Source organism: Streptomyces sp. NPDC049585 (genome assembly GCF_040675615.1).
GTDB classification, from domain to species: Bacteria; Actinomycetota; Actinomycetes; order Streptomycetales; family Streptomycetaceae; genus Streptomyces; species Streptomyces luteosporeus.
Genome location: NZ_JBFAPE010000043.1, coordinates 1 through 43,030, shown reverse-complemented (window position 1 = coordinate 43,030; position 43,030 = coordinate 1). Strand labels below are relative to the sequence as shown.

Below are 43,030 nucleotides of genomic sequence, written 5' to 3'. Positions count from 1 at the left end.
GTGCCGGGGAGGCGCCTCGACTGCGGGCCGTCGGTGGCCGATCGCGCAGTTCCCCGCGCCCCTACGGGGCGCTGCACCATCCGCCGGACACAGCCTGGCCCCGCGGGCGGACCGGGCTCCGCCCGGCGTTCGGGGACCGGGGGTCCGGGCCGCCCGCCGCAGGCGACCCGCACCGGCTTCGGCTCGCCCCCGCGCGGGTACTGTTGGCCGGATGAGCGGTCTGAATCTGGATGACTTCGCCACGCTGATCGAGCGCCCCGACGCCGCCGTGCGCCGCGAGGCCGAGGAGCGCGGCACCCACCGCACGCACCCCCGCCCCGGTGCCCTCGGCCGCCTGGACGAGCTGGGCGAGTGGCTCGCCGCCGCCCAGGGTTGCGTGCCGGTCAGGCCGGTCGAGCGGCCGAAGGTGCTGCTGTTCGCGGGTGATCACGGCGTCGCCTCCCTCGGCGTGTCGGCCGGCCCGACGGCCGGTGCGCTGGAGCTGGTCCGGGCGACGCTCGACGGCACGAGCTGCGCCGCGGTGCTGGCGCGCCGTGCCGGCGTGGAGGTGCGCATCGTGGACATGGCCGTGGACTGCGATGCGGCGGAGCTGCCGGCGGAGGTGACGCGGCACCGGGTGCGCCGTGGTGCGGGCCGGATCGACGCCGAGGACGCCCTGACACTCGCGGAGGCGCAGGAGGCGTTCCGTGCGGGCATGGCGATCGCCGACGAGGAGGCCGACTCGGGCACGGACCTGGTGGTGCTGGGTGATCTGAGCGTGGGCGGTACGACGGCCGCCGGCGTGCTGATCGGCGCGTTGTGCGGCACGGACGCCTCGGTGGTGACCGGCCGCGGTGCGTTCGGGATCGACGATCTGGCGTGGATGCGCAAGTGCGCGGCGATCCGGGACGCGCTGCGCCGGGCGCGGCCGGTGCTGGGTGACCAGATGCAGCTGCTGGCGACGGTGGGGGGTGCGGATCTGGCGGCGATGACGGGTTTCCTGCTGCAGAGCGCGGTGCGCCGGACGCCGGTGATCCTGGACGGCGTGGTGACGGCGGCGTGCGCGCTGGTGGGTCAGCGGGTGGCGTTCCGGGCCCCGGACTGGTGGCTGGCGGGGCAGCGCAGTGGTGATCCGGCGCAGGGCAAGGCGCTGGATCGGATGGCACTCAACCCTCTTCTGGATCAGGGCGTCACAGTGGGCGAGGGGACAGGGGCGCTGCTGGCTCTGCCGTTGGTGCAGGCGGCCGCGGCCCTGGCGGCGGAGTTGCCCGTGGGCTCCTAGGGGTAGGAGCAGGGGCGGGACCGCCGCAGACCGCGCCCCATATGCTCACTTTTCATGGGAGAAGTCCGCTTGACTCCGGATGAGGGCGTCCGCGGCTCCGCCTGGCGCCGGCGGGCCGCCGGCTTTGCCGTGTGGTACTTGCGCGCCGTTACCTTCGTCAACCTCCTGGGTGCGGTGTGGGTGTCCTTCGGTTCGGACATCCGCCGCCACAACGTCGACGAGTTCTTCACGCCGTACCTGCTGACCGCCGGCTTCTCCCCCGCGGTGGTGTCGCTGTTCATGGCGATCACCATGCGGCGCCGGAAGCGGGCGGCGTGGATCCTCAACCTCGTCCTGGCGGGTCTGCTCCTGCTGCTGCTCGTCTTCGTGATGTTCTTCCCGGAGTTCCGCCGGCACCCGCTGAACTGGTTCTCGCTGATCGTCACGGCCCTGTTCGCGGCGGCGCTGGTGGCGGGCCGGCGGGAGTTCTACGCCAAGGGCGACCGCTCCAACCCCAAGCTGGCCTCGGCCGTGGCGGCGGTGGGCCTGCTGGTCACCTCGCTGCTGGCGGCCGGGCTGGTGACGATCACCAACCAGGCCACGGACGAGCAGCGTTCGACGTTCCTGGACCGCTGGCACTACGGCGTGATGCGGCTGGTCTCGATCGCCGCCGACGACCAGCGCTACGCCGGCATCGCCCCGCCCGGCTGGGTGGACGTCACCATCAACGTGATGAGCACGATCCTGCTGATCGTGGTCGTCTGGGCGGCCTTCCGGGCGCGCCGCGCCACCGACCCGCTCACGGCGGGGGACGAGGAGCAGCTGCGCGCGCTGCTGGACCGCTGGGGCGAGCGCGACTCGCTCGGCTACTTCGCGCTGCGCCGCGAGAAGAGCGTCATCTGGTCGCCGTCGGGCAAGGCCGCCGTCACCTACCGCGTCGTCGGCGGGGTCTCGCTGGCCTCGGGCGACCCCATCGGCGACCCGGAGGCGTGGCCCGGCGCCATCGAGCCGTGGCTGGCCGAGGCGCGCGAGCACGGCTGGATCCCGGCGGTGATGGGCGCGAGCGAGGAGGGCGGCACGATCTACTCCCGGCACGGCCTGGACGCGCTCGAACTGGGCGACGAAGCCATCGTCGACACGGCCGAGTTCACCCTGGAGGGCCGGGCCATGCGCACGGTGCGCCAGGCGTACAACCGGGTGCGCCGCGCCGGCTACACCGTCACCGTCCGGCGGCACGAGGACGTCCCCGAGGAGGAGATGGCCGAGCTGCTGCGCCGGGCCGACGACTGGCGCGACGGCGCGACCGAGCGCGGCTTCTCGATGGCGCTGGGCCGGCTGGGCGACCCGGCCGACGGCCGCTGCGTGATGCTGGAGTGCTTCGACGCCGAGGGCCGGCTGCGGGCCCTGCTCAGCTTTGTGCCGTGGGGGCCGAAGGGGCTGTCGCTGGACCTGATGCGCCGTGACCGGGACTCCGACAACGGCCTGATGGAGTTCATGGTCATCGAGCTGCTGCAGCGGGCCGGCGCACTCGGCATCGAGCAGGTGTCGCTGAACTTCGCCATGTTCCGCTCGGTCTTCGAACGCGGCTCGCGCCTGGGCGCGGGCCCGGTGCTGCGGATGTGGCGCTCACTGCTGAGCTTCTTCTCACGCTGGTGGCAGATCGAATCTCTTTATCGAGCAAATGCGAAGTACCGTCCCATCTGGGAGCCTCGTTTCATGCTGTTCGAGAAGAGCGCTGACCTGCTGCGCATCGGCATCGCCAGCGCCCGCGCGGAAGGCTTCCTGGAGGCGCCCGGCCTGCCCAAGTGGCTCAATCGCAAACACCTGGAGAGCCGGCGATGACCCGCGCGGCGCTGCTTCGCGCCGCGCGCACCGAGTGGGGGCCGCTCTACGCGGCCGTGTGGGGGACGTTCGCCCGCAAGCGGCTCCGCTCCATTCCGATGACGCTGACGGCGGTCGCGCTCACCGCGGCCTTCCAGCTCGTGCAGAACCAGTCCTGGGGCTACCACCCCGTCCAGCACCTGGGCTCGGTACGCGCCGAGTTGCCCTGGTGGCTGGCCCTGCTGCGCACTCCCCTGTCGCTGTTCGTGCCCGCCCTGGACCTGCCGGTGTGGGGCGCGCTGGCACAGATCCTCATCGTCTTCGGCATCGCCGAGGCGGCCCTGGGAGTGCGGCGCACCCTGGCCGTGGCGTACCTGGCCACCCTGGCCGGTACGACGTACGCGCGGCTGGGCGTGGCCCTGGGGCCGGACTCGCCGCTGGGGCTGCCCCCGCACACGGCCCGGATCATCGACACGGGCCCCTCGGCGGCGGTCGTGGGCCTCGCGGTGTACGTCGCCTGGCGCTACCGCGCCTGGGTCACCTGCACCGTGGTGGTGGCGGCCATGGTGGGCGAGGTCGCCGCCAAGCCCAACCTCGCGGGCAGGGAGCACATCGCGGCCCTCGTGGCCGTCCTGGTGCTCAGCGGCGCCGAGGAGCTCGTGCGGCGGCGCAAGCCGCGCGGGGACGCCCACCGGCAGCGCCATCACCGGTCGGGAGCACCCGCCAGCAGGTCGTGAAGGCGGTTGCGGACCGCCGCCCAGCGGGCGTCGTGCCGGTAGGCGCGCACCCGCGCCCGGCGCCGGGCCCGCGGCCGGTGACGGTAGAAGCGGCGGGCCCACGGCGAGCCCGGTCGGGCCAGCCGCACGGCGGCGATCAGGGCCACGAAGGGCACGACCGCACCGATCAGGGCGAGCCGCGGCTTGCCCTTGGCCAGGGCAAAAAGCGCTATCAGGAAGTTGGCCAGGGTGTTGGTCACCACGAGCGTGCGGTTCTGCAGCTCGTCGTGGGTCAGCTCGTTGACGCCGAAGGGCGCGAAGCCGGCCAGCACCAGGGCGACCAGCGCCGCGGTGAGGATGACGATCTCGACGCTCTTGCGCCCCTGCTCCGTCCAGTACACGTCGTCCATGTGCAGCACGAGCGCGAACTCGTCCAGCACCAGCCCGGCACCCGAACCGAACAGCACCGCCGACAGCGCCGCCCCGAAGCCGTAGCGGCCCTGGGCGACCGCCCCGAAGCCGCCCACCACCATCAGCACCACACCCGGCACGACATGGTGCACATGCAGCCCGCCGGGACGGATGTTGCGGAACGGGCCGCGGCCCGCCCGGATCAACCGGGTGATCACCCGCGTCACGAGAAAGGTGAGGACGAAGGACCCCAGTGCCAGCAGCAACGGCAGCTTGCCCGGCTCGACGACGTTGCGGGTCAGCCAGTGTCCCATCGCCACTCACCCCGTTCTCGGCCGCGCTACCGGCCAAAATAACCCCCGCGACCGGCGGGATACCCTGCCCGCCGTGACCGACACGACCGCCGACCGGCCCACCCCCGCCGACGCCCTGCGCTTCGCCTTCGGCACCCTGACCGTGCTCCCCGTACGGCTCACCCGCTGGGACCGGGCCGCCGCCCGCGGCGGAATGCTCGCCGCCCCCCTGGCCGGCCTGGTCGTCGGCGCCTGCGCGGCCGGGGCGGGGGCGCTGTTCTCGCTGCTGGGATCGGGCCCCCTCCTCGCCGCCGTGGCCACGGTCGCCGTACCGGCCGTCCTCACCCGGGGACTGCACCTGGACGGGCTCGCCGACGTCGCCGACGGACTCGGCAGCGGCAAACCGGCCGCGGACGCGCTGCGCATCATGAAGCAGTCCGACATCGGGCCGTTCGGGGTCATCACCCTCGTCCTGACCCTCTTCGGCCAGGTCGCCGCCCTGGACCGGCTGTACGAGGCGGGTGCGCTGCGCGGCGCGCTCGCGGCGGTGGTCGCCGCGGTCACGGCCCGCTGCGCCCTGACGCTCGCGTCGCGGACGGGGGTGCCGGCGGCGCGACCGGACGGCCTGGGCGCGGCGGTGGCCGGGGTCGTCCCCGTCCCCGCCACCGCGGCCGTCGCGGCCCTGACGACCCTCGCAGCCGCGGCGGCGTCACTGCACGCGGGTGCGGCGGTGCTTTTGGCTCTGCTGGCCGCGGAACTGTTGCTGCGCCACTGCCGGCGCCGCCTGGGCGGCGTGACCGGCGACGTCTTCGGCGCCCTGTCCGAAACGGCCGCAACGACGGCCCTTTTGGCCCTGACCCTGGGCTGAGCAATCGCCCCGGGTGCGGCTGACCGGTGGCCGTTCGCGCAGTTCCCCGCGCCCCTGACGGGGCGCCCCCGTCGCACCGGGCGCAGTTACGGGGCGCCCCGAAGGGGCGCGGGGAACTGCGCGTTCAGCCGTTACGGACCCGCACCCGGGTGCACGCGCGCAAGCGCGACGGCGCACGCCGAAGGGGCGCGGGGAACTGCGCGAACGGCCACGGACGGCCCGCACCCGGGCAACCGCGCAAGGCCCAGCGGCAGCACCCCGCACCCGCCGCAGCGACCCGCACCCCGTACCTGGACTGAGCATCGAGCGAACCGGCGCATACGATGCGCAAAGGCCCCGCGGGACGCGCCCGGCCGAGGAACTCAACCGGAAGAGAGACTTCACCACCGTGACTGCTCTGACTCTCAGCACCTCCAGCGCGGCAACGCTGCGCGCGGACGCCGTCGTCGTCGGTGTGGCGAAGGGCCCGAAGGGCCCCGTCGTCGCGTACGGCGCCGAGGCCGTGGACCAGGCGTTCGACGGCAAGCTGGCCTCCGTCCTGGAGACCCTCGGCGCCGGTGGCGGCGAGGGCGAGGTTACGAAGCTGCCCGCTCCGGCCGGTCTGAAGGCCCCGGTCGTGCTGGCGGTCGGTCTGGGCGAGCTGCCGACCGACGGCGAGGGGTACACCGACGAGGCGCTGCGCCGGGCCGCCGGTGTGGCCGCCCGTGCGCTGGCCGGTACGAAGAAGGCCGCGTTCGCCCTGCCTGTGGAGGACGCGGGCGCGGTTGCCGCCATCGGTGAGGGCGCGATCCTGGGTGCGTACAGCTTCACCGCCTACCGTGGCGGCGAGGCCAAGGCGAAGAAGGATGCCTCGAAGGACCGCAGCGCCCCGCTGGGCGAGGCCGCGATCCTGGGCGCCAAGCCGCGCGACAAGGCGTTCAAGGCGGCCGTCGAGCGCGCCGCCACGGTGGCGGGCGAGGTCAACCGGGCCCGCGACCTGATCAACATGCCGTCCAACGACCTCTTCCCGAAGAGCTTCGCCGCGCAGGTGCAGGCCGCGGCCAAGGAGTTCGGCCTGAAGGTGGAGGTGCTGGACGAGAAGGCGCTGCTCAAGGGCGGCTACGGCGGCATCATGGGCGTCGGTCAGGGGTCGGTGAACCCGCCGCGTCTGGTGCGCATCGGCTACACGCACCCCAAGGCGGAGAAGACCCTGGCGCTGGTGGGCAAGGGCATCACCTACGACTCGGGCGGCATCTCGCTGAAGCCGGCCGGCCACAACGAGACCATGAAGTGCGACATGAGCGGCGCGGCCGCGGTGTTCGCCGCGGTCGTGGCGGCCGCCAAGCTGGGTCTGGCCGTCAACGTCACGGGCTGGCTGGCCCTCGCGGAGAACATGCCCTCCGGCTCGGCCACCCGTCCGGGCGATGTGCTGCGCATGTACAGCGGCAAGACCGTCGAGGTGCTCAACACGGACGCCGAGGGCCGTCTGGTGCTGGCCGACGCGCTGACCCGCGCCTCGGAGGAGAACCCGGACGCGATCGTGGACGTGGCGACCCTCACCGGTGCCATGGTCCTGGCGCTCGGCGACCGCACCTTCGGTGTGATGGCCAACGACGACGCCTTCCGCACCGAGCTGCACGAGATCGCGGAGGAGGTCGGCGAGCAGTCCTGGCCGATGCCGCTGCCGGCCGACCTGCGCAAGTCGATGGACTCCCCGGTCGCCGACATGGCGAACATGGGCGAGCGCATGGGCGGCGGCCTGGTGGCCGGTCTGTTCCTGCAGGAGTTCGTGGGCGAGGGCATCACCTGGGCCCACCTGGACATCGCGGGTCCGGCCTTCCACGAGAAGGCGCCGTACGGCTACACCCCCAAGGGCGGCACCGGCTCCGCGGTGCGCACCCTGGTGCGTCTGGCGGAGCGCACCGCCGACGGCGAGCTCGGCTGATCCGGCGCTCCGGCACGCGCCGCCACGACACGGCCACGGCTCCTGGTACGGGGGCCGTGGCCGTCGGGCGTACCGGCCCGGGCGTCAAGGCGGGCGGGGCGGGAATGCGCCCGGCGGGCGTTCGTGTTCGCTACGGACGAAACCCGCACGAATACACCGACTCGTACCAACGAGTAACCCCGTCAAGGTGACGCATCAGCCATCCCTCACCCCGGCCCGGCGTCCCGCCGTCCGTCAACAAGTGCGAAGATGTTGTCCCGGCAGGACAGGGCCCCAGTAATCACGGGCCGACGCAAAACGCGGCCGAACGACAGCCGCCGCCCGGTCACCGACGACCGGCTCCGGCGTACATGCATGGAGGACGTGACGTGGCGAACGACGCCAGCACCGTTTTCGACCTAGTGATCCTCGGAGGCGGTAGCGGCGGTTACGCCGCCGCCCTGCGGGGTGCCCAGCTGGGTCTGGACGTCGCCCTGATCGAGAAGGACAAGCTGGGCGGCACCTGCCTGCACCGCGGCTGCATCCCCACCAAGGCGCTGCTGCACGCCGGCGAGGTCGCCGACTCGGCCCGTGAGGCCGAGCAGTTCGGTGTCAAGGCTGCCCTGGAGGGCATCGACATCGCGGGCGTCCACAAGTACAAGGACGAGGTGATCTCGGGCCTGTACAAGGGTCTGCAGGGCCTGGTCGCCTCCCGCAAGGTCACCTACATCACCGGTGAGGGCCGTCTGTCCTCCCCCACGTCCGTCGACGTGAACGGCCAGCGCATCAACGGCCGCCACATCCTGCTGGCCACCGGCTCCGTGCCGAAGTCGCTGCCGGGCCTGACCATCGACGGCGACCGCGTCATCTCCTCGGACCACGCGCTGGTCCTGGACCGCGTCCCGAAGTCCGCGATCGTGCTGGGCGGCGGCGTCATCGGCGTCGAGTTCGCCTCCGCGTGGAAGTCCTTCGGCGTCGACGTCACCATCGTCGAGGCGCTGCCGCACCTCGTCCCGGTCGAGGACGAGAACAGCTCCAAGCTGCTGGAGCGCGCCTTCCGCAAGCGCGGCATCGCGTTCTCGCTGGGCTCCCGCTTCTCCGGCGTGGAGTACACCGCCGACGGTGTGAAGGTCTCGCTGGAGAACGGCAAGACCTTCGAGGCCGAGCTGCTGCTCGTCGCCGTCGGCCGCGGCCCGGTCTCCCAGGGCCTGGGCTACGAGGAGGCCGGGGTCGCGATGGACCGCGGCTACGTCCTCGTCGACGAGTACATGCAGACCAACGTGCCCACCATCTCGGCCGTCGGTGACCTGGTGCCCACGCTCCAGCTCGCGCACGTCGGCTTCGCGGAGGGCATCCTGGTGGCGGAGCGCCTGGCCGGGCTCAAGCCCGTGCCGGTCGACTACGACGGCGTGCCGCGCGTCACGTACTGCCACCCCGAGGTCGCCTCGGTCGGTCTCACCGAGGCCAAGGCCAAGGAGCTGTACGGCGCCGACAAGGTCGTCGCTCTGAAGTACAACCTGGCCGGCAACGGCAAGAGCAAGATCCTCAAGACCGCGGGCGAGATCAAGCTCGTCCAGGTCAAGGACGGTGCCGTGGTCGGCGTCCACATGGTCGGCGACCGCATGGGTGAGCAGGTCGGCGAGGCCCAGCTGATCTACAACTGGGAGGCCCTCCCGGCCGAGGTCGCGCAGCTCATCCACGCGCACCCGACGCAGAACGAGGCCCTCGGCGAGGCCCACCTGGCCCTGGCCGGCAAGCCCCTGCACTCGCACGACTGAGTCCCGAGCGCACCACCATCCGCACTACTCGTAAGGAGCAACCGCACCATGGCGGTTTCCGTAACCCTGCCGGCGCTCGGCGAGAGCGTGTCCGAGGGCACCGTCACCCGCTGGCTCAAGGCCGAGGGTGACCGAGTGGAGGCCGACGAGCCGCTGCTCGAGGTCTCCACCGACAAGGTCGACACCGAGATCCCCTCCCCGGCGTCCGGCATCCTGGCCAAGATCAACGTGGCCGAGGACGAGACCGTCGAGGTCGGCGCCGAGCTCGCGGTGATCGACGACGGCTCCGGCGCGCCCGCCGAGGCCCCCGCCCCGGCCGCCGCCGCTGCCGAGGCCCCCGTCGCCGAGGCCCCGGCCCCGGCCGCCGAGGCCCCGGCCGCTGCCGCGCCGGTCGCCGAGGCCCCGGCCGCCGCCGGTGGCGCCTCCGGCGTCGACGTCGTCCTGCCCGCGCTGGGCGAGTCGGTCACCGAGGGCACCGTCACCCGCTGGCTGAAGGAGGTCGGCGAGGAGGTCTCCGAGGACGAGCCGCTGCTCGAGGTCTCGACCGACAAGGTCGACACCGAGATCCCGGCCCCGGCCTCCGGCGTCCTGCTCGAGATCGTCGTCGGCGAGGACGAGGTCGCCGAGGTCGGCGCCAAGCTGGCCGTCATCGGTGCCCCGGGTGCCGCCCCGGCCGCCGCTCCGGCTCCGGCCGCCCCGGCCCCGGCGCCCGCCGCCGAGGCCCCGGCCGCTCCGGCTCCGGCCGCTCCGGCTCCGGCTGCCCCGGTCGCCCCCGCTGCCCCGGCCCCGGCCGCGGCTGCTCCGGCCCCCGCCCCGGCTCCGGCCCCGGCTCCGGCTCCCGCGCCGGCCGCCCCGGCCCCGGCCGCCCCGGCGCCCGCCGTCGCCACCCCGGCGGCCGACGGCGCGTACGTGACCCCGCTGGTCCGCAAGCTCGCCGCCGAGTCCGGCGTCGACCTGCGCACCGTCGCCGGCACCGGCGTCGGCGGTCGCATCCGCAAGCAGGACGTCGTCGCCGCTGCCGAGGCCGCCAAGGCCGCCCCGGCTCCGGCCGCCGCCGCCCCGGCCGCCGCCGCGCCGAAGGCCCCGGCCCTGGAGGTCTCGCCGCTGCGCGGCCAGACCGTCAAGATGCCGCGGATCCGCAAGGCGATCGCGGACAACATGATGAAGGCGCTGCACGAGCAGGCCCAGCTGTCGTCCGTGATCGAGGTGGACATCACCAAGATCATGCGGATGCGCAACAAGGCCAAGGACGGCTTCGCCGCCCGCGAGGGCGTCAAGCTCTCCCCGATGCCGTTCTTCGTCAAGGCCGCCGTCCAGGCGCTGAAGGCCCACCCGGTCGTCAACGCCCGGATCAACGAGGCCGAGGGCACCATCACCTACTTCGACTCCGAGAACGTCGGCATCGCCGTCGACTCGGAGAAGGGCCTGATGACCCCGGTCATCAAGGGCGCGGGTGACCTCAACATCGCCGGCATCGCCAAGAAGACGGCGGAGCTCGCGGGCAAGGTCCGCGGCAACAAGATCACGCCGGACGAGCTCTCCGGCGCGACCTTCACGATCAGCAACACCGGCTCGCGCGGTGCGCTGTTCGACACGGTCATCGTGCCGCCGAACCAGGTCGCGATCCTGGGCATCGGCGCCACCGTCAAGCGCCCGGTGGTCATCAACCACCCGGAGCTGGGCGAGACCATCGCCATCCGCGACATGGTCTACGTGACCCTGTCCTACGACCACCGTCTGGTGGACGGCGCCGACGCCGCCCGCTACCTGACCACGGTCAAGCAGATCCTGGAGGCCGCGGAGTTCGAGACCGAGATCGGTCTGTGACCTCCTAGGCACCCCGCTGCGCCATGAAGGGCGCGGGCCCCTCCCGTATCCGTACGGGCCGGGTCCGCGCCCTTCGGCCTGTTCGTACCCGACCGGGATAATGGCCCCCGGTCCACGCTCGCCCGGCTCAAGGAGCACCCATGGCCCCGCCCGTCGTCCATTCGCTGCGCGAGCAGATCCGCGAGCACATCCTGGAGGGCATCGTCGGCGGGCGCTGGCAGCCCGGGGAGCGCATCGTCGAGCGCCGCATCGCGGCGGAGCTGCTGGTGAGCCAGACGCCGGTGCGCGAGGCGCTGCGGGAGCTGGAGTCCCTGCGGCTGATCGAGTCCGCCCCCAACAAGGGCGCCCGCGTGCGGGAGCTGACCGCCGCCGACCTCAAGGAGAGCTACCCGGTGCGGGCCGGCCTGGAGCGGGTGGCCGCCGAGCTGGCCGCGGAGCGGCTGGCCGGCGACACGGGGGCGCTGGAGCGGGAGGTCGCGGCCCTGCGCGAGGCCGACCGCACGGGCGACACCGAGGCCCAGGCGCGGCACACGGTCGCCTTCCACCGGGAGATCGTGCGGGCCGCGGGCAACGCGGTGCTGCTGCACACCTGGGAGTCCCTGGGCATCGAGGTGTGGACGGCGCTGTCCATCCGCTGGCTCAGCCCCACCCCCCGGGCCCACGCCGAGGAGCACGCCCGCATCGTGCAGGCCTTCGCCGAGCGCGACCCGGCCATCGGCGAGCTGCTCAATTCCCACGTCCTGAGCTGCGCGCCGCAGATCTGACGGCACCGGCACCCGCTCTCCACAAAATCTCCTCGGCATCTCCCCCACGCAACGATTGATCGATCATCGATCAAAGGCGTATCGTCTCCGACGGAGCCACACCGCGCGCCCTGTCCTGTGTCGCGGTACGGCTCAGGGGTGGCGACAGGACGCCGTTCGTCACCGTGCCCTGGCTTGGCGCACGGCCTCCTGTCGTCCCGCCCCGTGCTGCCCGCGGGCCCCTGCATCATGGGGGGCATGCGCGCGGCCCGGCTGATCCACCTGTTGCTCCTGCTGCAGTCCAAGGCCTCCATGACCGGGCCCGAGCTCGCCCGCCGCCTGGAGGTCTCCGAGCGCACCGTCGCCCGCGACGTGCAGGCCCTGTCCGAGGCCGGCATCCCCGTCTACGCCGACCGCGGCCGCACCGGCGGCTACCGCCTGGTGGGCGGCTACCGCACCCGGCTGACCGGCCTGGGCCGCACCGAGGCCGAGGCGCTCTTCCTCTCCGGCGTCCCCACGGCCCTGCGCGACATGGGCCTGGCGGATGCGGCCTCCGCGGCCCGGCTCAAGGTCGCCGCCGCCCTGCACCCCGAACTTGGCGACGCCCCCGCGGCCGCGGCACAGCGCTTCCACCTCGACGCCCCCGGCTGGTGGCGCCCGCACAGGACGCCCGCCCTGCTGCCCGCCCTGGCCGAGGCGGTGTGGGACGACCGCCGCGTCACCGCCCGCTACCGCCGCCGGGACGGCGAGGTCGTCCGCGAGCTCGAACCGTACGGGCTCGTCCTCAAGGCGGGCGCGTGGTACGTGGTGGCACGGGCCGGCGACGACCACCGCGTCTACCGGGCGGACCGGTTCGACGACGTGGCCGTCGGCGAGGAGGTCTTCCGCCGCGACGAGGACTTCGACCTGGCGGCGTTCTGGGAGGAGCGCGCGGCCGCGTTCGCCCGGTCGATCCTGCGCGAGTCCACCGAACTGCGCCTGACGCCGGCCGGAGCACGCCGGCTGCCGCACGTCACGGACGCGGCCGCCGCCCACGAGGCCCTCGCGGCGGCCGGCCCCGCGGACGCGGCCGGCCGCGTCACGGTCACCTTGCGGGTGGAGTCGCTGGAGGTCGCGGAGTCGCAGCTGCTGGGGCTCGGCCCGGAGGTGGAGGTGCTCGGCCCGCCGGAGCTGCGGGCGCGCGTTGCACGGGCGGCCGCGCGGATGGCAGAGCTCTACGGTTGACCGTCCCGCCGTCGTGGCTCGTCGCCACGCACCCGCAGCCAGGGCTCAGCGGTAATCCCGCTCCCGCGGCTCCTTCCCCGCCTCCAGGGCGGCGATGTACCCCCACGCGTCCGGCCGCGTGCCGTCCACGTCCGTGAAGCCGTACACCCGCGCCAGCTGCCCGCTGGAGAGCGACTGCCCGTTGAACCGCCCCACCTCCGCATCCGCCGCGAGCGCGGCCACCGCCCGCCCGACGTACGCGGGACTCTCGGAGATGCAGAAGTGCGGATCGTCCGCGACGGCGTCGCGCCACCTCTCCTCGGTCACCTTCTTGTACGTGTCGAGCATCGCCTCCGAGCGCAGGTACCCCGGCGTCAGGCACACCGCGGTGCCGCCGAGGTCCGCCAGTTCCCGGGCCAGGCCCAGCGCCATGCGGATCGGTGCGCACTTGGCCAGGTCGAAGTACACGTGGCCGCGGTGGTTCGCGTTGTACTCGGCCGTGCCGTCGGTCACCTCCACCACCAGTCCGCCCGGCCGCCGGGTGAGCAGCGGCAGCGCGTACCGGCTGGTGATCAGGTGGGAGTCGATGCCGAGCCGCAGCATGCGCAGCCCGGCCTCGAGGTCGAGCTCCCACATCTTCTTCTCGAAGCCCTCGGGGTAGTCGAGCAGGTGGTCCCCGCCCCAGAGTCCGTTGACCAGGACGTCCAGCCGCCCCTGCTCGGCGTCGATGCGTGCGACGAGCGCCTCGACCTGCTCGGGCCGCAGGTGGTCGACGGGCACCGCGACCGCCGTACCGCCCGCCGCGGCGACCAGTTCCGCCGTCTCCTCGATGGTCTCCGGCCGGCCGACCTCGCTGCGGTGCTCGCGCGTGGTGCGGCCGGTGGCGTAGACGAGGGCTCCGGCCCGGCCCAGCTCGACGGCCATGGCGCGGCCCGCGCCGCGGGTGGCCCCGGCCACCAGGGCGACTTTGCCGGCCAGGGGTCGTTCCTCGGTTCCCGACACGGTGGTCCTTCCTTCCGTTCGATGGCGACGGAGGCACTCTCACAGCGATACCGGACACCTTCTGTCGTGTATTGCGGTCCCACCCTCACCGGTAACAACACGGCAGCATCCGTACCCCTCGGGGTGCGTTGCCCTGCGCCAGGGCCGATGCTGGACCCGTGATGGACGAGACGGAGTTCTGGGAGCTGATCGACAGCGCACGCGACGCAGCCGAGGGGGACCCCGAGGACCAGGCGGATGTGCTGGTCGAGTCGCTGTTGCGGCTGGACCCGGACGGCGTGCTGGACTTCGCCCGGCACTTCGAGTCCCGCTACAACCGCGCGTACCTGTGGGATCTGTGGGGGGCGGCGGCGGTGCTGCTGGACGGGGCGAGCGACGACGTCTTCGACTACTTCCGCTGCTGGCTGATCGGCCAGGGCCGGGAGGTCTTCGAGGGGGCGCTGCACGACCCCGACGGTCTGGCCGACCTCCTGGAGGACTTCGACGAGGAGGTCGACGGCGACGGCGAGGACCTCGGGTACGCCGCCGACGAGGCGTACGAGCAGCTGACCGGCACCGAGACGCCCGACCTGGGGCTTCCGCCGCAGCCGCCGGAGCCGCTGGGCACGGCGTTCGACGTGGAGGACGACGGCGAGCTGGCCCGGCGCTTCCCCCGGCTGTGGGAGCGGTTCCGGGCATGAGCCGCGTCGCCGTCACGGGGGCCTCCGGCCTGATCGGTTCGGCCCTTGTCCGCTCGCTGGCGGCCGACGGCCACGAGGTCGTCCGGCTGGTCCGGCGCGCCCCGCGCGCGCCCGGCGAGGTCGCCTGGGATCCCGCCCGGGGCCGCGTGGACGCCGCCGGGCTGGCCGGCTGCGACGCCGTCGTCCACCTGGCCGGTGCCGGGATCGGCGACCACCGGTGGACCGCCGCGTACAAGAAGGAGATCCGCGACAGCCGGGTGCACGGCACCGGGGCGATCGCCGAGGCCCTCGCCTCCCTCGACCGGCCGCCGCGCGTACTGCTCAGCGGCAGCGCGATCGGCATCTACGGCGACACCGGGGAACGCGTGGTGGACGAGGGCGCCCCGCCCGGCAGCGGCTTCCTCGCCGAGGTGTGCCGCGACTGGGAGGAGGCGGCGGGCGCCGCCGCGGAGGCGGGCGTGCGGACCGTGCTCCTGCGCACCGGTCTCGTGCTCTCCCGCCACGGGGGCCTGGGGGCACGACTCTTCCCGCTCTTCCGGCTGGGACTCGGCGGCAGGCTGGGCGGCGGGGGCCAGTACTGGAGCTTCATCGCCCTGCGGGACCACGTGGCCGCCCTGCGGCACCTGCTGGATGCGTCGGACGTCTGCGGTCCGGTCAATCTCACCGCGCCGCAGCCGGTGACCAACCGGGAGGCGACGCGGGTGCTGGGGCGCGCGCTGCGGCGCCCTGCGCCGTTCGCGGTGCCCGCGCCGGCGCTGCGGCTGGCGCTGGGCGAGATGGCCGAGGACGTCCTGGCCGGCCAGCGGGCCGTGCCCCGGCGGCTGCTGGAGACGGGCTTCTCCTTCGCCTGCCCGGACTTCGCGAGCGCCGTACGCACGGCGCTGACGGAGGACTGACTTCCACCCCCACGCCGCAATTCCTTCGGCCGTGCGACCGCTGTGCGACCGTGCTCGGTCCATGCGCGACTGTTATTGACCGGATTTCTCTCTACGGTCGAGGCGAACTCGCGCATCGCGACCGCTCGTTGAGGGCATCAGGCCCCCGAGCGAGCGGACCGACCCCGGGAGGGCACGTGCTCAACAGCGCACGCCACACTGACGTCGTCATCGTGGGAGCCGGCCTCGCCGGCCTCTCGACGGCCCACCACCTGATCGGCGCCGGGGTGAGCGTCACGGTCCTGGAGGCGGCCGAGCGGCCGGGCGGCCGGATGGTCACCGACGCCGTGGACGGCTTCCTGCTGGACCGCACCGGGCAGCTGCTCAACACCTCCTTCCCGGAACTGCTGCGCACCCCCGGCCTCGAAGGCCTCAAACTGCGCCCGTTCAGCCCGGGCGTGCTGGTGCACGCCGACGGGCGCAACCACCGCACCGGCGAACTCCGCGGGGCCAAGCGCGCCTTCACCACCGCCCGCGCCTTCGCGGCGGCGCGCGCCTCCCGGAGCGCCGGCCTCGATCAGGCGCGGCTGGGCGCGGCGCTGGCCCGCCTCGCCGCGCTGCCCAGCGAACGGATGCTGGCCAGGCCCGACCGGCCCACGGCCGACACCCTCGCCTCCCGCGGCCTGCCGGCCCGCACCGTCGAGGGCTTCCTGCGCCCCCTGCTCGCGTCCCTGCTCTCCGACCCGGAGCTGAGCACCTCCAGCCGGTGCGCCGACCTCGTCCTGCACGGCTACGCCCGCGGGCGGCTGTGCCTGCCGGCCGGCGGCGCGGCCGTCATGCCGGACCTGATGACCACGTCCCTGCCCGCCGGCACCGTGCAGCACGGCGTCGAGGTCACCTCGGTGGGCACCACCTCGGTCAGCACGGCCCACCACGGCGACTTCACCTGCCGCTCCGTCGTCGTCGCCACCGGCGCCCGGGCCGCCGCCGACCTCATCCCGGGCCTGCGGCTGCCCGGCTTCCACCCGGTGACGGTGCTGCACCACGCCGCCCCCGAACCGCCGCTGCGCGACGCCTCGCTGATCCTGACCGGCTCGTGCCCCGGCCCGGTGGCCCACACCACGGTCGCCAGCGAGGTCGACCCGGACCGGGCGCCGCTGGGCCGCGCCCTGATCACCTCGACGGTGCTGGGCGCCGCCGCCGGCCTGCCCCGCGAGGAGCTGGACCGCGCGGCCCGCGCCCAGCTCTCCCGCGTCTACGGCACGCCGGCGGACGACTGGGAGCTGCTGGCCGTCCACCACGACGCGGACGCCGTCCCGGCGATGCCGGCGCCGCACGACGTACGGCGCACCGTGCGGCTGCTGTCCGGCCTGTACGTGTGCGGCGACCACCGGGACACCAGCACGGTGCAGGGCGCCCTGTTCTCCGGCCGCCGGGCCGCCCAGGCGGTCCTCCACGACCTGGGCATCCGCCCCACCCACACGGGAGCAGCCCTGCGAGCGGCGTGACCGCGCCGCTAGAGCGCCGCGACCTTCTCCCGGTACCCGCGCACAGGCGCAGCGTCCCGGTACGGCTCCAGCCGCCGCTCGAAGTCCCGCACGTACTCCAGCGCCCGCACCGACCGCATCTCGCCCGCCTGGGCCGCGGCCTCGGCTCCGAGCGTGCAGGCCTGCTCCAGTTCGCCGAGCCCCAGCCGGGCCGTGGCGAGCACGACCTTGCAGAACAGCCGGCTGCGCGCGTACGCGGGGCTGCGCAGTTGCAGCGACCGCTCCGCGTGCTGCGCGGCGGCGCGGTACTGCTGCAGGTCGCGGTGGCAGTGGGCGAATTCGTCGGCGAGCTCCGCCTCGTCGAAGTAGCGGATCCAGTGCGGGGCCTCGTCGGCGGGTTTGGCCGCCTCCAGGGAGCGTTCGGCCCGTGCCATCGACGCCGAGCAGGCCCGTACCTCGCCGAGCACCGCGTGCCCCCGGGCCTCGACGGCGTGGAGCATGGCCTGGGCCACGGGGGGCACGGCGGAGCCGACGCCCTGCTGGGCGACCCGGGCGAGCTGCACGGCCTCGCGCCCGTGGCCGAGGTAGACCGCCTGCCGGCTCATGGTGACGAGCACATAGCTGCCGTAGGCCCGGTCGCCCGCGGCCTGCGCCAGGCGCAGGGCCTGGACGTAGTAGCGCTGGGCGAGGCCGTGTGCGGCGATGTCGTACGAGGTCCAGCCGGCGAGCCGGGTGAGGTCGGCGGCGGCGCCGAACAGCCGCCGGCCGGTGGTCTCGCCGTACGTGCCGCGCAGCATCGGCTCGGTCTCGTGTTCGAGATAGCGCACGAGTGCCTGCCGGGCGTGGCCGCCGCCGTAGGCGTGGTCGACGGTGCGGAAGAGCTCGCCCACCGAGCGCAGGGCGGCGATGTCGCCCATGGACACCCGGCCGCCGGGCGGGCGCTCGGCGGCGGCCGCGGTCCGCTGGCGGGGCAGCTGCCCGGGGCGGGCGGCGGGCGGGGGCATCGGGCGGCCGGCGCTGTCGGTGCGCGGGGCGCCCTCGGGGGGTGCGGGGCTCACCCCGCGCGCCACGCGCTCGTCCGCGCGCCCGATGAGCCAGTCCCGGCTGGGCACCACGAGCCCGGCCGGGGTGAAGGCGATCTTCCGTAGTTCGGTGTGGCTGCCGGAGTCCTTGCGCCACAGACCGCTGACGATGTCGATGGCCTCTTCCGGCGAAGCGGCGAATTCCAGCCCGGCGTACACGGGGGCGCACGCGTCGAGGCCGAGGTCCTGTGCGGACAGCCGCCGCCCGAGCCGCCGGGTGAACACCTCGGCGATCAGGGCGGGCGTGGTGCCGCGCGGCTGCTGCCCGCGCAGCCATCGCGTCACCGACGTCTTGTCGTACCGCAGGTCGAGCCCGTGCTCGAGCCCGAGCTGGTCGACGCGGCGGGCCAGACCCGCGTTGGAAAAGCCGGCTTCCGCGATCAGCGCCGCGAGCTGACGGTTGGGGATGCGCTGGGGGGGTCGTTCCGTCATCAGCCTGCCGGTCTCCCTGATCTTCTGTTCCTGGAACGGCGTGAACTTAGCGGCCTTCAACGCCCCGATCGCCACCTTCGCCCCGCATTCATCCGATCGTGTGAGGACAGATCAAATCCCGAATGAAGATCGTCGGGCGGGGTCCGGGGGCCGGTGGCGGCGGGCGGCCGCCTGCGGTGTTCGAACGCCGCCGCCGTACAGTGGCCTAGGGCGCGTCGAGCACCGAGACACGCAAACCGGTTCGAACAGGAGCTGCCGTGAGTGAGCTGCGCTTTGTCCACCTGGGCTTCGGGGCGGACGCCGTCGAGTACCAGGAGGCGTGGCAGGAGCAGCGCCGCGTGCACGCGGCCCGGTTCGCGGACGAGATTCCGGACACCTGCCTGATGCTGGAGCACCCGGCGGTTTACACGGCCGGACGGCGCACGGAGGACAGCGAGCGCCCCCTGGACGGCACCCCGGTCATCGACGTCGACCGCGGCGGCAAGATCACCTGGCATGGCCCCGGCCAGCTCGTCGGCTACCCCATCCTCAAGCTCCCGCGCCCGGTCGACGTGATCGCCCACGTACGGCGTCTGGAGGAGGCCCTGATCCGCACCTGCGCCGAGCTGGGCCTGGAGACCACCCGGGTCGAGGGGCGCAGCGGCGTATGGGTGCTCGGTGATCCCGTCGAGCAGCGCCCGGCGATCCCCGGCCTGAGCCTGGACTTCGACCCCCGTCTGACGGACGAGGAGTTCGACCCGCGTCTGAACGGCCCGGAGTACGCCCCGTCCAACGCCGGCCAGCGCCGGGAGGACCGCAAGCTCGCCGCCATCGGCATCCGCATCGCCAAGGGCGTCACGATGCACGGCTTCTCGCTGAACTGTGATCCCGACAACACCTGGTTCGACCGGATCGTGCCGTGCGGCATCCGCGACGCGGGCGTCACCTCGCTCTCCAACGAGCTGGGCCGGCAGGTCACGGTCGCCGAGGTGCTGCCGCTGGTGGAGAAGCACCTGCGGGACGTGCTGGAGTCCGAGGCCCCGCTGCCGCGCGAGGTCGAGCGGCCGGCGGCGGAGCCCACCGCGGCCACCGCAGAGCCCACCCCGGCCACCGCAGAGCCCACCCCGGCCTGAGCCGGGCGGGAATGCGCCCGGGCCTGTCATCGGTTGCCCAGGGCGCACGAGTAAGAACGTAGGAAACAACGGGCGTACCCTGGTGTTCGCCGAGGAATCGAAGTCATAGGGAGCCGGACGTGTCCGCTGTCGCACCCGACGGACGCAAGATGCTGCGCTTGGAGGTCCGGAACGCCCAGACCCCCATCGAGCGCAAGCCCGAGTGGATCAAGACCCGCGCCAAGATGGGCCCCGAGTACAAGGAGCTCCACGGCCTGGTCAAGCGCGAGGGCCTGCACACGGTGTGCCAGGAGGCGGGCTGTCCCAACATCTACGAGTGCTGGGAGGACCGCGAGGCTACGTTCCTCATCGGCGGCGACCAGTGCACCCGGCGCTGTGACTTCTGCCAGATCGACACCGGCAAGCCGCAGGCCCTCGACCGCGACGAGCCGCGCCGCGTCGGCGAGTCCGTGGTCACCATGGACCTGAACTACGCCACCATCACCGGCGTCGCCCGCGACGACCTGGAGGACGGCGGCGCCTGGCTGTACGCCGAGACCGTGCGCCAGATCCACGAGCAGACCGCCGGCCGCGAGGGCGGCCGCACCAAGGTCGAGCTGCTGGCCCCCGACTTCAACGCGGTGCCCGAGCTGCTGGAGGAGGTCTTCGCCTCCCGCCCCGAGGTCTTCGCGCACAACGTCGAGACCGTGCCGCGGATCTTCCGCCGCATCCGCCCCGGCTTCCGCTACGAGCGCTCGCTGGAGGTCATCACCAAGGCCCGCGCGTACGGCCTGGTGACCAAGTCCAACCTGATCCTGGGCATGGGCGAGACCCGCGAGGAGATCAGCGAGGCGCTGCAGGACCTGCACGACGCGGGCTGCGAGCTGATCACGATCACCCAGTACCTGCGCCCGAGCGTGCGCCACCACCCGGTGGAGCGCTGGGTCAAGCCGCAGGAGTTCGTGGAGCTGAAGGAGGAGGCCGAGGAGATCGGCTTCGCCGGCGTCATGTCGGGCCCCCTCGTCCGCTCCTCGTACCGCGCCGGCCGCCTGTACCAGCAGGCGATGGACCGCCGCGCCGCTGCGTAGGCACGCACGAGAACGTCACGCGGCCCGTCCCCTTGCGAAGGGGGCGGGCCGCGTAAACGTTTCATAGGGGTTTGACCAAGCGGTCACGCGTTGGTAACACCGTTCAGTAACAATGTGAGCACGCACAGCAGTACGACACCCTCCACGCCGACGCCTTCTCCGCTCCCGAGGGGACTACCGACATGCAGGCCGCGCCCGGTAACGCAGTCGTCACGACCGCCACCCGCGCCCCTTCCGCACTGCCGACCACGCTCTCCGTACGCCCCCCGTCCGTCACCGGGGCCCTGCGCGCCCTGGAGGAACTGCTGATGCGCGGTGGCCAGCGCACCGCCCGCCGCAATGCCTGGACCGCGGTGCTCGAGGATCGCCGCCGCGCCCGCGACCGCCGGGAGGCCCAGCACCTGCTGGAGGCTGCGGCGGCCCCTGGCCCTTCGGCCACGTAGACTGCGCCGTATGGCGAGGAAGGAACCATCCGAGAACCCCGGGCGTCTGCAGCAGATCGCCCTGACCTACAAGATGACCAAGAAGGTCGACTCGAAGGTCGGTCTTGTCGTCGCAGCTGTGGGCATTGTCACCTTCGGTGTACTCCTTGCCATCGGCTTCTGGCTCGATCACCCGGTCTACCTGGGCATCCTCGGCTTCCTGCTGGCATTCCTGGCGATGGCGATCGTCTTCGGACGACGCGCCGAGCGCGCTGCCTTCGGGCAGATGGAAGGCCAGCCGGGAGCCGCTGCCGCGGTCCTGGAGAACATCCGGCGCGGTGGCTGGACGACGACGCCCGCGGTCGCGATGAACCGCAACCAGGACGTCGTCCACCGGGCCGTCGGCAAGGCGGGCATCGTGCTCGTCGGCGAGGGCAACCCGAACCGGGTCAAGGCCCTGCTGGCCGCCGAGAAGAAGCGCATGGCGCGCATCGTCGCGGACGTGCCGGTGCACGACATCGTCGTGGGCAACGACGAGGGCCAGGTGCCGCTGAAGAAGCTGCACACGACGCTGCTGAAGCTGCCCCGCGTCCTGCCCGGTCCGCAGGTGACGGCGGTGAACGACCGCCTGCGCGCGCTGGGCGACCTGATGAGCAACATGCCGATCCCCAAGGGCCCGATGCCGAAGGGCATGCGGATGCCGAAGGGCCGCTGAGGCGACACCGGACACACAAGAGGCGGGACCCGAAAGGGCCCCGCCTCTTCTTTGCTTTCCTTCTTCGCTTTCCGGCTAGATCCGCACCTGCACGGCCCCGGAGAGGCGGTCGTGGAGCCCGCGGGTGTCGCGGTCCCAGACGACGGCGGGGATGACGAGGAGGATCAGCGCGCTGCGCAGCAGTACCCTCGGCAGGGAGAGCCGCTCACCGCCGAGCGCGATGACGCGGAGCCCGCACAGCCGCTTGCCGGGCGTGCACCCGATCGTGCCGACGGTGAGTGCGCTGAGCACGAAGAAGACGAGCAGCGCCCAGTTGCCGGCGCGCTGCGGGTCGCCGTTCGCGAGGAATCCGTATGCGATGAGCATGCACAGCGCCCAGTCGATGGCCAGGGCCCCGAAGCGCCGCCCGAGCGGGGCGACGGATCCCGGCCCGCTCGCCGGCAGCCCGAGGCGTTCACCCCGGTGGCCGAATTCGATGCCCATGTCCTCCGCGGCCGCGCGGGGCCCGGAGAGCCATGATCCGATTGCTTGCCTGTTGTCCACCCGTCCACCGTACTGGGCCGCCGGGGTTTTCCCGGGCGGCGGGGCCTGGCCGGAAGACATCCTCCGGTTAACGCGGTCGAAACAATCGGGTCATGCCCGGGAAATCCCGCCTCTCTATGGTCGGCCTCATCGAAGCAATCCCCGGACACCCCAGGTGGCCGGTCTAGGAGGAGTTGGATGTTCCAGAACGCCGACGAGGCCAAGAAGTTCATCGCGGACGAGGACGTCAAGTTCGTCGACGTCCGGTTCTGCGACCTGCCGGGCGTGATGCAGCACTTCACGGTGCCGGCGGAGGCGTTCGACCCGACCGAGGAACTGGCGTTCGACGGCTCGTCGATCCGCGGCTTCCAGGCCATCCACGAATCCGACATGGCCCTGCGCGCGGACCTGTCGACCGCCCGTCTGGACCCGTTCCGCCGGGACAAGACCCTCAACATCAACTTCTTCATCCACGACCCGATCACCGGCGAGCAGTACAGCCGTGACCCGCGCAACGTGGCGAAGAAGGCCGAGGCGTACCTCGCCTCCACGGGCATCGCCGACACGGCGTTCTTCGGCCCGGAGGCGGAGTTCTACATCTTCGACAGCGTCCGCTTCGAGACCAGCGCCAACCGCTCGATCTACGAGATCGACTCCGAGGCCGGCGCCTGGAACACCGGCGCGCTGGAGAACAACCGCGGCTACAAGGTCCGCTACAAGGGCGGCTACTTCCCGGCCCCGCCGGTCGACCACTTCGCCGACCTGCGCGCCGAGATCTCCCTGGAGCTGGACAAGGCCGGCCTGAAGGTCGAGCGCCAGCACCACGAGGTCGGCACCGCCGGCCAGGCCGAGATCAACTACAAGTTCAACACGCTGCTCGCCGCGGCCGACGACCTGATGCTCTTCAAGTACATCGTGAAGAACGTCGCCTGGCGCAACGGCAAGACCGCCACCTTCATGCCCAAGCCGATCTTCGGCGACAACGGCTCCGGCATGCACGTCCACCAGTCCCTGTGGCAGGGTGGCGAGCCCCTCTTCTACGACGAGCAGGGCTACGCGGGCCTGTCGGACACCGCCCGCTACTACATCGGCGGCATCCTCAAGCACGCCCCCTCGCTGCTGGCCTTCACCAACCCGACGGTGAACTCCTACCACCGCCTGGTCCCCGGCTTCGAGGCCCCGGTCAACCTCGTCTACTCCCAGCGCAACCGCTCGGCCGCCATGCGCATCCCGATCACGGGCTCCAACCCGAAGGCCAAGCGCGTCGAGTTCCGCGCCCCGGACCCGTCCTCGAACCCCTACCTCGCCTTCTCGGCCCTCCTCCTGGCCGGCCTGGACGGCGTCAAGAACAAGATCGAGCCGGCCGAGCCCATCGACAAGGACCTCTACGAGCTCGCCCCCGACGAGCACGCGAACGTCCCCCAGGTCCCCACCTCCCTCCCGGCCGTCCTCGAGGCCCTGGAGGAGGACAACGAGTACCTCCAGGCCGGCGGCGTCTTCACGTCCGACCTGATCGAGACCTGGATCGACTACAAGCGCACCAACGAGATCGCCCCGATGCAGCTGCGCCCGCACCCGCACGAGTTCGAGCTGTACTTCGACATCTAAAGATCAGGTCCGGGCGACCTGGGAGGGTTCCTGAAAACATGCGTTGAACTGCGAAAATGCTGCTTAGCAGTGCTCGCTGTTCCCGCTTGCTTTCCGCCCTCTTGTGCACCGCGTGTGCACCGCCCGGTCGATCCACTGACGTAGCGTCAGCAGCAGTGAGGCCGCCACTCCCGTCGGGGTGGCGGCCTTGCTCTGTAGCGTGTGTCCCGTACCAATCCTCGTCGTGCGAGGGCCATCGAGGAAAAGGGCGAGCTTCAACCCAGGCGCCGGTGACATTCTGTGTTGGTGGACACAGTCTTCCCCGGCCAACTGGGCACGGTCGAACGAGAATCCCGTGCCGCTACGCAAGCACTGATCGGACGCCTGAAGCTCACTGCACCGCATGTGCAGCCGCCGAAGCAACAGGATGTGGCCTTCATACCGGTGACCCGCGCGCAGTGGAAGTCCGTGCTGAAGGACGCCGACCTACCCAGGCTTCAGCAGGAAACCGACGAGACGGTGAGGGAAATCCTGCTCCTGCGGACCGCCTCCGGCGCGACGGTCGGGAGGCGACTTCCCGAGTTGTTGCAGCGTCTCGGCACGTCAGTTGTCGCTCTTAGCTCCGTGGCAGCTGAGGTATCCCGGTTCAGCCCTTCCCGTACCAGCGCGGCTGAGCGACGGTTGGCTGCTGATCTGGCGCAAGCAAATCAATGCGAGGTCCAAGCGTTGTTCGCCTGCCTCAAGCAGGGGTGGCTAGAGGCAGGCTGGGCTCCGGTACAAAGGCATGCTCAAGCGGCCCAAAAAATTGCGCGGGCTCTGGAGACTGCAACCAGGAATCATCATCAGGCCAGCGCTCCTGACGAGGACATATACCGACGAGCACTCGGATTGTCGGCCGAGGAAGTGGGTAAGGGCTCGGGCGTAGCGGTACGAGCTCGTTTGCTGGCTGCCTGGGCGAAGAATCCAAAGAAACTCGATCGTCGGCTACGCCGGAGCATGAGTCATCTGATTGACGACTCCATACCGCTGACAGTGAAACTGCTCAATCACCTAGCAGCCCTCGCACTGTCCGACCGTCCCTTGGAGGCACACCGCGCCACACTCCTATCGCGTGATCTGGTGACGTCCCATCTGAAGTTGGACCCAGAACTTACGTGTGCGGTGATTGCACGGCACGGCAGTCAGGAACGGGAGTTGCTGTCCTCCCACCGCGGACAGATCGCCTACCACGATGCCTACAACCGGGCGGAGCATCAGGAAGAGAAGGCGCGTGCGGTCTTGGACATGCATCGGGCTGCGCTGGAAGGCGACGTCAAGCGCACAGCCACTGTGGTCTTGGAACTGCTGGGCAGGACGATCCCGCAAGGAGCCTCTCTCTCGACCATACGAGACCTGCTCGTGGCCGAGGGGACACAGCCGCTGTGCAGAATGCTCGCTTCCACGATCCGATCTGATTGGCGCAACGCGAACGCACACGAGGACTTCCGCTGGGACCCCGTCGACGGCACGCTCCTCTTGGGCGGCCAGCCGACTGATCTGCAGGCGGTACTGGACGCTGTCATCCGAGCCCGTACCATCTGCCACGGGTTCGAGCACGGAGTCGCCGTGGCCTACGGGCAGAACGCGTCCTTGATCAATTGGGGCGCGATGGAGACAACCTACGTCAGCCGAGACCTCGCCATACTTCAGGCCGCTGGAGAGGCCAGATTCTCAGTGCTGGACATTCGACGCCAAGGCAGTCTCGTGCGCTTGGACATTCCAGATCTCTCCATCAACGACGTGCGAGAAGCATTCCGCGCGATTCTTAGGGGATCCATAGCTGACCCGGGTGTCGAGCGTTGGGAGTTGCGACAACGCTCGCGTGCCCGGCCGCCACTATGCGTGGACAGCACGGGTATAGGAGTCGGGCTCCGAGTTTCGGAACCCCTATGGGAGACCGCCGACCCGCTCCCATTCGCTGAGCTCCCCCTGTTGGCAAACGCCATTACCAATGCAGGAGAGTCGGCCGAGAACGCAGCCTCATCGATTCTCTTTCTCGCTGCGGCCCATGTAGCTGGAGAGCGCGACCGCTTGTCGCGTGCTCTTGCGCACGGGGATTCAGCCGCCAAGAGGGAATTGATCAGCACCACTAGGTTGATCAGCAGCGGCGCCAAGGCCGCGGCCGGCCTGCTTGAGAATCAAGCCCGACGCAAGTTGCTGGCCTTTGCCGAAGTTCTGGCCGGAGAGTGCCACCGTCTGGATAACGCTCCCCCCTCGGAACTCGCCCGCGGCTTCGTACCTGCCGATCGGACCCTGCGCAGGCACGTGCCTTGCCTGCCGTGGATCGCAGAAATCGAAGGCTGATCCAACCCCAGGGGGTCACCAAATTCCTTGTATGAACCGGGTCCCGAAGCCACTGCAGGATGCCGCGTCCTCTCAGTCAAGGCGTTCCGTCTCGATGGCGAGGGCGCCGAGGGCTTCCTTCTCTGATGGGTAGATGACGCGGATGTTGGCGAGCTGCTCATCGCGGCTGGCGCTGGGGTTCATTTTGGCGGGGCCCTCGCCGTCGAGGAGGGCCTCGAAGGACTCGTACTCGGTGACGCGCAAGACACTGACGTCGCAGGTCTCTTCGGTGCCCTTGATGCGGAATCGGATGGTGTCGCCGGCTGCGAGGTCTTCCAGGTGTGGGTACTTCACCCGCACCTCGATGGTCTTGGCGCCCGCAGCCACGAGCTCGAAATACTTGCGGTAGAGGTGGAGTTCGCGGATGCGGGCGGTGGTGTCGGTCATACGGCGGGGACGCTCCTGGGTACTGGTGTCGTCATAAGGCGGCCGATCTCGGCGGCCGAGTACAACCGGAAGAAGTGGCGGGGGTCGGACAGCAAGGTCTCGGTCAGGGCTAGCAGTTGGTCGGCGTACTTGGGCAACGAGCCGGGCCACTGCCGGGTGTCGAGCATCCAGTCAGCGGCGCCGTCGGGCAAGGGTGCACGGCCTTCGCGTATCAGGGACTTGGACAGCTTCGCGCCGGTGTCGTTCACGATCTGCGGGCAGAACAGGCGGGCAGGGAGTTGGGCTCGTGTGAGGCCGACGGCCTGGAGGGCTTCGGCGACGAGGTGGGAGCCGAAGACCCAGTCGCCGCCCTTGACCATGACATGCAGGGTGCCGCGCGGACTGGTGAGGGCGAGTTCAGGCGGGCCGGTGAAGAGCCGGCGGCCCTCGGCGATGAGGACCCTGCGTTCACCCTCCGCCGCTACGTCCATCGCGTGACCGGGGCCGTCGAGAAGACCGGCAAGGCGATCGGTCGGCGCTACCGGTCGGCCGCGTGAGGCGAGGCCGCACGGGTCACTCGCCGTCGAACAGCGCGGGCCGCCAGCCCTGGATTTCGGCGTCGAGTTTGCCTCGCCGCATGTCCTGGAGCGCCGCTGCGTAGCCGGCCTCGAGTGCCCGCGTGAAAGCTTCAAGGACCTCCGTCGGCGCGCAGAGATAGCCGCTGCCCGAATGGAGGTCGGCAGCGGCTTCGGAAGCCAGACGTACGTCCTCGTCGCGCACCGTCGCCGCGTGGAGATCATTGATGGCCTGCACTAAGTCGTCGAGCCGCCCCTGGGGTATGTCCATGGGGGACAAGATGCGCCGCCGCTCGCCGACCGAAACGCTGATACTCGGCCGCCTCCCCACCACGTGCACCGCTTGTACATCCGATCTCTCAGGAGCGTCACGTCTATGCAGGTCAGATTCGGTCCCATCCCCACTTCGACCTGTAGGACCTCCTCGGACCTGCGGAACCGCCGGCTGGCCGACTCGCGCCGAATGCTCCGGGACTCGCGATGTGAAATGAGAGTTCACTGAGTTCGATCTCGGCATGAGTTCTGTGTAGTGCCTGACCGCAAACCCCTGGCGGCCCACCTTGGTCCCAGAGTCTCCGCCAGCTCGTCGGGCGTGTGCCTCGGGTCCAACCGCCCTCGCGGCCGCGCAGGTTGGCGGGGGGGCACGAAGAAGTCATCGAGGCCGATGTCGCTCTCGATGTGCTCGCCGGACATCGAGGTGGCGCCGTTCTCGACCCGGCAGCCGGGGCTGTCGAGGTGAACCACGAAGGCAGAGAACGCCTTCTCGGTGCTGTCCATGCGGGCGATGACGATGGCGAAGTCGGCGACCTGGCCCGGCGCTGGAGAGGACCTTGTGCCCGGTGAGCCGGTACCCGCCGGGCGCTGGCACGGCCGCGGTGCGCATCGCACCCACGTCGGAGCCGGCGTCAGTCTCGGTCAGGGAGAAGCAGCAGGCACGCACGACGGGCCGGGAGTAGGTGTCGACTTGGTGCTGCGTAGCACTGGCGAGGATGTCGCCGCCCCGCAGCGGGCCGCCCATTTCGCCGAGCACGCTGTGTCCGAGCACGCGCCCGCTGGCGGCGATTTCCTCCTCCAACGCAGCGCGTTGGGTGTACGTCTGGCCCTGGCCGCCTGCGAGATCGCCACCCACCTTGTAGGTCGAACGCTCCCACCGCATCGACGCTGAGGAGTTCTACTACATGCTCGCCGGTGTCGTCATTGACGGCACCGGCGTCCTCACGAAAAACTCCGAGAATGGGAGGACTGCTACAACTTCCACCGCCCACACGGCGCTCTCGGCGGCCAGCCCCCTAGGAACGTCTCAAGCAGAAGACCGGGGCCCAGGTGTAACCGAGCTCCGGCAGATGCACATCTAGAGGCCCCTCTCGATCGAAGTCGCGATGGCGCGAAGGCGCTTCGCCGCCGATCGCGCGTCACCGATCCGGTAGGTCGCATAGCGCGGATCCTGCGCGTCCTCAATGCTCCGCACGATGTCCAGGTCGAGGCGGTCGAACAGCCTGAACGTGTCGAGCAGTTCGTCGATGTTCGGTGCCAACGGCGACCCGCGCTCGATCAACGAGACATCGCGTGCCGAAACGGCCTCCTCCGTCTCCGACTCGGTCTTGAGTCGGGAGATGACGAGGGACAGGATGTCGAGCTCACGCTGCCGCGTGTCGATGAGCCCGGCAAGCCTGGACAGCCCGTCCGGCGCCTCGAACAACATCCCGACATCCGCCGGCCGCAAGCCGAGGGCCTCGGCGGAGCTGACGACCTGGCCCAACTCGTCGGCGGTGATGAGCGCCCATTGCTTCCGCTTGGCCATGTTCTTGATCGTGTCGCCGCCGAAGGCTGGGCCGATGATAGCCACGTACTCCGCGGAACGCTTCTCCTTGTGCGTGTCGATTGCCACGTCGCTCACATTGTTGTGCGTGACCCGACCGGATGACGTCGACTTTCCGTCCACGATCGCGGTCCGCAACGCCCCGTTGCCGTCGTACCACTGCACGAGGATGTCGGTGTCACCGGAACCACTGATGCGCTGAGCGCGGAAGCCCATGTGCCTGAACGCGCTCTCGATGTACGCCTCGAACGCCGCGCCGGATGCCAAGCCATCGGCGCCCGGGTCGACGGAACTACGCGTCAGTGATTCCACGATGAGCGAGAGCTTGTCCAGTTCGCCCGGCGCGCACGACGTGCTTTGCGCCAGGTCCGGCGACAGCTCCACGGCGGCCTCCGACAGGTGCGGTTCGGCGAGGGGGAGTGTCTCGATGAGACGCAGCCCGGTCGTCGTAGCCTGGACCGACGACCAGGACGTCTCGATGAGCAGGCCCGATTCGACCATGAAGGCCGTGAGCCACCGCACCTTGTCCTTGTTCAAGCCGTACGTGATGCCCTGCCCGTACACGTCGTTCCTCGGAACATTGGCCTTCGCCGCACGGATCAGCTCGCCGACGAACTTCATGTTCGCGTGAAGAATCCGGATGAAGTCGATGTCCGATCCCGACCGCAGCCACGCCTTGGCGGCCGGCGTTGCCGTGAACACCCCGCGGCGGACCTCCAGAAGCAGCCCGGCGGCCCGCATGAACGGCAGCATGCTGTCGACGCTGCTGCGCTTCAGGCCGAACCGGTCCGCGATGAAGCCCAGCAGTGCGCCCTTCTCCATCTGATCCTCTGCGGCCGCGATGCACGTCCGCAAGTTCTCGATCTTGTTGGGGTCCTCTTTCGGGCTTGGAACCCAGATGTTGTAGGTGTTCCTGGCCTCCTGGGCGCCGTCGGTCGCGGCCAGGTGCGCGAGGAGTGCGGCGATCTCCTCCGGGGCTTCGGGAATGTCGACCGCTTCGTCCGAGTCGTGCATGGGCAGGGCCGAAGGCGTCACGACTTCCCAGGTGGCGAAGAGCGACCGTCCTTCAGCGGTCGCGCTCTGCTTCCGCTCTCCCAGCCATTCGGTCAGCCCCAAGACTTCGAGCCAGGTCATGCGGAGACGCGTGTTGTTGACGCTCGCCCAGTCGAGGTTGTACGACTCGATCAACTCGGCATTGACCTCTTCGACCGTCAGCGGCTCGCGCACGAGGAGCCCGAGCACCTCGGCGAACAGCCGGATCCGCTCGGCCATCAACGAGGCGAGACGTGAGCGCGACTCGTCCGCGAGCAGTTCGGAGGCCTCGGGGGTCAGCTGAAGAACTCCTTTTCGATTCTGGGCCAACCCCATCGGACGCAGCGCGTACGAGTACTGCCGCCAGGACCTCGACGACTCGACACTCGACAGCTGCGGCCGCGCGTCGAGATCCGTGGCCTCGCCAGCGCCGATCCGGCGAACGAGCTCAAGGGTGAGCGGGAACATCTCGTCCTTCCCGCACTGGAGGTTCGGTACGGATGACGCCTGCTGCATCCACCTGCTCCGCTGCGCCCCTAGAGGGGGCGCACTCGGGGCTGTGGCCAGTTGGCTGGTCGCGCTAAAGAGGTCCGGAATCATTCTGGTGCAGCCGTCCCGTTCTTGTCACTATCGGGTGATTCGGTAGAGTCTTCTGCCATGCGCGCACGTTACTTCCCACCACGACAGGCGATTTCCAGTTCCCAATCAGGGGACCTGAACTGACCAATCAACAGCCGATCCGAATCGAATGTGCCACATCCTGTCGCCACTGCTGCCGGACAACCGCGCAGTGAACCCTTCGCGCACCTGCTGGACCCTCCCACACGCGGCGACGTAAACGCGGTGACCGGTCCGCCGGCGTGCCGGACAACCACAGCTGTGGCCTCCTGCGGCTCCGCCCGGTCAAACCGGACCTCCGTCAGCCCCTCCGCGGGTATCCAGCCGACCTGGTGCTACGGGCCGGAACGACGCCATGCACGGTCCCCCGCAGTCTGGAGACCGGTCCCCCCTTCGGGTTGGGCCAACACGGACGTCCGGGCTGTTCGGGTGCCGTCCCTGCCTGACCCGGTTGATCACCCGGGCGCGGCGGACCCGCGACGCCGCTCTGGCCCAGGACGCCGAGCGGGCCCAAGCGGAGTCCGCGGCCTGGCTGCCCGTGCGCGAGCGGCATCTCGCCCGGCTCGAGAGTGTGCGGCAGGCCGCAGAGGCCGTGGCCGGGCTGGCCGGGAAGGGTGAGACCGAGGCGCTGCAGGTCGCCTGGCTGCTGGTCTCACTGGAATCGGCGCACGCCTGGATCCCGGACGCACCCGAGCCGCCGGCCTCTGTGGATCGCGAGGACTCGGAGCTGAGGGACGAGGCCTTCCGGCTCGACCTGGCTATGATCACGGCGCGAGAGGCGGTGGCAGACCGGCTCGTCTACCACCTGATCAATGAGGCGCAGCCCGCGGAACCGGAGATGTGCGAGGAACTCGAGTGCCCGGAAGACTGCTCGGGACGCCATGACTCCTCACACATCGACTGCGGGCCCGACGCCGTCTTCGAGGATCTGGCGAGACACGGAATCACCGTGAAACAGCCGGAACCCGAACCCCTGTCGTCTCTGCTCGGGACGCTCTTGGGGCCGGCCGAGGCCGAGGAAGAGCGCTCACCGATTCCGGACATCGAGGAACAGTTCCCCGTTGTCCTGGCCCACTTCGGCATCGACGCGAACGACACGGACGTCCTACTGAGCGCGGCGGCGGTCGGTCTGGTCGCCGACGCCTGGCGTGAAGGGCCGCTCGAGTTGATCCACGCGGCCGACGGCGGGCCGAGCGATGGGGAGATCTTCGCCCAGAGCGTCGATCTGTACCGCAGGGCCCGCGCGGCGCTGGCGGCTGCGCGGGACGACAGGCCCGAGGCGCTGCGCGCGTTCGTGGCCGTCGCCTCGAACGTGGACCTTCCGTGGGCCGGCGGCTCGCGTTTCACGCTGCGGGCCGTGTCCGGATCCGTGACGGAGTTCGTCCAGCACGTCGACGCTCGGGTCCGTTCCACCACTGAGGTGATGCGTGAACAGGGCTGGCGCGCGGCACTGCTGCGTAGAGCCGCCTCGGCCGCGTTCAAGGCCCCCGCCCACTTCGGAATGCCGGGCTGGCCCGGGGCCGCCGCCTCGGCGATGGAGCGTCTGGCCGAGCTGGACCGGTCGGGCGCACCCGAGGCACTGTCCGACCTCGCGGCAGTGGAGGCCGCGTTGCTCGAAGCGCCCGACCGGTTGGGGGCGGATGCCCTCGACTGGATGTCCCGACAGGCCCTGTTCGGCTAACGCGCCGCCACCCGGCCCGCCCGTGCACTGACAGGGTCGGGTCGAGAAAGGGCTCGCACCCGGAAATACCTGGATGCATCCGGCTCGCGGAGAGTCGGTGGGCGGCATTTTCCTACGGGCCCCGGCACCCGAGGACGCCGCACATGGGCGTGGTTCGCCCAGCCTCCGCAGACTGACACCAGTGGTTCACCAGGTATGCGACCTGAAGTGCCAGCCGGGGTGGCGTGAGGTATGGACATGCCCGAAAGCACCAGCAACACACTGGCCGACACCTGTGATGGCACGCGGCGCGATCCTTCTCAGCAGAAGGCGGAGGCAGCGCCATGAAGTGGGACGAAGTGACCCTGGTCATCCTCGCCGCATTCGGCTGCGTCACGCTGCTGCTGGCGCAGATCAGCGAGGTGCTGTCGAGGCTGCCGCAGATCATTCGCGCGTGGCGGCAGGTACGGCAGGAACTGAACGGCGGTACCGACTCCGAAGCAGGGCGGGGCGAGGGTTGATCAAGTAGAAGGTCTTGCTCGGTCCTCAGCTGTAAGGGTTCAGCCGGGAGAGGTCCAGGTCGAACCCGAAGGGTTCGGGGATGCGGACGGTCTCGCCGAACTTCCGGTCGGTGCGCGTGTGGTACCGGTCGTGGTCGGGCTCGGAGAACAGCGTCACCGTGGAGTCGCGGGCGTCCACGATGAGGTAGAGCGGGATACGCATGACCGCGTAGTCCCGCAGCTTGCCCACCCAGTCGTTCTCCGGGTTCGACGGCGAGACGATCTCCACCGCGATGAGCGCGGCATCGGCCGGTGCCGTGTTTCCTTCGCTCTCCATGACCTCCTCGGGCAGATAGGTGAGGTCAGGGTTACGGAGCTTCGCCGCGTGGGGGGATTCCAGGTCGGTATTCTCGGTCGGCATGAAGGCGTCCGGCCGGTGGGCGTCGAACTGCCGACGCAGGTGAAACAGGTTGCGCTGGTGAATGACCGTCGGTGCCGCCTGCATGATGATCGTTCCATCGGTGTACTCGACTTTGACGCCCTTGGGTGCGATCCGCTGGGCTTCTTCGAGCAGTGCGAGGTGCTGGGGGTCGATGGTCACGGTGTCCTCCAAGGGGTGCACGGCCAGCGTATCCACCCGGGATGCGAAAGGCAGGGCAGAGCGGCATCGACGGCGGAATTCCCCCTATGCGCACGTCGACTTCCACAACGGGCCCGGCCCAACCGGAGGCCTCCCCAACAGCCTGCCCCTGGCCCGGTCGGCCCGGCCGGTGCGCCTGGACTCCCTTTCAACCGCCGCATACATACCATCACTCCCACAGCGACCCCGGACGCGGGTTGGACGCTCGGTGGTCCGGCTCTGCATCACAGACCCCCGTGCATAGTCCACCGGAGCACATCGCTTCAGTTCCACGGTAGCTGCCCATACTGATCACGACATCCCGGACGTCGCACCGCAGAACAGGGCCGCGAGCAGCGAGGGCGCGGCCTCAGGCTTTTTGCCCCGGTCAGGCGGCCGGCCTGAGCGGGGCGCTGCTGCGGCCGCTGTCGCGGCCGCTGAGCTCGGCGTCGAGGGTCTCCTGGGCGACCTGCATGACGTGGGTGTACGCGGGGTCCTGCAGGCGCTTCCACATCTCGTCCTCGGAGACGTCCTCGACGCGGGCGACCACCCACCAGATGTTGCCGAAGGGGTCCCTGATGCGCCCGCCGCGCTGTCCGAAGGCGTCGTCGGCGAGCGGGGTGACGATCTGGCTGCCGGCTCGACGGCCCGGGCGAAGGCCCCGTCGGCGTCGGCGACGAACACACGCAGCAGGCTCGGCATCGCGGGCCAGTCCGCGCGCCGGTCGAAGGCCAGCACGACGGTGTCCCCCACCCTGATCTCGCCGTGCCCGACCGAGCCGTCCTCGGTCCGCACGCGGGCCAGCTCCTCGCCCCCGAACGCCTGGGAGACGAAGTCGAGGAATGCTCCTGTGTCGTCGGTGACGACCCAGGGAGCCACGGTGGTGTAGCCGGACGGTGCGGTGTTGGTCTGCTCGGGCATCACGGTTCCTTCCGCCGGTGTCGGTTGCCAACGGCGACGATAGAGGCGATCTAGGTCAGAATCTGTCCGCCTGGTGCCCGACAGGCTCGCGAAGCGGGCGACCAGCTCCACGGATGGATATCTCCGTGAGCCCACGTGATCTCGGGCTGTTGGTGTACTTTCGTGGGCAGCGTTGCTGCGGCAGCGTGTCTCACAACACTCGTGTCCCGGCGCCGAGGTGAGCAGAGGGCTCTTGAGAGTCACCCGCAGCATCAGCGTTTCGTAGCACCTACGGACATTCGATCGGTCTCTCCTGCCGTTGCCGGGCGGCTAGTGGAAGGGGCGACGCATGTCCAGGTCACGCAACGCCAATCGTCTGGCCAAGAGGCTTTGTCGTCAGACAACCCTCAAGCAGTCGACGGCTTCGAGGCTGGCGAAGCAAGTCCGGGTCTATCTCGGATCACCGGTCCCCGACGCATCGGCATCGCACCAACGTCGGCTGGAAGCGCATATCACCCACGTCTTGGCCGACGGCTTTCAGGACCGTCAGCTCAACGGTGCGCTCTTCGGTGTACGGGAGGTAAGAGCGACCGCACAGCACCTGGAGCTGGTCCTGGAGTCCGCAATGGCCGATGAAGTGGTTCATGAACTCCTCCCACGGTTCGACGAGCACTACGGAGGCATTCGCGGTGTGGCCGGCCTGCGCGTTCAACTGAGCAGCCGGGCAATCGTCCTCGGTGATGCGCTCAGCTCGGCTCGCATCGCCGTGACGCGAACCGACGGCCAAGCCTGGCGCCTGCCGACGGCGCGTGACGGCGAAACCCTTCTGGGGGACACGCGAGGCCTTTCGCCGGAAGAGAGGCTTGAGGCCGACGAGTGGGCAGAGTCCATTCCATCCTTCGCCGATGTACCGCTACGTGATCTGTTGTTGAGCCGGCTCCTGCGTCGTCCTGCCCTGGTCAATCGGGCGGCGGAGCCTCACGGCTTCGCCAACTGCTATACACATCATTCGGGTGATCTCGTGATCGAGTGGTGTTGTGGTGACACAGTCGAGGCTCTCTGCGCCACGCTCTTGGCCCATGGATTCATCGACGGCGTGCCGCCGAGTGATGCGGTTGAGCTGGCCTCGCCCCAATCCATCCTGCTCGGTGGCGACATCGTCATCTTGAGGCGGCACTCGACATGTCTGTACGGTCGCAGCCCATTCGGTGTTCAGGAGATCAACGAATACATCCGGGAAGGCTACGAATCGTGACCCCGCTCGTGGCTTTGCTCGGAATCGCGGCTTGCATGGCCCTTGGCCTGGTCGTCCGTTGTGGGCGGGACGTGGCCGTACTCCGTCGCTTGGACCGCCTGATGGCCGGCTGTGACCAGCATCAACGAGTTGAAGTCTGCCGTATTCTTGCCGCTTCGCTCCAAGGGCCCGGGAGGCTGGATCCTCCGGATGCAGGAGCGGATCGCGCGGCTGGAGGGTGACGCACGGCTCAGGCTGCGGCTTCGGCGCCTGCCGGCCAACTCATTGAGTCTCCGTACCGCCGGCCGTTGCCCTCCCATTTTCCTGGGAGGGCAACGGCCGGCAGTCGTTTCGTCCTCAGGCCGCCCGCGGGATGTACGCCAGGCCGTGGGCGCCGGATTCGGCGGGGCGGGGGATGTTCAGGCGGGAGAGTTCGCTGAACGTCTCGAGGTCGACGACGCTGACCGTGGACGAGACGATGCAGGACACGTAGGCGAGCCTGCCGTCGGGGGACGAGGTGATGGTCAGCGGGAAGAGGCCCACCTCCAGCTCGCCGAGGCGTTCGCGGGTGTCGGCGGCGAATGCGGTGAGGCGGCCCGGGAGCTGGCGGCCCAGTTCGGATGCGGGGTCGGGCTCCATGCGGACTTCGCCCACCAGCAGCATGCCCCTCGACGTCAGGTGCACCGGCAGGACGATGTTCTCCGTGGCCAGGGTGTCGACGACGGATGCGGTGACGGCGTCGACGACCCGGATGCCGGGGGCCGCTTGCTTCCCGGGGTGCTGGAAGCCGGCGTAGGGGGCGGCGACGTAGACGTGGTGGCCGTCGGCGGAGACCGCGAGGCCCTCGCTGCCGGGGACCTCGATCTTCGCCGTGAGAGTTCCCTTGTCGAGGTCGACGACCGACACGAACGGCGCCTCCTTGTTCGTGGCGTACCCCGTCCTCCCCTCCGGGTCGATGGCGAACCAGTGCGGGCCGGGTGCGTCGGTGTCGATCCGGCCCAGGGGGCGGCGGGTCCCGGTGTCGATCACCACGACGCCGCCGGGCCGGTCCGCCGAGGACTCGACACTGACGTAGAGGCGACCGCGCGTGGCATCCAGCGCCAGCCCGTGGGGCCCGTGTTCGGGGGCGAGGTCGACGACCTCGACGATGCGGCGCGTGTCGGGGTCGATGGCGGTCAGTTCGGTGCGCCGGCCGCTGTTCGCGTGGTAGTAGCCCGAGTGGTACGCCGTGGTGCACCACAGCAGACGCTGCGTCGGGTCGAAGCACAACTCGTGCGGTTCGGCGGGGACTTCCACCGCACCGAGGAGCCGGTCGTCGGCGGCGTCGAAGAACGAGACCGTCGCTCCGCTCTGGCTGATGACGGCCAGTACGTCGCCTTCTCGGCCGGCACGGGGGTTCTGCTGCATGGAGGGCTCCAAGCTCGGGACTGACTGGGCACCTCCCACTCTCCGCAGCGCGAGCGGCCACAACAATGCAAAGATCGGCATCCTATAGTTGCGTCCCGCGTAAAAATGCAGGTCAGGAGCGTTACTTCCGATGGATCTCAATCTGTTGCGCGTTCTGGACGCCCTGCTCCAGGACAACAGCGTCTCCCGTGCCGCGCAGCGGCTCGGCACCTCCCCCGCCGCGGTCAGCCGTACGCTGGCCCGGCTGCGCCGTGCCGTCGGCGATCCCCTGCTCGTCCGCGCGGGGCAGGCCATGGTCCCCACCCCGCGGGCGCTGGAACTGCGGGACGAGGTGGGGGCGTTGCTGCGCGCCTGCGACGACGTCCTGCGGCCCGGCGCCGGTTTCGACCCGGCGCACCTGCGGCGCACCTTCACCGTGCAGACCACCGACGGGCTCCTGGCCGGCCTGGCCGGGCCGCTGACCGAGCGGCTCCACGTCGAGGCCCCGCACGTCGACGTGGTCTTCCTGCCCGAGGCCCTGGAGGGCGGCCCGGGGCTGCGGCAGGGCTCGGTGGACCTCGAGCTCGGCGTCCTCGGTCACCTGGACCCGGAGATCCGCACCCGGCCCATCGTCCGGATGCCGCTGGTCGGCGTCGCCCGCAGCGGTCATCCTCTTTTCGGTGGGCGGATCGACGCCCGCCGCTTCGCCGCGGCCGACCACATCGGCATCTCCCGGCTCGGCAAGCGCCTCGGGCCCATCGACACCGCGCTCGCCGACCGCGGGCTCCGGCGCCGGGTCGCGGTCGTCGTCCCCAGCCACACCGCCGCGATGATCCTCGCCCGGGACACCGACCTCGTCGCGCTCACCCTGGCCGACTGGCTCCCCGGCGCCATCGCCGCACTGGGGCTGCGCACCTTCCCCGTCCCGCTCGACCTGCCGCCCCTCGACCTCGGGATGGCCTGGCACCCGCGCAACGCGGCCGACCCGGGCCACCGCTGGTTCCGCGACCGCGTGGCGGAGGCGGTGCTGACGGCCGGCGCGGCCAACGCGACTAACAGGGAGTGTCCGAACCCTTCTGACGGCTGAGGTTGGACTCCGACATCCAGCCCGCCGTGTTCGTACCCTCCAGCCGCACGTAGATCCACTTGTGGCCGTAGGCGTTGGTGACGTAGCAGTGGTGCCAGACCTTGGTGTTCAGCTTGGCCGGAGCCTGCGGCGAGCACGCCGCGTACGGCCCCTTGTAGACGTTGAAGTTGCCGTTGACGTAGCTGTACGTGCCCGGGTTGGGGTCCTTGTGGCTCCAACCGGTGCAGCTCTTCGTCACGGTGCTGCTGGGCTTGGCCTTCGGGGAGGCCGACGCGGAGGCGCTGGGCGACGCGCTTGCGGACGGCTTCCCCGACGGTGACGGCGAGAGCACCGGGGACGGGGAGGCGGAGATCATCCCCTCGATGTCACCCGGCCGGGACGACGGGGAGCCGCTGACCGCGGGCGGTGCCACGTACGTCCGGTCGTCCCCGTCCTTGCCGCCGTCCTTGCCCGTCAGGGCGTAGGTGATGCCGCCGCCCGCGAGCACGACCGCGGCGGTCACCGCCGCGACGACGGTACGGCTGCGGCGCCGGGCACGGCCGCCCTCGTCCGGGGCGCTCGGCAGCGGCAGGGCGGGGGCGGGCGGCGGGCCCGGTATCGCCTGCCCGCCGGCGTACGGGGGCTGGGGGTACGGGTGGACGGGCGGGGCCGGTGCAGTGGGGCGGGCCTGCGGGAGGGGCTGGTGGGGCGGCGCCGGCGCGGCGGCAGCCGCAGGGACGTCAGTCGCAGGGGCCACCAGCGTCGCAGGCGGCACCGCACCAGCCGGCGGCACCGCACCACCCGGCGGCACCGCACCAGCAGGAGCCACCGGACCTGCAGACGCCGCCGGCACCGCCGAACCCCCAGAAGCCGCCGGAGCCCCAGAAGCCCCAGCAGCCGCACCCTCGTCCGCCCTGTTCGCCGGTACGAGCTTGACCGTTCCGCCCGCCGCGACCCGCTCCAGCATGCCCCGGGCCTGTTCGGCCGTGGGTCGGCTCTCCGGTCGCTTCGCCATCAGGGCCAGCAGGACGGGCGTGAGGGCTCCGGCCTTGCGGGGTTCGGGCAGCTGCTCGTTGACGATGGCGGTCATCGTGGACCACACGGACGTGCGGCGGAACGGTGAGGCGCCCTCCACGGCCGCGTACAGGGTCATGCCGAGCGCCCAGATGTCGGAGGCGGGGCCCGGTTCCTCGCCCTGGGCGCGCTCGGGGGGCAGGAAGTCGAGGGAGCCGATGATCTCGCCGCTGCGGGTGAGCCGGTCCATGGCGTCGTCGCCGGCGGTGTCCACGGAGGCGATGCCGAAGTCGGTCAGGACGACCCTGCCGCCGCGCTCCAGCAGGACGTTGGCGGGCTTGACGTCCCGGTGCAGGACGCCGGCGCGGTGGGCGGCGTCGAGGGCGTCCATCAGCTTGGCGCCGATGGCCGCGGCCTCGCGGGGCGGCAGGGTGCCGCGCTCGGTGAGGACGTCGTCGAGCGAGGGGCCGTCGACGAGCTCCATGACGATGACGGGCAGGCCGTCCTGCTCGGTGACGTCGTGGACGGTGACGACGCCGGTGTGCCGGATGCGGGCGGCGGCCTGCGCCTCGCGGCGCATCCTCTCGCGCAGGTCGGTGAGCTCGGGTGCGGAGGCGTCGGTGTAGGCGCGCAGGACCTTGACGGCGACCTCGCGGCCGAGCAGTTCGTCCGTGGCCCGGGCGACGACGCCCATGCCACCGCGTCCGATGACCGCGGTGACCCGGTAACGCCCTCCGAGGAGCTTTCCGGTCAGCTCTGTGCCGTTTGTCTCCCCCGACGTCACAGCACTCTCCGTTCCTTCTTGTCCGTCGCCTGACAACCTCGCGCCACAAGGGTAGAGGCACTTGTTTTCGGCCACCCCACGGCCGGCGGCTACGGCCCGGCGAGGCGCGCCGAACCCCGCTGTCCCAAGGGTCCGACTCCTACCAACCGGACATGTCGCCGCCCCGTCACCTGGCCTGATCACTTCAGGTGACCCGCCCGCCACTCGACCAACATCATCTGACGCTGATTCACTTGCGCGTTGCCGATCACCGCCCCGCCCCCGGAGGGACCCGCATGTCCACCGCACTGCCCCCGCAGCGACCCGAGGAGAGCGCCGGCCGGGCGCAGCTCGCGCTCGGGGTCGCCGCCGCGCGGAACCTGGCGACCACGACCAAGAGCGTGCCGCAGATGCAGGGCATCAGCTCGCGGTGGTTGCTGCGGACGCTGCCGTGGGTGGAGGTCAAGGGCGGGGCGTACCGGGTCAACCGGCGGCTGGTGTACGAGGTCGGGGACGGCCGTGTGACCTTCGTGCAGGACGGCGCCGCGGTGCGCGTGGTCCCGGCCGAGCTCGGCGAGCTGCCGCTGCTGCGCGGGTTCGCGGACGACGAGGTGCTGCGGGCGCTGGCCGGGCGCTTCGAACAGCGCGAGCACGCCGCGGGCGAGGTCCTCGCCGAGCGGGGCCGGCCCGTCGACCACGTCCATCTGATCGTGCGCGGCAAGGTGGAGAAGCTGATGCCGGCCAAGTACGGCGAGGACGCCCGGCGGGGCGTGGTGGCCGACGGCGGGTTCCTCGGCGCGCAGGCGGTCGGCCGGGAGCCGGGGACGTGGGAGTTCACGGCCCGGGCACTGACGGCGTGCACGGTGCTGTCCCTGCCGCGGGCGGCGTACGAGGAGGTGGCCGGGCGCAGCGCGGGCCTGCGGGAGCACGTGCGCCTGCGCGAGGCGGAGCGGGCGCGGCCGCGGAACAGGCGCGGCGAGGCGGAGATCGCGCTGGCCTCGGGCCACACCGGTGAGCCGGTCATCCCGGGCACGTTCGTCGACTACGAGCTGGCGCCGCGCGAGTACGAGCTGAGCGTGGCGCAGACGGTGCTGCGGGTGCACACGCGCGTGGCCGACCTCTACAACGAGCCGATGGACCAGATCGAGCAGCAGCTGCGGCTGACGATCGAGGCGCTGCGCGAGCGCCAGGAGAGCGAGCTGGTCAACAACCCCGAGTTCGGCCTGCTGCACAACGCCGACCACAGCCAGCGCATCTCCACCCACTCCGGTCCGCCCACCCCGGACGACATGGACGAGCTGCTGAGCATGCGACGCGGCACGAAGGCGTTCTTCGCGCACCCGAAGGCGATCGCCGCCTTCGGCCGGGAGTGCAACAAGCGCGGGCTGGCGTTCGACACGGCCGACGTGGCCGGGCACCCGGTGCCGGCCTGGCGGGGCGTGCCCATCCTGCCCTGCGGGAAGATCCCGGTCTCGCAGGAGGGCACCTCCTCGATCCTGGCGATGCGGCTGGGCGAGAAGGAGGAGGGCGTCGTCGGGCTGCGGCAGACCGGGATACCGGACGAGTACGAGCCGGGTCTGAACGTGCGCTTCATGGGCATCAACGACCAGGCGATCATGTCCTACCTGGTCAGCACCTACTACTCGGCCGCCGTCCTGGTGCCCGACGCGCTCGGTGTGCTGGAGAACGTCGAGGTCTTCGGCACCCCGTCCTGAAGCCGCCCCAGCCGAAGGAGAAGCCGGTGTCCCTGCTGTCCCGCATGACCGCGCCCGCCGCCCGCCACGAGGTGGCCGGGCTCGTGGCCGCGCTGCTCTCGCCGCCCGGGCCCGCCGCCCGTACCGTGCCGGGCGGGCCCACGGGCCTGGGCACCTCCGCCGCCCGCCTGACGCCCCGCACACCGGCGGCGGCCGGGGGTGCGGGCGCGGGCGTCCCCGAGCTGTACTGCCCGCCCGCCGTGCGCGACGACCCGGCGCTCGCCGCGGAGGTGAACGAGGCGCTCCTGGCGTGGGCCGGGGAGACCGGCCTGTACGCCGGGCGCCTGGAGCGCGTGCGCGCGGCCGACTTCGGGCGGCTGATGATGCTGGCCCACCCCGACACCGACGACCCGGACCGGCTGCTCGCGGCCGGCAAGTGCGCGCTGGCCGAGTGGGCCACGGACGACTACTACTGCGACGACGAGTCGATGGGCTCCGCGCCGGTGCTGCTCGGCGCGCAGCTGGGCCTGGCGTACACGGCCGTCGACCCCTCGCACCTGCCGGCCCGCTACGTGCCGGCCGGTGAGCAGGCCCTGCGCGAGGATCCGGTGCGCACGGCTCTGCGCTCCGGCTTCGCGCACCTGTCCCGGTACGCGGACGCGGCCCAGCTGGGCCGGCTGCGCCACGAGATCGCCGTGCTGTTCGTGGGCTACGGCCAGGAGGGCTCCTGGCGCTCCCAGGGCCGCGTGCCCGCGGTGTGGGAGTACCTGGCGCACCGCCAGATCAACAGTTTCCTGCCCTGCATCGCGCTGGTGGACGTGGTGGGCGGGTACGCGCTGCCCGCCGCCGAGTACGCCGACGCCCGGGTGCGCCGGGCGGTGACCATGGCGTCGACGGCCGCCACGCTCGTCAACGACCTGTACTCGATGGCGAAGGAGGACCACTCCTCCGCCGTGGAGTTCAACCTTCCCGCGGTGATCGCCGCGGAGGAACGCTGCTCGCCCCGCGAGGCGGTCGAGCGCAGTGCGCGGATCCACGACGAGCTGGTGCGCACCTTCGAGGCCGAGGCGGCGGCCCTGGCCGCCGCCGGCTCGCCCGCGCTGCGCCGCTTCCTGGCGGGCGTGTGGGCCTGGCTGGGCGGCAACCGCGAATGGCACAGCGGCAGCTCCCGTTACACGACCCCCTGAAACAGCTGAAACACTCCGAGGAACCCTGATGACCACTGTCCCCGTCCCCTCCCCCGTGCTGCGCACCGCCTACCAGAAGTCGGTGGCCGAGTACTGGAACAACGAGAAGGACCCGGTCAACCTGCGCCTGGGCGACGTCGACGGTCTCTATCACCACCACTACGGGCTGGGTGAGTACGACCCGTCCGTTCTGGAGGGTCCCGAGGAGACCCGGGACGCGCGCATCATCGAGGAGCTGCACCGCCTGGAGTCGGCCCAGGCCGACGTCCTGCTGGACCACCTCGGCCCCATTCGGCCCGGTGACCGTCTGCTGGACGCCGGCTGCGGCCGCGGCGGTTCGAGCATCATGGCCAACGCCCGCTTCGGCTGCGAGGTGGACGGGGTGTCCATCTCCCAGGCCCAGGTCGACTTCGCCAACGAACAGGCCCG

Annotated in this window: 35 protein-coding genes and 2 pseudogenes; 25 read left to right on the top strand and 12 right to left on the bottom strand. The window is 70.9% G+C overall.

Annotated features, from left to right (window positions below):
* Positions 1–211: 211 nt before the first annotated feature.
* The 3 genes from cobT to AB0K17_RS28100 are packed head-to-tail and all read left to right on the top strand — an operon-like array spanning position 212 to position 3,798.
* Complete coding sequence (gene cobT, locus AB0K17_RS28110; RefSeq protein ID WP_365969744.1) at positions 212–1,261, top strand: nicotinate-nucleotide--dimethylbenzimidazole phosphoribosyltransferase; 1,050 nt, start codon at positions 212–214, stop codon at positions 1,259–1,261.
* Between the two features lie 54 nt (positions 1,262–1,315).
* Positions 1,316–3,082, top strand: a complete 1,767-nt coding sequence (locus AB0K17_RS28105) for a phosphatidylglycerol lysyltransferase domain-containing protein (protein WP_365969743.1) — start codon at positions 1,316–1,318, stop codon at positions 3,080–3,082.
* Positions 3,079–3,798, top strand: coding sequence for a hypothetical protein (locus AB0K17_RS28100; protein WP_365969742.1), 720 nt, complete (start codon positions 3,079–3,081; stop codon positions 3,796–3,798). The genes AB0K17_RS28105 and AB0K17_RS28100 overlap by 4 nt, the downstream gene beginning before the upstream one ends.
* Here AB0K17_RS28100 and AB0K17_RS28095 read toward each other — a convergent pair.
* Positions 3,765–4,502: a hypothetical protein gene (locus AB0K17_RS28095; RefSeq protein ID WP_365969741.1), complete on the bottom strand. Its 738-nt coding sequence runs from the start codon at positions 4,500–4,502 to the stop codon at positions 3,765–3,767. The genes AB0K17_RS28100 and AB0K17_RS28095 overlap by 34 nt on opposite strands.
* Before the next feature lie 73 nt (positions 4,503–4,575).
* Between AB0K17_RS28095 and AB0K17_RS28090 the strand changes: the two genes are divergently transcribed.
* The 6 genes from AB0K17_RS28090 to AB0K17_RS28065 all read left to right on the top strand — a co-directional run bounded on the left by AB0K17_RS28090 (position 4,576) and on the right by AB0K17_RS28065 (position 12,824).
* Positions 4,576–5,349, top strand: a complete 774-nt coding sequence (locus AB0K17_RS28090) for an adenosylcobinamide-GDP ribazoletransferase (protein WP_365984683.1) — start codon at positions 4,576–4,578, stop codon at positions 5,347–5,349.
* 388 nt (positions 5,350–5,737) lie between these two features.
* Positions 5,738–7,273 (top strand): leucyl aminopeptidase, encoded by a 1,536-nt coding sequence (locus AB0K17_RS28085; RefSeq protein WP_365969739.1) that lies wholly within the window; start codon positions 5,738–5,740, stop codon positions 7,271–7,273.
* Positions 7,274–7,641: 368 nt separating this feature from the next.
* Complete coding sequence (lpdA, locus tag AB0K17_RS28080) at positions 7,642–9,030, top strand: dihydrolipoyl dehydrogenase (RefSeq protein WP_365969738.1); 1,389 nt, start codon at positions 7,642–7,644, stop codon at positions 9,028–9,030.
* 48 nt (positions 9,031–9,078) lie between these two features.
* Positions 9,079–10,857, top strand: a complete 1,779-nt coding sequence (sucB, locus tag AB0K17_RS28075; RefSeq protein ID WP_365969737.1) for a 2-oxoglutarate dehydrogenase, E2 component, dihydrolipoamide succinyltransferase — start codon at positions 9,079–9,081, stop codon at positions 10,855–10,857.
* Positions 10,858–10,997: 140 nt separating this feature from the next.
* Complete coding sequence (locus AB0K17_RS28070) at positions 10,998–11,621, top strand: GntR family transcriptional regulator (RefSeq protein ID WP_365969736.1); 624 nt, start codon at positions 10,998–11,000, stop codon at positions 11,619–11,621.
* A gap of 237 nt (positions 11,622–11,858) precedes the next feature.
* A complete protein-coding gene (locus tag AB0K17_RS28065) occupies positions 11,859–12,824 on the top strand; it encodes a WYL domain-containing protein (protein ID WP_365969735.1) in 966 nt (321 codons plus the stop codon).
* A gap of 45 nt (positions 12,825–12,869) precedes the next feature.
* Here the strand turns inward: AB0K17_RS28065 and AB0K17_RS28060 are convergent, their stop codons facing one another.
* Complete coding sequence (locus AB0K17_RS28060) at positions 12,870–13,805, bottom strand: SDR family oxidoreductase (protein ID WP_365969734.1); 936 nt, start codon at positions 13,803–13,805, stop codon at positions 12,870–12,872.
* A gap of 161 nt (positions 13,806–13,966) precedes the next feature.
* Here AB0K17_RS28060 and AB0K17_RS28055 point away from each other — a divergent pair, with 161 nt between their 5' ends.
* The 3 genes from AB0K17_RS28055 to AB0K17_RS28045 all read left to right on the top strand — a co-directional run bounded on the left by AB0K17_RS28055 (position 13,967) and on the right by AB0K17_RS28045 (position 16,868).
* Positions 13,967–14,485, top strand: coding sequence for a DUF4240 domain-containing protein (locus AB0K17_RS28055; RefSeq protein ID WP_365969745.1), 519 nt, complete (start codon positions 13,967–13,969; stop codon positions 14,483–14,485).
* Positions 14,482–15,381 (top strand): TIGR01777 family oxidoreductase, encoded by a 900-nt coding sequence (locus tag AB0K17_RS28050; protein WP_365984682.1) that lies wholly within the window; start codon positions 14,482–14,484, stop codon positions 15,379–15,381. The genes AB0K17_RS28055 and AB0K17_RS28050 overlap by 4 nt, the downstream gene beginning before the upstream one ends.
* 176 nt (positions 15,382–15,557) lie before the next feature.
* Positions 15,558–16,868, top strand: a complete 1,311-nt coding sequence (locus AB0K17_RS28045; RefSeq protein WP_365984681.1) for an NAD(P)/FAD-dependent oxidoreductase — start codon at positions 15,558–15,560, stop codon at positions 16,866–16,868.
* An 8-nt stretch (positions 16,869–16,876) separates the two neighbouring features.
* Here AB0K17_RS28045 and AB0K17_RS28040 read toward each other — a convergent pair whose 3' ends face one another.
* Entirely contained in the window at positions 16,877–18,361 is a 1,485-nt protein-coding gene (locus AB0K17_RS28040) for a regulator (RefSeq protein ID WP_365969731.1), read from the bottom strand.
* Between the two features lie 257 nt (positions 18,362–18,618).
* Between AB0K17_RS28040 and lipB the strand changes: the two genes are divergently transcribed.
* The 4 genes from lipB to AB0K17_RS28020 all read left to right on the top strand — a co-directional run bounded on the left by lipB (position 18,619) and on the right by AB0K17_RS28020 (position 21,677).
* Entirely contained in the window at positions 18,619–19,473 is an 855-nt protein-coding gene (lipB, locus tag AB0K17_RS28035) for a lipoyl(octanoyl) transferase LipB (protein ID WP_365984680.1), read from the top strand.
* 119 nt (positions 19,474–19,592) lie between these two features.
* On the top strand, positions 19,593–20,540 hold the full coding sequence (lipA, locus tag AB0K17_RS28030; RefSeq protein WP_344434628.1) for a lipoyl synthase: 948 nt from the start codon (positions 19,593–19,595) through the stop codon (positions 20,538–20,540).
* A 182-nt stretch (positions 20,541–20,722) separates the two neighbouring features.
* Positions 20,723–20,983, top strand: coding sequence for a hypothetical protein (locus AB0K17_RS28025; protein ID WP_365969729.1), 261 nt, complete (start codon positions 20,723–20,725; stop codon positions 20,981–20,983).
* A gap of 10 nt (positions 20,984–20,993) precedes the next feature.
* Positions 20,994–21,677 (top strand): DUF4191 domain-containing protein, encoded by a 684-nt coding sequence (locus AB0K17_RS28020; RefSeq protein ID WP_365969728.1) that lies wholly within the window; start codon positions 20,994–20,996, stop codon positions 21,675–21,677.
* A 75-nt stretch (positions 21,678–21,752) separates the two neighbouring features.
* Here the strand turns inward: AB0K17_RS28020 and AB0K17_RS28015 are convergent, their stop codons facing one another.
* A complete protein-coding gene (locus AB0K17_RS28015; protein ID WP_365969727.1) occupies positions 21,753–22,220 on the bottom strand; it encodes an RDD family protein in 468 nt (155 codons plus the stop codon).
* 177 nt (positions 22,221–22,397) lie between these two features.
* Here AB0K17_RS28015 and glnA point away from each other — a divergent pair, with 177 nt between their 5' ends.
* Together glnA and AB0K17_RS28005 are read left to right on the top strand one after the other, a co-directional pair.
* Positions 22,398–23,807, top strand: coding sequence for a type I glutamate--ammonia ligase (gene glnA / locus AB0K17_RS28010; protein WP_365969726.1), 1,410 nt, complete (start codon positions 22,398–22,400; stop codon positions 23,805–23,807).
* Between the two features lie 285 nt (positions 23,808–24,092).
* A complete protein-coding gene (locus AB0K17_RS28005) occupies positions 24,093–26,129 on the top strand; it encodes a hypothetical protein (RefSeq protein WP_365984679.1) in 2,037 nt (678 codons plus the stop codon).
* Between the two features lie 72 nt (positions 26,130–26,201).
* On the opposite strand, the gene AB0K17_RS28000 is transcribed toward AB0K17_RS28005, so the two are convergent.
* The 4 genes and pseudogenes from AB0K17_RS28000 to AB0K17_RS27985 all read right to left on the bottom strand — a co-directional run bounded on the left by AB0K17_RS28000 (position 26,202) and on the right by AB0K17_RS27985 (position 30,428).
* The gene (locus AB0K17_RS28000) at positions 26,202–26,555 is read right to left on the bottom strand and encodes an ASCH domain-containing protein (protein ID WP_365984678.1); all 354 of its coding nucleotides are present in this window, start codon (positions 26,553–26,555) and stop codon (positions 26,202–26,204) included.
* Positions 26,552–26,953 (bottom strand): annotated as a pseudogene (locus AB0K17_RS27995) (hypothetical protein); the annotation flags it as partial. The pseudogene AB0K17_RS27995 and the gene AB0K17_RS28000, both read right to left, overlap by 4 nt.
* Before the next feature lie 154 nt (positions 26,954–27,107).
* Positions 27,108–27,380: a hypothetical protein gene (locus tag AB0K17_RS27990; RefSeq protein ID WP_365984677.1), complete on the bottom strand. Its 273-nt coding sequence runs from the start codon at positions 27,378–27,380 to the stop codon at positions 27,108–27,110.
* 1,080 nt (positions 27,381–28,460) lie between these two features.
* Positions 28,461–30,428 (bottom strand): restriction endonuclease, encoded by a 1,968-nt coding sequence (locus AB0K17_RS27985; RefSeq protein WP_365984676.1) that lies wholly within the window; start codon positions 30,426–30,428, stop codon positions 28,461–28,463.
* Positions 30,429–31,029: 601 nt separating this feature from the next.
* On the opposite strand from AB0K17_RS27985, the gene AB0K17_RS27980 reads away from it, so the two are divergent.
* Both AB0K17_RS27980 and AB0K17_RS27975 read left to right on the top strand, forming a co-directional pair.
* Entirely contained in the window at positions 31,030–32,259 is a 1,230-nt protein-coding gene (locus AB0K17_RS27980) for a hypothetical protein (protein ID WP_365984675.1), read from the top strand.
* A gap of 323 nt (positions 32,260–32,582) precedes the next feature.
* Positions 32,583–32,759: a hypothetical protein gene (locus AB0K17_RS27975; protein WP_365984674.1), complete on the top strand. Its 177-nt coding sequence runs from the start codon at positions 32,583–32,585 to the stop codon at positions 32,757–32,759.
* Between the two features lie 25 nt (positions 32,760–32,784).
* Here the strand turns inward: AB0K17_RS27975 and AB0K17_RS27970 are convergent, their stop codons facing one another.
* Positions 32,785–33,339: a Uma2 family endonuclease gene (locus AB0K17_RS27970; protein ID WP_365984673.1), complete on the bottom strand. Its 555-nt coding sequence runs from the start codon at positions 33,337–33,339 to the stop codon at positions 32,785–32,787.
* 406 nt (positions 33,340–33,745) lie between these two features.
* Positions 33,746–34,278, bottom strand: a pseudogene (locus AB0K17_RS27965) (VOC family protein).
* Positions 34,279–34,606: 328 nt separating this feature from the next.
* On the opposite strand from AB0K17_RS27965, the gene AB0K17_RS27960 reads away from it, so the two are divergent.
* Positions 34,607–35,512: a hypothetical protein gene (locus tag AB0K17_RS27960; protein WP_365984672.1), complete on the top strand. Its 906-nt coding sequence runs from the start codon at positions 34,607–34,609 to the stop codon at positions 35,510–35,512.
* A gap of 336 nt (positions 35,513–35,848) precedes the next feature.
* Here the strand turns inward: AB0K17_RS27960 and AB0K17_RS27955 are convergent, their stop codons facing one another.
* Positions 35,849–36,898, bottom strand: a complete 1,050-nt coding sequence (locus AB0K17_RS27955) for a YncE family protein (RefSeq protein WP_365984671.1) — start codon at positions 36,896–36,898, stop codon at positions 35,849–35,851.
* A 130-nt stretch (positions 36,899–37,028) separates the two neighbouring features.
* Between AB0K17_RS27955 and AB0K17_RS27950 the strand changes: the two genes are divergently transcribed.
* A complete protein-coding gene (locus AB0K17_RS27950) occupies positions 37,029–37,964 on the top strand; it encodes a LysR family transcriptional regulator (RefSeq protein WP_365984670.1) in 936 nt (311 codons plus the stop codon).
* Here AB0K17_RS27950 and AB0K17_RS27945 read toward each other — a convergent pair.
* Positions 37,930–39,741, bottom strand: coding sequence for a serine/threonine-protein kinase (locus AB0K17_RS27945; protein WP_365984669.1), 1,812 nt, complete (start codon positions 39,739–39,741; stop codon positions 37,930–37,932). The two genes, AB0K17_RS27950 and AB0K17_RS27945, sit on opposite strands and share 35 nt — an antisense overlap.
* A 275-nt stretch (positions 39,742–40,016) precedes the next feature.
* Here AB0K17_RS27945 and AB0K17_RS27940 point away from each other — a divergent pair, with 275 nt between their 5' ends.
* From AB0K17_RS27940 to AB0K17_RS27930, 3 genes are all read left to right on the top strand, one after another.
* Entirely contained in the window at positions 40,017–41,435 is a 1,419-nt protein-coding gene (locus AB0K17_RS27940; protein ID WP_365984668.1) for a family 2B encapsulin nanocompartment shell protein, read from the top strand.
* Between the two features lie 26 nt (positions 41,436–41,461).
* Positions 41,462–42,601 (top strand): family 2 encapsulin nanocompartment cargo protein terpene cyclase, encoded by a 1,140-nt coding sequence (locus tag AB0K17_RS27935; protein WP_365984667.1) that lies wholly within the window; start codon positions 41,462–41,464, stop codon positions 42,599–42,601.
* Positions 42,602–42,629: 28 nt separating this feature from the next.
* On the top strand, positions 42,630–43,030 hold a 401-nt coding region (locus AB0K17_RS27930; RefSeq protein ID WP_365984666.1), incomplete at its 3' end, for a class I SAM-dependent methyltransferase.

Excerpts from the sequence above, each read along its gene's own strand:
- AB0K17_RS28065 (WP_365969735.1), top strand. The coding sequence starts at position 11,859 with ATGCGCGCGGCCCGGCTGATCCACCTGTTGCTCCTGCTGCAGTCCAAG.
- AB0K17_RS28100 (WP_365969742.1), top strand. The coding sequence starts at position 3,079 with ATGACCCGCGCGGCGCTGCTTCGCGCCGCGCGCACCGAGTGGGGGCCG.
- AB0K17_RS28040 (WP_365969731.1), bottom strand. The coding sequence starts at position 18,361 with ATGACGGAACGACCCCCCCAGCGCATCCCCAACCGTCAGCTCGCGGCG.
- AB0K17_RS27940 (WP_365984668.1), top strand. The coding sequence starts at position 40,017 with ATGTCCACCGCACTGCCCCCGCAGCGACCCGAGGAGAGCGCCGGCCGG.
- AB0K17_RS27985 (WP_365984676.1), bottom strand. The coding sequence starts at position 30,428 with ATGTTCCCGCTCACCCTTGAGCTCGTTCGCCGGATCGGCGCTGGCGAG.
- AB0K17_RS27975 (WP_365984674.1), top strand. The coding sequence starts at position 32,583 with ATGAAGTGGGACGAAGTGACCCTGGTCATCCTCGCCGCATTCGGCTGC.
- AB0K17_RS28025 (WP_365969729.1), top strand. The coding sequence starts at position 20,723 with ATGCAGGCCGCGCCCGGTAACGCAGTCGTCACGACCGCCACCCGCGCC.
- glnA (WP_365969726.1), top strand. The coding sequence starts at position 22,398 with ATGTTCCAGAACGCCGACGAGGCCAAGAAGTTCATCGCGGACGAGGAC.
- AB0K17_RS27950 (WP_365984670.1), top strand. The coding sequence starts at position 37,029 with ATGGATCTCAATCTGTTGCGCGTTCTGGACGCCCTGCTCCAGGACAAC.
- AB0K17_RS28050 (WP_365984682.1), top strand. The coding sequence starts at position 14,482 with ATGAGCCGCGTCGCCGTCACGGGGGCCTCCGGCCTGATCGGTTCGGCC.
- AB0K17_RS27955 (WP_365984671.1), bottom strand. The coding sequence starts at position 36,898 with ATGCAGCAGAACCCCCGTGCCGGCCGAGAAGGCGACGTACTGGCCGTC.
- AB0K17_RS28105 (WP_365969743.1), top strand. The coding sequence starts at position 1,316 with ATGGGAGAAGTCCGCTTGACTCCGGATGAGGGCGTCCGCGGCTCCGCC.
- sucB (WP_365969737.1), top strand. The coding sequence starts at position 9,079 with ATGGCGGTTTCCGTAACCCTGCCGGCGCTCGGCGAGAGCGTGTCCGAG.
- AB0K17_RS27990 (WP_365984677.1), bottom strand. The coding sequence starts at position 27,380 with ATGGACATACCCCAGGGGCGGCTCGACGACTTAGTGCAGGCCATCAAT.
- AB0K17_RS28055 (WP_365969745.1), top strand. The coding sequence starts at position 13,967 with ATGGACGAGACGGAGTTCTGGGAGCTGATCGACAGCGCACGCGACGCA.
- AB0K17_RS28095 (WP_365969741.1), bottom strand. The coding sequence starts at position 4,502 with ATGGGACACTGGCTGACCCGCAACGTCGTCGAGCCGGGCAAGCTGCCG.
- AB0K17_RS28020 (WP_365969728.1), top strand. The coding sequence starts at position 20,994 with ATGGCGAGGAAGGAACCATCCGAGAACCCCGGGCGTCTGCAGCAGATC.
- cobT (WP_365969744.1), top strand. The coding sequence starts at position 212 with ATGAGCGGTCTGAATCTGGATGACTTCGCCACGCTGATCGAGCGCCCC.
- AB0K17_RS28070 (WP_365969736.1), top strand. The coding sequence starts at position 10,998 with ATGGCCCCGCCCGTCGTCCATTCGCTGCGCGAGCAGATCCGCGAGCAC.
- AB0K17_RS27960 (WP_365984672.1), top strand. The coding sequence starts at position 34,607 with ATGTCCAGGTCACGCAACGCCAATCGTCTGGCCAAGAGGCTTTGTCGT.
- AB0K17_RS28000 (WP_365984678.1), bottom strand. The coding sequence starts at position 26,555 with ATGACCGACACCACCGCCCGCATCCGCGAACTCCACCTCTACCGCAAG.